Origin of the sequence: Streptomyces maremycinicus (genome assembly GCF_001184025.1) — a bacterium.
GTDB lineage: Bacteria > Actinomycetota > Actinomycetes > Streptomycetales > Streptomycetaceae > Streptomyces > Streptomyces maremycinicus.
Genome location: NZ_BBYG01000011.1, coordinates 141,245 through 198,915, shown reverse-complemented (window position 1 = coordinate 198,915; position 57,671 = coordinate 141,245). Strand labels below are relative to the sequence as shown.

General features: G+C 71.8%; 46 protein-coding genes (2 of these 46 running past the window's edge). 16 read left to right on the top strand and 30 right to left on the bottom strand.

The features are described from left to right. From hydA to AOQ37_RS11370, 7 genes are all read right to left on the bottom strand, one after another. On the bottom strand, positions 1-857 hold the 5' portion of the coding sequence (gene hydA / locus AOQ37_RS11400; RefSeq protein WP_062643892.1) for a dihydropyrimidinase. The gene continues 547 nt to the left of window position 1, outside the view; the window shows 857 of its 1,404 coding nt (coding positions 1-857); the start codon lies at positions 855-857; its stop codon lies off the left edge, out of view. Positions 858-981: 124 nt separating this feature from the next. Beyond that, entirely contained in the window at positions 982-1,824 is an 843-nt protein-coding gene (locus tag AOQ37_RS11395) for a nitrilase-related carbon-nitrogen hydrolase (protein WP_062643890.1), read from the bottom strand. A 181-nt stretch (positions 1,825-2,005) separates the two neighbouring features. Beyond that, positions 2,006-3,589: a PucR family transcriptional regulator gene (locus AOQ37_RS11390; RefSeq protein ID WP_062643888.1), complete on the bottom strand. Its 1,584-nt coding sequence runs from the start codon at positions 3,587-3,589 to the stop codon at positions 2,006-2,008. Between the two features lie 37 nt (positions 3,590-3,626). Then, entirely contained in the window at positions 3,627-4,910 is a 1,284-nt protein-coding gene (locus AOQ37_RS11385; protein ID WP_062643886.1) for an aspartate aminotransferase family protein, read from the bottom strand. Next, entirely contained in the window at positions 4,907-5,749 is an 843-nt protein-coding gene (locus tag AOQ37_RS11380) for a nitrilase-related carbon-nitrogen hydrolase (RefSeq protein WP_062643885.1), read from the bottom strand. Before AOQ37_RS11380 ends, AOQ37_RS11385 begins: the two co-directional genes overlap by 4 nt. Positions 5,750-5,929: 180 nt before the next feature. Continuing rightward, a complete protein-coding gene (locus AOQ37_RS11375; RefSeq protein WP_062643883.1) occupies positions 5,930-7,513 on the bottom strand; it encodes a hypothetical protein in 1,584 nt (527 codons plus the stop codon). A gap of 143 nt (positions 7,514-7,656) precedes the next feature. Continuing rightward, positions 7,657-7,908, bottom strand: a complete 252-nt coding sequence (locus tag AOQ37_RS11370) for a helix-turn-helix domain-containing protein (RefSeq protein ID WP_062643880.1) — start codon at positions 7,906-7,908, stop codon at positions 7,657-7,659. A gap of 1,117 nt (positions 7,909-9,025) precedes the next feature. On the opposite strand from AOQ37_RS11370, the gene AOQ37_RS11365 reads away from it, so the two are divergent. Further along, on the top strand, positions 9,026-11,578 hold the full coding sequence (locus AOQ37_RS11365; RefSeq protein WP_062643878.1) for an ATP-dependent Clp protease ATP-binding subunit: 2,553 nt from the start codon (positions 9,026-9,028) through the stop codon (positions 11,576-11,578). Positions 11,579-11,602: 24 nt separating this feature from the next. Here AOQ37_RS11365 and ggt read toward each other — a convergent pair whose 3' ends face one another. Next, positions 11,603-13,414, bottom strand: a complete 1,812-nt coding sequence (gene ggt / locus AOQ37_RS11360) for a gamma-glutamyltransferase (protein WP_062643876.1) — start codon at positions 13,412-13,414, stop codon at positions 11,603-11,605. A gap of 143 nt (positions 13,415-13,557) precedes the next feature. Here ggt and AOQ37_RS11355 point away from each other — a divergent pair, with 143 nt between their 5' ends. Both AOQ37_RS11355 and AOQ37_RS11350 read left to right on the top strand, forming a co-directional pair. Continuing rightward, complete coding sequence (locus AOQ37_RS11355; RefSeq protein ID WP_062643874.1) at positions 13,558-14,304, top strand: hypothetical protein; 747 nt, start codon at positions 13,558-13,560, stop codon at positions 14,302-14,304. Positions 14,305-14,403: 99 nt separating this feature from the next. Next, entirely contained in the window at positions 14,404-15,954 is a 1,551-nt protein-coding gene (locus AOQ37_RS11350; RefSeq protein WP_107085179.1) for a CocE/NonD family hydrolase, read from the top strand. A 48-nt stretch (positions 15,955-16,002) separates the two neighbouring features. On the opposite strand, the gene AOQ37_RS11345 is transcribed toward AOQ37_RS11350, so the two are convergent. The 11 genes from AOQ37_RS11345 to AOQ37_RS11295 form a co-directional block, all read right to left on the bottom strand. Then, positions 16,003-16,746: an amino acid ABC transporter ATP-binding protein gene (locus tag AOQ37_RS11345; RefSeq protein WP_062643870.1), complete on the bottom strand. Its 744-nt coding sequence runs from the start codon at positions 16,744-16,746 to the stop codon at positions 16,003-16,005. A gap of 114 nt (positions 16,747-16,860) precedes the next feature. Beyond that, positions 16,861-17,280, bottom strand: a complete 420-nt coding sequence (locus AOQ37_RS11340; RefSeq protein WP_062643868.1) for a DUF6278 family protein — start codon at positions 17,278-17,280, stop codon at positions 16,861-16,863. A gap of 116 nt (positions 17,281-17,396) precedes the next feature. Then, the gene (locus AOQ37_RS11335) at positions 17,397-18,176 is read right to left on the bottom strand and encodes an exodeoxyribonuclease III (protein WP_062643866.1); all 780 of its coding nucleotides are present in this window, start codon (positions 18,174-18,176) and stop codon (positions 17,397-17,399) included. A 39-nt stretch (positions 18,177-18,215) separates the two neighbouring features. Beyond that, a complete protein-coding gene (locus AOQ37_RS11330) occupies positions 18,216-18,851 on the bottom strand; it encodes an MBL fold metallo-hydrolase (protein ID WP_062644449.1) in 636 nt (211 codons plus the stop codon). Positions 18,852-18,894: 43 nt separating this feature from the next. Further along, positions 18,895-20,205: a bifunctional 3-oxoadipate enol-lactonase/4-carboxymuconolactone decarboxylase PcaDC gene (gene pcaDC, locus AOQ37_RS11325; protein WP_062643863.1), complete on the bottom strand. Its 1,311-nt coding sequence runs from the start codon at positions 20,203-20,205 to the stop codon at positions 18,895-18,897. A gap of 224 nt (positions 20,206-20,429) precedes the next feature. Next, a complete protein-coding gene (locus tag AOQ37_RS11320) occupies positions 20,430-21,692 on the bottom strand; it encodes a sulfite oxidase (protein WP_062643861.1) in 1,263 nt (420 codons plus the stop codon). A gap of 486 nt (positions 21,693-22,178) precedes the next feature. Continuing rightward, positions 22,179-24,341, bottom strand: coding sequence for an SWIM zinc finger family protein (locus AOQ37_RS11315; RefSeq protein WP_078890126.1), 2,163 nt, complete (start codon positions 24,339-24,341; stop codon positions 22,179-22,181). After that, positions 24,341-27,193 (bottom strand): SCO1167/SCO6262 family helicase, encoded by a 2,853-nt coding sequence (locus AOQ37_RS11310; RefSeq protein ID WP_062643859.1) that lies wholly within the window; start codon positions 27,191-27,193, stop codon positions 24,341-24,343. The genes AOQ37_RS11315 and AOQ37_RS11310 overlap by 1 nt, the downstream gene beginning before the upstream one ends. A gap of 127 nt (positions 27,194-27,320) precedes the next feature. Then, positions 27,321-27,914, bottom strand: a complete 594-nt coding sequence (locus tag AOQ37_RS11305) for a hypothetical protein (protein WP_062643857.1) — start codon at positions 27,912-27,914, stop codon at positions 27,321-27,323. A gap of 72 nt (positions 27,915-27,986) precedes the next feature. Continuing rightward, the gene (locus AOQ37_RS11300; RefSeq protein WP_062643855.1) at positions 27,987-29,144 is read right to left on the bottom strand and encodes an ROK family glucokinase; all 1,158 of its coding nucleotides are present in this window, start codon (positions 29,142-29,144) and stop codon (positions 27,987-27,989) included. A gap of 358 nt (positions 29,145-29,502) precedes the next feature. Beyond that, a complete protein-coding gene (locus tag AOQ37_RS11295) occupies positions 29,503-30,240 on the bottom strand; it encodes a GntR family transcriptional regulator (RefSeq protein ID WP_107085188.1) in 738 nt (245 codons plus the stop codon). Between the two features lie 129 nt (positions 30,241-30,369). Here AOQ37_RS11295 and AOQ37_RS11290 point away from each other — a divergent pair, with 129 nt between their 5' ends. Beyond that, positions 30,370-31,386, top strand: a complete 1,017-nt coding sequence (locus AOQ37_RS11290; RefSeq protein ID WP_062643850.1) for a Gfo/Idh/MocA family protein — start codon at positions 30,370-30,372, stop codon at positions 31,384-31,386. 158 nt (positions 31,387-31,544) lie between these two features. Here the strand turns inward: AOQ37_RS11290 and AOQ37_RS11285 are convergent, their stop codons facing one another. Together AOQ37_RS11285 and AOQ37_RS11280 are read right to left on the bottom strand one after the other, a co-directional pair. Beyond that, on the bottom strand, positions 31,545-32,225 hold the full coding sequence (locus AOQ37_RS11285; protein WP_062643848.1) for a response regulator: 681 nt from the start codon (positions 32,223-32,225) through the stop codon (positions 31,545-31,547). A gap of 85 nt (positions 32,226-32,310) precedes the next feature. Further along, the gene (locus AOQ37_RS11280; protein WP_199824983.1) at positions 32,311-33,573 is read right to left on the bottom strand and encodes a sensor histidine kinase; all 1,263 of its coding nucleotides are present in this window, start codon (positions 33,571-33,573) and stop codon (positions 32,311-32,313) included. Between the two features lie 200 nt (positions 33,574-33,773). Between AOQ37_RS11280 and AOQ37_RS11275 the strand changes: the two genes are divergently transcribed. Together AOQ37_RS11275 and AOQ37_RS11270 are read left to right on the top strand one after the other, a co-directional pair. Beyond that, on the top strand, positions 33,774-33,974 hold the full coding sequence (locus AOQ37_RS11275; protein WP_062643845.1) for a hypothetical protein: 201 nt from the start codon (positions 33,774-33,776) through the stop codon (positions 33,972-33,974). Positions 33,975-34,084: 110 nt separating this feature from the next. After that, complete coding sequence (locus tag AOQ37_RS11270; RefSeq protein WP_062643843.1) at positions 34,085-34,471, top strand: guanyl-specific ribonuclease; 387 nt, start codon at positions 34,085-34,087, stop codon at positions 34,469-34,471. Between the two features lie 135 nt (positions 34,472-34,606). On the opposite strand, the gene AOQ37_RS11265 is transcribed toward AOQ37_RS11270, so the two are convergent. Beyond that, a complete protein-coding gene (locus AOQ37_RS11265) occupies positions 34,607-35,428 on the bottom strand; it encodes an AIM24 family protein (protein ID WP_078890125.1) in 822 nt (273 codons plus the stop codon). A 191-nt stretch (positions 35,429-35,619) separates the two neighbouring features. Here AOQ37_RS11265 and AOQ37_RS11260 point away from each other — a divergent pair, with 191 nt between their 5' ends. Beyond that, positions 35,620-36,351, top strand: coding sequence for an SDR family oxidoreductase (locus AOQ37_RS11260; RefSeq protein ID WP_062644443.1), 732 nt, complete (start codon positions 35,620-35,622; stop codon positions 36,349-36,351). A gap of 92 nt (positions 36,352-36,443) precedes the next feature. Here the strand turns inward: AOQ37_RS11260 and alc are convergent, their stop codons facing one another. After that, entirely contained in the window at positions 36,444-37,559 is a 1,116-nt protein-coding gene (alc, locus tag AOQ37_RS11255) for an allantoicase (protein WP_062643841.1), read from the bottom strand. A gap of 85 nt (positions 37,560-37,644) precedes the next feature. Continuing rightward, positions 37,645-38,982, bottom strand: coding sequence for an allantoinase AllB (gene allB, locus AOQ37_RS11250; RefSeq protein WP_062643839.1), 1,338 nt, complete (start codon positions 38,980-38,982; stop codon positions 37,645-37,647). A 267-nt stretch (positions 38,983-39,249) separates the two neighbouring features. Here allB and AOQ37_RS11245 point away from each other — a divergent pair, with 267 nt between their 5' ends. Next, a complete protein-coding gene (locus tag AOQ37_RS11245) occupies positions 39,250-40,047 on the top strand; it encodes an IclR family transcriptional regulator (protein WP_062643837.1) in 798 nt (265 codons plus the stop codon). Position 40,048: 1 nt separating this feature from the next. Here the strand turns inward: AOQ37_RS11245 and AOQ37_RS11240 are convergent, their stop codons facing one another. Next, positions 40,049-40,363: a DUF5955 family protein gene (locus AOQ37_RS11240; RefSeq protein WP_062643836.1), complete on the bottom strand. Its 315-nt coding sequence runs from the start codon at positions 40,361-40,363 to the stop codon at positions 40,049-40,051. A 190-nt stretch (positions 40,364-40,553) separates the two neighbouring features. Between AOQ37_RS11240 and AOQ37_RS11235 the strand changes: the two genes are divergently transcribed. Both AOQ37_RS11235 and aceB read left to right on the top strand, forming a co-directional pair. Beyond that, complete coding sequence (locus AOQ37_RS11235) at positions 40,554-41,165, top strand: nucleotidyltransferase family protein (protein ID WP_062643834.1); 612 nt, start codon at positions 40,554-40,556, stop codon at positions 41,163-41,165. Between the two features lie 183 nt (positions 41,166-41,348). Next, positions 41,349-42,983 (top strand): malate synthase A, encoded by a 1,635-nt coding sequence (aceB, locus tag AOQ37_RS11230; protein ID WP_062643832.1) that lies wholly within the window; start codon positions 41,349-41,351, stop codon positions 42,981-42,983. A gap of 22 nt (positions 42,984-43,005) precedes the next feature. Here aceB and AOQ37_RS11225 read toward each other — a convergent pair whose 3' ends face one another. The 5 genes from AOQ37_RS11225 to AOQ37_RS38615 form a co-directional block, all read right to left on the bottom strand. Beyond that, the gene (locus tag AOQ37_RS11225; RefSeq protein ID WP_062643830.1) at positions 43,006-43,293 is read right to left on the bottom strand and encodes an Rdx family protein; all 288 of its coding nucleotides are present in this window, start codon (positions 43,291-43,293) and stop codon (positions 43,006-43,008) included. Continuing rightward, positions 43,290-44,204, bottom strand: a complete 915-nt coding sequence (locus AOQ37_RS11220) for a HipA family kinase (protein ID WP_062643828.1) — start codon at positions 44,202-44,204, stop codon at positions 43,290-43,292. The genes AOQ37_RS11225 and AOQ37_RS11220 overlap by 4 nt, the downstream gene beginning before the upstream one ends. Before the next feature lie 78 nt (positions 44,205-44,282). Continuing rightward, positions 44,283-45,443, bottom strand: coding sequence for a tyrosine-type recombinase/integrase (locus tag AOQ37_RS11215; RefSeq protein WP_199824997.1), 1,161 nt, complete (start codon positions 45,441-45,443; stop codon positions 44,283-44,285). 148 nt (positions 45,444-45,591) lie between these two features. Further along, positions 45,592-45,903: a helix-turn-helix transcriptional regulator gene (locus AOQ37_RS38620; protein ID WP_078890123.1), complete on the bottom strand. Its 312-nt coding sequence runs from the start codon at positions 45,901-45,903 to the stop codon at positions 45,592-45,594. A gap of 302 nt (positions 45,904-46,205) precedes the next feature. Beyond that, the gene (locus tag AOQ37_RS38615) at positions 46,206-46,526 is read right to left on the bottom strand and encodes a winged helix-turn-helix transcriptional regulator (RefSeq protein ID WP_078890122.1); all 321 of its coding nucleotides are present in this window, start codon (positions 46,524-46,526) and stop codon (positions 46,206-46,208) included. Between the two features lie 888 nt (positions 46,527-47,414). On the opposite strand from AOQ37_RS38615, the gene AOQ37_RS11210 reads away from it, so the two are divergent. The 6 genes from AOQ37_RS11210 to AOQ37_RS11185 form a co-directional block, all read left to right on the top strand. Next, positions 47,415-48,968 (top strand): CBS domain-containing protein, encoded by a 1,554-nt coding sequence (locus AOQ37_RS11210; RefSeq protein ID WP_062643824.1) that lies wholly within the window; start codon positions 47,415-47,417, stop codon positions 48,966-48,968. Then, positions 48,965-49,780: a hypothetical protein gene (locus AOQ37_RS11205; protein ID WP_062643822.1), complete on the top strand. Its 816-nt coding sequence runs from the start codon at positions 48,965-48,967 to the stop codon at positions 49,778-49,780. The genes AOQ37_RS11210 and AOQ37_RS11205 overlap by 4 nt, the downstream gene beginning before the upstream one ends. 35 nt (positions 49,781-49,815) lie before the next feature. Then, a complete protein-coding gene (locus AOQ37_RS11200) occupies positions 49,816-54,270 on the top strand; it encodes a coiled-coil domain-containing protein (RefSeq protein WP_062643820.1) in 4,455 nt (1,484 codons plus the stop codon). Beyond that, positions 54,267-55,331 carry a Wadjet anti-phage system protein JetD domain-containing protein gene (locus AOQ37_RS11195; protein ID WP_234436874.1) on the top strand — a complete coding sequence of 355 codons (1,065 nt, stop codon included), beginning with the start codon at positions 54,267-54,269 and terminating at the stop codon, positions 55,329-55,331. The genes AOQ37_RS11200 and AOQ37_RS11195 overlap by 4 nt, the downstream gene beginning before the upstream one ends. A 583-nt stretch (positions 55,332-55,914) precedes the next feature. After that, positions 55,915-56,985, top strand: a complete 1,071-nt coding sequence (locus AOQ37_RS11190) for a serine/threonine-protein kinase (RefSeq protein ID WP_234436873.1) — start codon at positions 55,915-55,917, stop codon at positions 56,983-56,985. 76 nt (positions 56,986-57,061) lie between these two features. Beyond that, positions 57,062-57,671, top strand: the 5' end (the start) of a protein-coding gene (locus AOQ37_RS11185; protein ID WP_199824982.1) for a DEAD/DEAH box helicase. The gene runs 2,324 nt beyond the window's last position; only the first 610 of its 2,934 coding nucleotides appear in the window; it begins with the start codon at positions 57,062-57,064; the stop codon falls past the right edge of the window.

The window sequence follows — 57,671 nt, the reverse complement described above, 5'->3', positions numbered from 1 at the left end:
AAGCCGGGCTCGGCGAGGTTGTCCGTCGACAGGAACAGGTACTGCGGACAGGTCTCACCGAAGACGTTCAGCCCCTCGTCGCGCGCCCGGGCCAGTTCCGCGACCGCTTCCATCGCCGATACGTGCACCACGTACAGCGGAGCGCCGGCGACCTGGGCGAGTTTGATGGCGCGGTGGGTGGCCTCGGCCTCGAGGAGGGCCTTGCGGACCTCGCCGTGGTACCGCGGATCGGTCTCGCCGCGGGCCAGCGCCTGCTCGACCAGGACGTCGATGGCGATGCCGTTCTCCGCGTGCATCATGATCAGTCCGCCGTTCTCGGCGGAGCGCTGCATCGCGCGCAGGATCTGGCCGTCGTCGCTGTAGAAGACGCCGGGATACGCCATGAACTGCTTGAAGGAGGTGACGCCCTCCTCCACCAGCAGGTCCATCTCCTTCAGCGTGTCCTGGTTCACGTCGGAGACGATCATGTGGAAGCCGTAGTCGATGGCGCAGTTGCCCTCGGCCTTCGCGTGCCAGGCGTCCAGCCCGTCGCGCAGACTGCGTCCGACGCTCTGCACGGCGAAGTCGACGATCGTCGTCGTGCCGCCCCAGGCGGCCGCCCGGGTGCCGGTCTCGAAGGTGTCGGAGGCGGAGGTGCCGCCGAACGGCAGCTCCATGTGGGTGTGGACGTCGACCCCGCCCGGGATCACGTACTTCCCGGTGGCGTCGATGACCCGCTCGGCGGTCCAGGCCTCGGCGGCCGGGGTCGCGGAGGCGGCGAGGGCGGCGATACGGCCGTCCTCGATCAGGACGTCGGCGTGGATCTCGTCGGACGCGGTGACGACGAGGCCGCCGCGGATGACGGTACGGGTGCTCATGCGTGGACGCTCCGCTGGGTTGTGGTCGTGACGTACGGGTCGTTCGAGGCCGGTCGCGTCCCGCGGCGGAGCCGCACACGGACGCTGCCCCGCGCCCCCGACCGGGACGCGGGGGCCTCGGGTCCTACGGTGCGGTCAGCGGGCCGTAGGCCTCCGGGCGGCGGTCCCGGTAGAACTGCCAGCGGTCGCGGACCTCGCGCAGCTTGGCCATGTCGAGGTCGCGGACGACGAGTTCGGTCTCCTTGTCGCTCGCCACCTCGCCGACGAACTGGGCCTCCGGGTCCACGAAGTACGAGGTCCCGTAGAAGTCGTTGTCGCCGAGTTCCTCGACGCCGACCCGGTTGATCGCGCCGACGAAGTACTCGTTGGCGACGGCCGCCGCCGGCTGCTCCAGCTGCCACAGGTAGGCGGACAGGCCACGCGAGGTCGCCGAGGGGTTGAACACGATCTCGGCGCCCTCCAGACCCAGCGCGCGCCAGCCCTCCGGGAAGTGGCGGTCGTAGCAGATGTAGACGCCCACCTTGCCGACGGCCGTCTCGAAGACGGGCCAGCCCACGTTCCCGGGCCGGAAGTAGAACTTCTCCCAGAAACCCTTGACCTGCGGGATGTGGTGCTTGCGGTACTTGCCGAGGTACGAGCCGTCCGCGTCGATCACGGCGGCGGTGTTGTAGAGGACGCCGGGCTGCTCCTCCTCGTACATCGGCAGCACCAGGACGATGCCGTGCTCCCTGGCGAGCGCCTGGAAACGCTTCACGATCGGGCCGTCCGGGATCTGCTCGGCGTACTCGTAGAACTGCGGGTCCTGGACCTGGCAGAAGTACGGTCCGTAGAACAGCTCCTGGAAACACAGGACCTGAGCACCCTGCGCGGCCGCGTCGCGGACCGCCTGCTCGTGGACCTGGATCATCGATTCCTTGTCGCCGGTCCAGGCCGTCTGGAAGACGGCGGCGCGGATCACTCTGCTCATCGGGACCTCCGGTCGCTCGGTGTACGAGGAGCCTAGGAAGCCGCGGAGCCCGCTTTGAGTTGCACGGTGTCACGCCTGCGGGCGTCCGGCGTGCCACCGTGTCACGTCTTCGCGGACCCATGTTTCACCACCGTTTTCCCTGGTCGTTCCATGTTTCTGAGGTGTTGCCCGACGTCCGCCGTCAGCTCTGCTGCGCGTCGTGCGCGAGCAGCGCGATGTGCACCGAGGCGGCCTGTTCGAAGTCGTCGAGGTCCACCCCCAGCCGGCCCTCTATCGCCTCCAGCCGGCGGTACAGCGCGGGCCGGGAGACGTGGTGGAGCTGGGCGGTGCGGGACTTGTTGCGGCCGGTGGCCAGGTAGGTCCGCAGGACGGCGAGGAGGTCGTCCCCGGCCGCGCACAGCAGCCCGTCCAGCTCCCGCTCGGCGAAGGACTGCACATGCGGGTCGTCCCGCAACAGCCTTACCAGGCCGCGCAGATGGACGTCCTTGAGGCGGACGACGGGCGGGAGGTCGAGGGCCGCCGAGGAGTCGGCCACGGCGTCCGCGACATGCTGGGCCTCGCGCAGCCCGGCGGACACGTCGTCCCAGACGATGCGTGGGGCGGCCGCCGCGACGACGGTGCGGCTCTCCCCCGACTCGGTCCGCAGCCGGGCGGCGAAGTGCGCGGTGAGCGCCTCGGCGTCCTGGTCGCGGGCCAGGCTGAGCAGCACGGCGGTGGCCCCGTCGGCGAGCTCGGCGACCAGCCCGGTCATCCCCAGCAGGCGCAGCATGCGCTCCAGTTGGGCGGGATCCCCGGCACGGACGACCAGCGGGACGAAGGTGCGCCGGTTGACGGGGAGCCCGGCCGCCCGGGCCCGGGGCAGCAGCTGCCGGGCCGGCACGACACCGGAGACCAGGTCGGTGAGCAGGCTCTGCGCGGACTGCTCCTCCCAGGTGTGGGCGGAGGTCCCGCCGAGCATGCGGTGCAGGACGAGGGCCTCGGCGGCCCGGTCGGCGAGGAGCCGGCCGCCGGCGGTGTCGCCGCGGTGGCCGCAGAGCATGATCTGCCCCCACCGCTCGCCGCGTCCGCCCAGCTCCGCGCGGATCCAGCCGTCGCCCTCGGTGCCGCCGGCCTGGCGGGCGATGCGCTCCCAGTCCCGCAGCACGTCGTCGACCGCCGACCGCTCCCCCGCCGTCGCCAGCACCCGGTGGGCGAGGTTGGTGACGACGACGGGACAGGCGGCGTGCTGGGCGATCTCGTCGAGCAGCAGCTGGAGCGGGGCGCCCGCGGTGATCAGCGCGGTGAGCGCGGTCCGCACGGCCTCCGACAGGCTGACGGCGGCGAACTTGCGCCGGACCAGCCGGGACTGGACCTCCTCCGTCAACTCGGCGAAGGGGAAAGGGCGGTGGAGGACGACCATCGGCAGCCCGCACCGCTCGGCCGCGCGCCGCATGACGTCCGGTGGCGAGGGGAACGCCCGGCCCAGTCCCAGCACGACGGCGGCGGCCTCCGCGCGGTGCAGGGACTGGATGTACTCGGTCTGCGCGTTCTCGTCACCGGCGAGCAGCACTCCGGTGGTGAGGACCATCTCGCCGCCGCTGAGCATCACGCCGACGTCCGCGGCCTCGGCGACGTGCACCCAGCGCACCGGGCGGTCGAGCTGGCCCGCGCCGGCCACCACCTCGGGCTCCCCGGCCAGCACCCTTTCCAGGGCCAGGACCTGACGGACCGACAGAGCGGGTTCCAGGGGCTCTACGGGCCCCCAGGGCTCCAGGGTGATGGTCATGGCGTCGTGTTCCCTTGCTCAGGTGCTCAGGCCCGCGCTACTGCGTGCTCCTCAGGGCGCGTTCGAGGATCGCGGCGCCCTCCTCGGCCTCCGCCACGGTCAGGGACAGCGGCGGCGCGATCCGCAGGGCGCTGGTGTCGTGCCCTCCGCCCTTGCCGATCAGCAAGCCCTCGGCGCGGGCCGCCTCCAGCACGGCGGCCGCCCGCTGCGGGTCCGCCAGATCGGTGCCGGGCTTCGTCAGCTCGACGCCGATCATCAGTCCGCGCCCGCGCACCTCACGGACCCCCGGATCCTGGGCGGCGACGGCCCGCAGCCGCTCGATGAGCAGGCCGCCGACCCGCCGGGCGTTGCCTTGGAGGTCGTGTTCCAGCAGGTAGGAGAGGTTGGCGAGGCCCGCAGCCATGGTGACCTGGGTGCCGCCGAAGGTGGAGATGCTGTTGGCGTCCAGGCAGTTCATGATCTCGGCGCGGGCGATGACACCGCCGATGGACATACCGTTGCCGATGCCCTTGGCGAAGGTGACGATGTCCGGCGGTCCGCTGCGGCCGTGCGCCTGCCAGCCCCAGAAGTGCTCTCCGGTACGGCCCCAGCCTGTCTGCACCTCGTCGGCGATCCACAGGATCCCGTGGGCGTTCAGCACGTCACGGAACGCCGCGTACAGACCGTCCGGCGGCGAGGTGAACCCGCCTACCCCCTGGATCGGTTCGGCGATCAGGGCCGCGGGCGGGCGGGTGTGGCCGAGCAGGTCCTTCAGGTCCTCGACGCAGGCCTCGATGAACTCGGCGTCGCCGAGCCCGGCGAACGGGCCGCGTCCGCGTACCCCGCCGTGGACGTAGAGCGTCTGGAGCGGGGACAGCGAGGTCGGCGACCAGCCGCGGTTGCCGGTGATGCCGACCGCGCTGAAGGAACGGCCGTGGTAGCTGTTGCGCATCGCGAGGACGGTGTTGCTGCGCCGGTGGGTGGTGGCGAGCAGCAGCGCGGTGTCGTTGGCCTCGGTGCCCGAGGTGGTGAAGAAGACCCGGGCGTCGGGGATGCCGCTGACGTGCGCGATACGCTCGGCGAGGTCGACCATGGCCCGGTTGAGGTAGAGGGTCGAGGAGTGGATGATCCGCCCGGCCTGCTCGCTCACCGCCTTGGTGACCTCGGGCAGCGCGTGCGCCGTCATGGTGGTGAGGATGCCGCCGAAGAAGTCGAGGTACTTGTTCCCGTCGGAGTCCCAGACGTGCCGGCCCTCACCGTGGGTGATCTCCAGCGGATCGTCGTAGTAGAGGGCGAGCCAGTCCGGCAGGACGCGGCGGTGGCGGGCGTGGAGGTCGCTCACGGCTGCACCAGCCCGTCGTAGGCGTCGGGTCGGCGGTCGCGGTAGAAGGCCCACTGCTGCCGGACCTCCTCGACCAGGTCGAAGTCGAGGTCGCGGACCACGAGTTCCTCGTCCTTGTCGCTCGCGACCTCGCCGACGAACTTTCCGCGCGGGTCGACGAAGTACGACGTCCCGTAGAAGTCGTTGTCCCCGTACTCCTCGACGCCCACCCGGTTGATCGCGGCGACGAAGTACTCGTTGGCGACCGCGGCCGCGGGCTGCTCCAGCTGCCAGAGGTGGGCGGAGAGGCCGCGGTGGGTGGCGGACGGGTTGTAGACCAACTGTGCCCCGTTGAGGCCGAGTTGCCGCCAGCCCTCCGGGAAGTGCCGGTCGTAGCAGATGTAGACGCCGACCTTGCCGACGGCCGTGTCGAAGACGGGCCAGCCGATGTTCCCGGGCTTGAAGTAGTACTTCTCCCAGAAGCCCTTCACCTGCGGGATGTGGTGCTTGCGGTACTTGCCGAGGTACGAGCCGTCGGCGTCGATCACGGCGGCGGTGTTGTAGTAGAAACCGGACTGCTCGATCTCGAAGACCGGTACGACGACGACCATGCCCGTCTCGCGCGCGAGCTCCTGCATACGGCGCACGGTCGGCCCGTCGGGCACCGGCTCGGCCCAGCGGTAGTGCTCCGGCTCCTGGACCTGACAGAAGTAGGGAGCGTTGAAGACCTCCTGGAACCCGATGATCTTCGCGCCCCGGCGGGCCGCCTCGCGGGCGTGCTCCTCGTGTTTCGCCACCATGGACTCGGTGTCGCCGGTCCAGGTGGCCTGGACCAGTGCGGCACGAACGACGTTGGCCATGAGCTGCTCCTTCGACGGGACGTCAGAGCCTCTACGCCCGTAGACGAAGGTCGTAGAGGGACGAACGTAAGCCTCCGGGACGGGCTTGCCAAGACCATCGTCGTTAACCCGCCGAGTCGATCGCGTTTCACACTCCGGTGGGTGAGTCGCCGGGCGTACGGCGTAAGGAGGCGGCCAGGGTCAGGCGGTGAAGCCGGCCACCCGGAGGGCGTGCACCAGGTCCCAGTGGCGCTCCTCCGAGACGCTGCGCGCGGCCTCCAGCACGAGGGGGACGAGGGTCTCCGGCGCCGGGGCGACGCTGCGCGCGGCCTCCTCGGGCGTGCGGACCCGGACGTAGGCGTCGAGCAGCGCGCGGACCTCGCGCAGCCGGCCCTCCTCGACCAGGCCGAGTACCGCCCGGCCTATCTCGGGGGCCGGGCGGGCGACACCCTGGCGCAGGATCTGCTCGCCGTCGGCCGTGCGCCCGACGGCGGCCAGCGCGTCGGCCGCGGCGACGAGCCGGTCTGCGGGGAGGGAGGCGGCCTCCCAGAGCAGGGTGGTCCAGTCGGCGGTGAGCCCGGCGCGCTGGAGCTCGGCCGCGAGCAGCGGGATGCGGGCGGCCGGCCAGTAGGCGAGCTCGACGAGCAGGGCGTGCGCCTCGCCGCTGCGGCCCTCGCCGCGCAGGCTCACCAGCCGTTCGACCGTCTCGACGGTCTCCCGCCGGGCCTCGGGGTCCAGCGGCTCACGCCGCGCTTCGGGCCGCCGCTCGGCCTTCTCCTCGGCGGCCCCGGCGAAGCGGGCACCGCGCGGGGTGCGGCGCCCTGCCGTGGCGGGCACGGGTGCCGGCGGTTCGGCGACGGACGGGACGACGGCGGAGGCGGTGTCCTCGTCCTCGGCCATCCCCGCGAACCGGGCGCTGCCGCGGCGGCGCTTGCGCTGCTTGGGCACGGAGGCGGGGGCAGGCGCGGGGGCGTCCTCGACGGGAACCGGCCGGGGGGCGGGGGCATCGGCCGCCGGCGCCCAGGACTCGTACGCCCCGACCGCCGCCTCGGAGTCGTGCGCGTCGGCCGAGGGCTCGGCGGCGGCATACCCACCGGAGGCGCCGTATCCGGCAGGTGCTTCGTAGGCGGCAGGCGCTTCGTATCCGGAAGGAGCGCCGTGCGCGGCAGGGGCGTCGTACTCGGCAGGAGTGTCGTACCCGGCAGGGGCGTCGTGCGTGGCCTGCCTGGCGTCGGCCTCGGTGTGCCGGGCGGGTCCGGGGCCCGCGCCGGTCGTCGGGATCCGGTCCGACTCCGCCATCCGGTGGCGGAGTTCGGCGCACCGCGCGGTGGCCCGTTCATGGTCGTCCTGGGCCCAGGCGAGGTCGAGGCGGATGGCTTCGGCCTGCTCGTGGGTGGTCGCGGCCGGGAGCCTGCGCCTCAGGTCCGCCAGCCGTTCGGCGGCGTACCGCTGTTCGCGGAGCATCACGTCGAGCCGGTCCCCGAGGGCGTCACGTCCACCGGGCCGGGCGTCGTGGGCGGCGAGGGCGGCGGCGTGCAGCGGCCGGACCTGTTCCGCCTGCCGCGCGGCGACCTCGGCCCCGTACTCGGCGGCGAGGTCCTGGAGCACCGCGTCCACCACGTCCCAGGGGGGCACCTCACGCCCGTCGAGGCAGGCCTGCATGCCGTCGGGGTCACGTTGCCAGAACACCGCGCACCAGCCGGCGCCCTGATCGAGGCGCGACAGCAGTCCGTTCAGGTAGCTCGCGAACTCCCGCACTCTGCCCGGGAGTTGATCCACAGCCATCGCTCGACTCCCGCCCCGACCGGAACACTCCGGTTCGTAGAGAACACCAACCGTGTTACAGCGCGGCTACAGCCAGTTTTCGAAACCGACGCGACGACGCGCGCCCGTGATCCCGACCGAGCAGGGACAGCGGCCCCAGGGTGTCACGCGGGGGCGGGCACGCACAGCCCCGCCAGCTCGTCCATCGACAGGCCGAGCACCCGGGCGAGCGCGGCGACCGTGAAGAAGGCCGGGGTGGGGGCGCGGCCGGTCTCGATCTTGCGGAGGGTCTCGGCGGAGATGCCGGCGTGCGTCGCGATGTCGGCCATGCTCCGGCCGCCGCGGGCCTCGCGCAGCAGCCGGCCGAGCCGTTCGCCGCGCTCGCGCTCTTCGGGGGTGAGGGGGGTGCGCACCATGGGTGCCATTCTAATACCGGTACAGTAATTGGCGCAGGTGTGCCGGGAGGCGGGGGCCACGGCATCCCGGACGGCCTCGGGGCCATGGCATCGGCCGCCGGACGCACGAGGACCCGGGGGTCCCCTCGAGGGCCGCCCGGCTGCGCCACGACATGGCCCTCGCGACCGAGCCGATGCTGATCGCGAGCGGCAAGGACGGCTCCACGAGGCCCCGACGGCTGGACGCTGCGCACGAACGACGGTTCCCGGGCCGCGTACGCGGAGCACACGGTGGCGATCACGGACAGCGACCCGAGGATCCTCACCGAGCGCCGGCAGCACCGTTCCGCCCCGCGGGGCGGGGCCCGCGGACGCCCCCGGCCCACACGGCCGACCCGCGCGGCACGCGCGGCGCACCGGCATTCACGGGGCGGCGGCACGGGCGGCACCCCGGCATGGGCGGCCCGCCGACACGGCAGCACCGCGGCACAGCGACACGGCGACAGCACACCGGCACCGGGACGGCAGCACGGCGGCACGGCGGCACGGCAGCACCGTGACGGCGGCACAGCAGCACGGTAGGACCGTGACGGCGGCACGGCAGCACGGCGACACGGCGACAGCACACCGGCACCGTGACGGCGGCGCGGCAGCACGGCGGCACGGCGACACGGCGACAGCACACCGGCACCGTGACGGCGGCACGGCGGCACGGCGGCACCGCGGCACCGCGGCACGGCGGCATACCGGCGCAGTGGCGCGGCAGCACACCGGCACCGTGACGGCAGGACGGCGGCGCGGCGGCACCGTGACGGCGGCACAGCAGCACGGTAGGACCGTGACGGCGGCACGGCAGCACCGTGGCACGACGGCATCCCAGCGCGGTGGCACGGCAGCACACCGGCACCGCGGCACGGCGCCCGCCAACACCTCAGCACGGCAGCACACCGGCACCGCGGCACGGCGCCCCGCCGACACGTCGGCACGGCAGCGCACCGGCGCGACGGCATACCCGGGCGGTAGCGCGGTGGTGTGCTCCAGGACATGCCGCGCCCTGCGGATCGTGCCATCGTGGTGTAGCCCGGCACGGACAGGGCAGCCGCCGCACCGGCAGCGCCAGTCGATCGAACGGAACGCCATGACCAGCGGCTTCTCCAGCCCGGAGGGGTACGGCGACCCCTTCGGCGAGTTCCTGGCCCGCTTCTTCGGCGGGCCCCGCCCCGGCCCCCGGCAGATCAACATCGGCCAGCTCCTCAGCCGGCCCGCGCGGGAGCTCGTGCGCGGCGCGGCCCAGTACGCGGCCGAGCACGGCAGCCGCGACCTGGACACCGAGCACCTCCTGCGCGCGGCCCTCGGCGCGGAGCCGACCCGTACGCTGCTCAGCCGGGCCGGCGCCGACCCCGAGTCCCTGGCGTCGGAGATCGACGAGCGCTCGGGCCCGGTCCAGCACCCGCCGGGCGAGGCGCCCCCGCCCACCTCGCTGTCGCTGACCCCTGCCGCGAAACGCGCCCTGCTGGACGCGCACGACCTGGCCCGGTCGCGCGGGGACGGCTACATCGGCCCGGAGCACGTGCTCAGCGCCCTCGCCTCGAACCCGGACTCCGCGGCCGGGCACATCCTCAACGCGGCCCGCTTCGCCGCCTCGAGCCTGCCGCCGGACCCGCCGGACGCCGCGCAGGCCCCCCGCCCCGGCGACCGGCAGCGGCCCACCGGGACGCCCACCCTGGACAAGTACGGCACGGATCTCACCGAGCTGGCCCGGCAGGGCCGGATCGACCCGGTGATCGGCCGCGACGACGAGATAGAGCAGACCATCGAGGTGCTCTCCCGGCGCGGCAAGAACAACCCGGTGCTCATCGGCGACGCGGGCGTCGGCAAGACCGCCATCGTGGAGGGGCTCGCCCAGCGGATCTCGGACGGAGACGTGCCGGACGTGCTGGTCGCGCGGCGCGTGGTCGCCCTGGACCTGACCGGTGTGGTCGCCGGCACCCGCTACCGCGGCGACTTCGAGGAGCGGCTGAACAACATCGTCGACGAGATCCGCGGCCACTCCGACCAGCTGATCGTCTTCATCGACGAACTGCACACCGTCGTCGGCGCGGGCGGCGGTGGCGAGAGCGGGTCGATGGACGCGGGCAACATCCTCAAGCCGGCCCTCGCCCGGGGCGAGCTGCACATCGTGGGCGCGACGACGCTGGAGGAGTACCGGCGGATCGAGAAGGACGCGGCGCTCGCCCGCCGGTTCCAGCCGATCCTCGTCCCGGAGCCGTCGGTCGCGGACGCGCTGGAGATCCTGCGCGGGCTGCGCGACCGCTACGAGGCCCACCACCAGGTCCGTTACACCGACGAGGCGCTCGTCGCGGCCGTCGAGATGTCCGACCGCTACCTCACCGACCGCCGCCTGCCCGACAAGGCGATCGACCTGATCGACCAGGCCGGCGCCCGGGTGCGGCTCGGTGCCCGCACCAAGGGCTCGGACGTGCGGGCCATGGAGCGCGAGGCCGAGGAACTGACCCGGGACAAGGACCAGGCGGTCGCGGACGAACAGTACGAGCAGGCCACCCGGCTGCGGGACCGCATCGTCGAGTTGAGGCGGCGCATCGAGGAGGCGACCGGTGAGGTCACCTCCGACGAGGGCCGGCATCTGGAGGTCACCGCGGAGGCGATCGCCGAGGTGGTGTCCCGGCAGACCGGTATCCCGGTGGCCAGCCTGACCCAGGAGGAGAAGGACCGGCTGCTCGCCCTGGAGGAGCATCTGCACGAGCGGGTCGTCGGCCAGGAGGAGGCCGTACGGGTGGTCGCGGACGCGGTGCTGCGCTCGCGCGCGGGGCTCGCCAGCCCGGACCGGCCCATCGGCAGCTTCCTCTTCCTCGGTCCGACCGGTGTCGGCAAGACCGAACTGGCCCGCGCGCTCGCCGAGTCGCTGTTCGGCAGCGAGGAGCGCATGGTCCGGCTCGACATGAGCGAGTACCAGGAGCGGCACACCGTGAGCCGTCTGGTCGGCGCCCCGCCCGGCTATGTCGGCCACGAGGAGGCCGGGCAGCTGACGGAGACCGTCCGCCGGCACCCGTACTCTCTGCTCCTGCTCGACGAGGTGGAGAAGGCCCACCCGGACGTCTTCAACATCCTGCTCCAGGTCCTCGACGACGGCCGGCTCACCGACTCCCAGGGGCGCACGGTCGACTTCACCAACACGGTGATCGTGATGACCAGCAACCTGGGTTCGGAGGCGATCACCCGGCGAGGCGCCGGCATCGGCTTCGGCTCGGGTGGCGCGGACGCCGACGAGGAGGCGCGGCGCGAGCAGATCCTGCGGCCGCTGCGCGAGCACTTCCGGCCGGAGTTCCTCAACCGGATCGACGAGATCGTCGTGTTCCGGCAGCTCACGAGCGAGCAACTGCGGCAGATCACCGACCTGTTGCTGGAGCGGACGCGGCGGCTGGTGCAGGCCCAGGGCATCACGGCCGAGTTCACCGACGCGGCCGTCGACTGGCTGGCAGAGCGCGGCTACCAGCCCGAGTACGGCGCCCGTCCGCTGCGCCGCACGATCCAGCGCGAGGTCGACAACCAGTTGTCCAGGCTGCTGCTCGACGGGCGGGTCGAGGAGGGCGACCGGGTCACCGTGGACGTCGAGGACGGGCGGCTCGCCTTCCGCGCGAACACCGGCGAACCACCCGCCCCCGAACTCTGACCCCGGCCGTGTGACCGGACGGCGTCAGGGCGCCGGACGCACCACCTGGGCCGAGCCGCCGCCGCGCCGCACAGTTTCGGCGGCGGCCAGCCACTTGCCGTCCGGCAGGCGCTGCACGGCGGTCGCGGCGCCGATCTCGGGGTTGAGCTTGAAGGAGTGCCCGATGGCCTCCAGCCGGGCCCGCAGACCGCCGGGGCTGGTGTCGTCGTAGAGGGCGGGCTCCAACTCCGTCTGCGCGGCGTTGCGTTGGCTCGCGCGCGGGGCGGCGATCGCGTCGACGAGCGGCAGCCCGCGGTCGAGGAACCCGGTCAGGGTCTGGAGCACGGTGGTGATGATGGTCGCGCCGCCGGGCGACCCCAGGGCCACCACCGGCTTGCCGTGCCGGTCGAGCACGATCGTCGGCGAGATCGACGACCGCGGCCGCTTGCCCGGGCCGGGCAGGTTCGGGTCGTGCACGGCCGGGCTGGCGGGGGCGAAGGAGAAGTCCGTCAGCTCGTTGTTGAGGAGGAAGCCGCGGCCGGGGACGGTGATGCCGCTGCCGCCGGTCTGCTCGATGGTGAGGGTGTAGGAGACCACGTTGCCCCACTTGTCGGCGACGGTGAGGTGCGTGGTGTTCTCTCCCTCGTACGTCGTCGGCGCCGCGGTGCCGCCCGTGCCGCAGGCGGCCGGGTGACGCGGGTCGCCGGGCGCCACCGGGCTGGTGAGGACCGCGTCGTCCTTGATGAGGCAGGCGCGGGAGTCGGCGTACTTCTGCGACAGCAACTGCTTCGTGGGGACGTCCTCGAAGGCGGGGTCGCCGACCCAGCGCCCGCGGTCGGCGAAGGAGATCCGGCTGGCCTCGATGAACCGGTGCAGGTACTGGACCTCGCTCGCCTTCGAAAGGTCGGTCTTCTCCAGGATGTTGAGGGCCTCGCCGACCGTCGTGCCGCCCGAGGACGAGGGCGCGATGGAGTAGACGCCCAGGCCCCGGTACGAGGTCTTCGTGGGCGCCTGGAGCTTGGCCCGGTAGGCCGCGAGATCCTTGGCGGACAGCTCGCCGGGCCGGGCGTTCCAGCCCGAGGCCGGGTCCACGGGCGGTTTGTCGACCGTCGCGACGATGTCCTCGCCGAGGTCACCGCGGTAGATCGCGCCGACGCCCTCGCGGGCCAGCTGCGCGTAGGTGCGGGCGAGGTCGGGGTTCTTGAACGTCGAGCCCACTACGGGGAGTTGTCCTCCGGGCAGGAACAGCTTCGCCGTGTCGGGGAAGTAGCGGAAGCGGGTCTCGTTGGCGGCGGTCTGGCTGCGGAAGGTCTCGTCGACGGTGAAGCCGTCGCGGGCGATGCGCTGGGCGGGCTTCAGGACCGTGCCGAGCCGTTCGCTGCCCCACTCCTTCAGCGCGGTCGCCCAGGTGGCGGGCGTGCCCGGCGTGCCGACGCCCAGGCCGCTGCTGACGGCGTCCGCGAAGGCGAGCGGCTTGCCGTTCTCCAGGAAGAGCCCGGAGTCCGCGGTCAACGGGGCGGTCTCCCGGCCGTCGATGGTGTGCACGGCCCGGGACTTGGCGTCGTAGTAGACGAAGTAGCCTCCTCCGCCGATGCCGGAGGAGTAGGGCTCGGTGACGCCGAGGGCTGCGGCGGTGGCCACGGCCGCGTCGACGGCGTTGCCCCCCTCGCGCAGCACCTCGATGCCGGCCGCGGAGGCGTCCGCGTCGACGCTGGCGACCGCGCCGCCGTAGCCGACCGCCACCGGGACCTTCGCAACAGCGGCTCTCTCGGCGGCGGGTGGCGCCGCGGCCCCCACCGTGACCACGGCGGCCGAGACCGCCAGGACCGACAGTTTCCGCGCGACAGGGCGACGCATCCGTACCTCCAGTCCAGGACAGTCCGCGCAGCGTAACCAGATTCCCGGGGCCCCGACAGCCTCCTTCCGGGCACTGTCATACGACTGCCACACCTCGAACACGGGTACGCCCCGACCGTGCTCGCCCGCTAGCATGCGCGCCCATGAACGACGACGTGCGCAACATCGTCCTGGGTGTGGTCGCGGCCGGCATCAGTGCCGCGCTCGGCTGGCTGACCCGCACCTACCTGTGGAAGCGCAGGCTCCGGCGCAAGCAGGCCTTCTTCGGGCTGCCCGAGAACTCGGAGTGCCTGCTCGTGGTGAACCGCGACGCGGGCAGCCCCGACCTCGCGGTGCACCGGCACGACGTGTTCGCGCTCCTGGAACTCGCCGCGCTCATCAAGGACTGCGGCGCGGGAACGGAGGTGGTCACCCAGGACGTGGCCCGGCAGGGTTTCGGCGAGCGGACGGAGTTCTGCGTCGGCGGCCCGGGGTCGAACCGGCGGATGGCGGCCCACATCCAGGCCATGCTGCCCGGGGTGCGCGTCAACACCGACCGTGAACCGGGCCCCGACCGGCTGGCGTTCCAGATCGGCAGCGAGCACTACCGCATGGAACCGGGTGTCACCGAGTTCGTCCTGCTGGCCCGGCTGACCGCGGGACGGCGGCGCGAGGCACGGCCGGTGTTCCTGTTCTGCGGACAGCGCGCGATCAACAACCAGGCCGCCACCCGCTATCTGGTCCGCAACCACGAGCGGCTGGCCCGCAAGCACGGCAACGGCTCCTTCGTGCTGCTCCTGAAGGTCGTCAACTCCCAGGCCTACGGCCCCGATGTGGTCGAACTGGTCGACGACGTGACCCGGGCGGCACAGGCTCCCCTTCCGGAGTCAACTATTGTTACCGCCACGTAACTTACCGGCGGGTTACTCCCGGTAGGGCGCGGCGGTTACCGTCAGGTCACTTTGCGACGGCGCAGCCAGGAGGAGTGACCCGTGGGACGAACGCACCGCATGGCCCTTCGCACGACCGCCATGGGCGCCGTCTCCGCGACCCTGGTCGCCGGCGGGGTCCTGGGCCTGGCGCCCGCCGCGCAGGCGGCCACCGGCGGCGTCCGCTACGTCGACATCGCCGGGGACGGCGGTACGGTCCTCAAGGCCAACGTGGTCACCCCCGCCGGCGCCGACGGCACCCGCCACCCGCTGATCGTGCTGCCGACCAGCTGGGGCTTCCCGCAGATCGAGTACCTCGCCCGGGCGCGACGGCTCGCCGACTCCGGTTACGTCGTGCTCAGTTACAACGTGCGCGGCTTCTGGCAGTCCGGCGGCGAGATCGACGTGGCCGGTCCGCACGACGTAGCCGACGCCGCCGAGGTCGTCGACTGGGCCCTCGCGAACACCCCCGCCGACCCGGAGCACATCGGTATGGCGGGCGTCTCGTACGGCGCCGGGATCAGCCTGCTGGCCGCCGCCCACGACCCGCGCGTCAAGGCCGTCGCCTCGCTCAGCGGCTGGGGCGACCTGATCGACTCGATCTACTCCGGCCGCACCCAGCACGTCCAGGCCGCCGCCGTACTGGACACGGTGGGCATGGTCACCGGCCGCCGGAGCGCCGAGTCCCAGGAGGTCTTCTCGGCGTTCTACTCCTCCGACCTGTCGAAGGAGAAGGACATCCTCGCCTGGGGGCAGAAACGTTCCCCCATCACCTACGCCGACCAGCTCAACCGCAACGGCGCGGCGGTCATGCTGGCCGGCGCCTGGGGCGACACGATCTTCCCGCCCAACCAGTCCGCCGCCTTCTACGAGCGGCTGACCGGCCACAAGCGGCTGGAGCTGCGCCCCGGAGACCACGCCACCGCCGAGCTCACCGGTCTGTTCGGGCTGCCCAACGACGTGTGGACCGACACCGAGCGGTGGTTCGACCACTACCTCAAGGGCGAGGACAACGGCGTCGACCGCGAACAGCCGGTCCGCCTCAAGTCCCGTTCCACCGGCGGCTACGAGGGATATCCGGACTGGAAGTCGGTGGCCGCGGACCGGCGGAGGTTCGCCCTCGCCGGCTCCCCCACGATCCACACCGGCGTGGACTCGGGCGCGGACGGCGGGACCGTCTTCCTGTCCAGCATCCTCGACCAGGTGGCGAAGCTGCCCCCGGTGGCCGCGATCCCCCTGCTCCCCCGCCGCTGGGCCGCCGTGTGGCAGTCCGCGAAGTACCCCACCGCACAGCGGGTGCGCGGCACCGCGAAGCTGCACACCACCGTCACCCCGACGGCGGAGAGCGGCACCCTCGTCGCCTACCTCTACGACGTGGGGCCGCTCGGCCTGGGCAAACTGGTCACCGACGCGCCGTACACCTTCCACGGACGGACGCCGGGCGAGTCGTTCGGTCTCGACCTGGACCTGTTCTCCACGGCCTACGACGTCCCGGCGGGGCACCGGCTCGCCCTGGTCGTCGACACCGTCGACCCGCTGTACGTCGAGCACAACCCGTCCGGCGCGCGGCTGACCTTCTCCTCGCCGGCGGACGACCCGTCGTACGTGTCGGTTCCGCTGCGCGAGCAGTGATCTCCGGCCGCCGCCGGGGCAGGTGGGCTCCGGGGCCGGCGCCGTCGCTCAGTGCTTGAGGATCTTGGAGAGGAAGTCCTTGGCCCGGTCGCTGCGCGGGGAGGTGAAGAACTCCTCGGGGGTGCGGTCCTCGACGATGCGGCCGTCGGCCATGAAGACCACACGGTTGGCGGCCGAGCGGGCGAAGCCCATCTCGTGGGTGACGACGACCATGGTCATGCCCTCCTGGGCGAGCTGCTGCATGACCTCCAGGACCTCGTTGATCATCTCGGGGTCGAGGGCGGAGGTGGGCTCGTCGAACAGGAGCGCCTTGGGGTCCATGGCGAGGGCGCGGGCGATGGCCACGCGCTGCTGCTGGCCTCCGGAGAGCTGTGCGGGGAACTTGTCGGCCTGGTCGGCGAGGCCCACCCGGTCGAGCAGTTCACGGGAGCGCCGGTCGGCCTCGTCCTTCTTGCGCTTGCGGACCTTCACCTGGCCCAGCGTGATGTTCTGGAGGACCGTCCGGTGGGCGAACAGGTTGAAGGACTGGAAGACCATGCCGACCTCGGACCGCAGCCCCGCCAGCGCCTTCCCCTCTTCCGGCAGCGGCTGTCCGTCGAGGGTGATCGAGCCGGACTGGATGGGCTCCAGCCGGTTGATCGCGCGGCACAGTGTCGACTTCCCAGACCCCGAAGGGCCGATCACCACGACCACCTCCCCCCTGCCGACGGTGAGGTTGACGTCCTGGAGGACATGCAGATCCCCGAAGTACTTGTTGACGTCACGCAGCTCGATCAACGGATCGACGGCCATGCGCAGCCCTACTCACTCTCAGCTGTGTCGTGGTCGCCGCAAACTATCCACACGGGGCCGCAGTTGGAGCACGACACGCACTTTTCAGTCATTAGCCGTATTTACGCGCCGTGCTCAGTTCTCGGCCACCTCCGCGTAGAGCTGGGACAGTTCGGGGGTGCCGGTCGCGGCCCACTCACGCCCCGCGGTGACCACGTCGACCTCCCGGCCGGACGCCAGCCGGACGGCCGGTTCCCCGCCGGGCCAGATCACCCAGACGGCACCGGGCACCGTGCGCACGACGACCGTCCCCAGGTAGAGACCGGCGTCATGGCCGAACCACGGCAGGGTCTCCTCGTCCTCCCGCCAACGCGGCGGAAGCTGGTCCAGTGCCTCCAACGAGGCGGCCGTGTCGTCGAGTCCGATCCCCTCCCGGGCCGCCTGGGAACGCAACAGTTCACACTCGGAGAGGAGTTCGGCGATCCCCTCGGGGTCCTCGGCCAGCACCGCCGCGCGGTACTTCTTGCTCCTGTTGCCCAGGAAAGGGATGTTCATAAGCCCAGCGTGACATTCGCACCGGCGTGCGCACCACAGGCGCGCTGGCATCCGCCGACGCCCGGACCCCCGCCCCGGGCGGGCCCGGGGCACCGGCGGACGGGCCCCGGCTCCCGCTACACGTCGAGGTCGACGACCACCGGAGCATGATCCGAGGCACCCTTGCCCTTGCGTTCCTCACGGTCGACGTAGGAGTCCTTGACGGCCTTGGCGAACGGCTCGTTGCCGTACACCAGGTCGATGCGCATGCCGCGGTTCTTGGGGAACGCCAGCTGGCGGTAGTCCCAGTACGTGAACGGGTGGTCGTACTTCAGGGGACGCGGGACGACGTCCGACAGGCCGGCCTCGCGCAGGGACGCCAGGGCGGCGCGCTCGGCCGGGGTGACATGGGTGAGGCCCTCGAAGGCGGCCACGTCGAACACGTCGTCGTCGGTCGGTGCCACGTTGTAGTCGCCCAGCACCGCGAAGGGGCGGCCACCCGCCGCGTCGCCCGCGACGGCGGCCTTGAGGGCTTCGAACCACTGGAGCTTGTACGCGTAGTGCGGGTGGTCGACCTCGCGGCCGTTCGGCACGTACACCGACCAGACGCGGACCGGGCCGCAGGTCGCCGCGATGGCGCGGGGCTCCGGCGCCCCGTCGTAGCCCGGGTCGCCGGGCAGGCCCTTGACGACGTCCGCCAGACCCACCCGGGAGATCACCGCCACGCCGTTCCACCGGCCCGTGGCGTGCACCGCCGCCTCGTAGCCCAGCTCGCGCAGCTGGTCGAGCGGGAACTGCGCCTCGGCGACCTTGGCCTCCTGGAGGCACAGCACGTCGGTGCCGCTGCTCTCCAGCCAGGCCAGCAGCCTCGGCAGGCGGGCGGTGATCGAGTTCACGTTCCAGGTCGCGATACGCATGCCTCACAACCTACCCGGAGGGTCCGACAACGCCGTCCCTCAGACCTCCGCGGACGTCCCCGGCGCCAGCCGGCCGTGCTCGGCGCCGCCCAGGTTGCCCAGGTGCGTGTCGTAGATCGGCCGGGCGAGGTCGGTGAGGAGCGCGTCGTGGATGTCGTAGACGCGCCGCGGCCGGACCTCGCGCACGTACTCGATGACCTCGGAGATCTTGTTCCAGGGGGCCTGGACCGGGGCCAGCAGGGTCTCCACCGGGTGGTCGGGGACGGTGAGCGCGTCTCCCGGGTGGAAGACGCGGCCCTCGTCGACGAGGAAGCCGACGTTGGTGACGCGCGGGAGGTCGGGGTGGATGACCGCGTGCAGCTCGCCGTGGACCTGGACGTCGAATCCGGCGGCCGTGAACCTGTCACCGTGCCCGATCGTGTGCACCCGGCCGGGGAACGCGGCGGCGAGCTTCTCCGCGACGGACCTCAGGGTCCAGATCCCGACGGCCGGGTCGGCCTCCAGGGCCGCCCGCAGCCGCCGCTCGTCGAAGTGGTCGGGGTGCTCGTGCGTGACCAGGATCGCGTCCGCGCCGACCGCTGCGTCCACCTCGCTGAACCCGCCGGGGTCGAGGACGAGTGTGCGCCCGTCCTTCTCCAGGCGCACACACGCGTGCGACTTCTTGGTGAGTGTCAGAGCCGTCATGGGACCCATCCTGCCCCCGCGTGCGGTGGACGGCTCACTCGGTGGGCGTGGTCTCCTCCCGGATGACCTGCTGGGCCACCTTGAACGCGCTGTTCGCCGCGGGAACGCCGCAGTAGACGGCCGCCTGGAGCAGCACCTCCTTGATCTCGTCCGGGGTGAGGCCGTTGCGCAGCGCGGCGCGGATGTGGAAGGCGAGCTCGTCCAGGTGACCTCCCGCGACCAGCGCGGTGAGCGTGACACAGGAGCGGGAGCGCCGGTCGAGGCCGGGCCGGTCCCAGATCTCACCCCAGGCATAGCGGGTGATGAACTCCTGGAAGTCCCCCGAGAAGTCGTCGGCCTGCGACAGCGCCCGGTCGACATGGGCGTCCCCGAGGACCTCCCGGCGCACCTTCAGCCCCGCGTCGTACGGATCGGGGCGGCCCATGACCTGCACCGGTTCGAGGACGGGAGCGGGTGCGATCTCCGCGATGGCCACCGGCTGCGGAGGCTGCTGGGGCACGGTCACGACCGCTCGGACGGGAATGCCCGGCACGGCGGTCTGCCCGGTGCCGGAGTCGTAGGCGGGCTGCCAGGCGGTGGAGAAGTGCCGGACCAGCAGGTCGGTCACGGCCGCGGGCTGCTCCACCGGGACCAGGTGCGAGGCTCCGGGTACGACGGCCAGCCGGGCGTCCGGGATGCCGGCCACCAGGGTGCGCGCCTCGGCGGGGCCGGTGACCTGGTCGTCCGAGCCGACGAGGACCAGCGTCGGCACCCCGACGAGGCCGATCTCGGCCCGCACGTCGAAGGCCGCGAGCGCCTCACAGGCCGCTATGTAGCAGCCGGGGTCGGTGGTGCGCACCATCTGCACGGCCCACTCGGTGATCGCGGGCTGCGCGGCGGCGAACCCGCTGGTGAACCAGCGGTCGGGCGAGCTGCGGGCGATGGGGTCGAGGCCGTTCGTGCGCACTATCACGCCCCGCTGCCGGAACTCGTCGGCCGTGCCGAACCGCGGCGAGGCCGCGATCAGCGCGAGCGAGGCGACCCGCTCCGGGTGCCGCAGTGCCAGCTCCACGCCGACCGCGCCGCCGAACGCGCAGCCCGCGTAGCCGAAGCGCTGGACGCCGAGCCCGTCGAGGGTGGCGAGCAGCCGCCCGGCGAGGTCGGAGACCGACCCGACCGGGTAGGCCGGGGCGCCACCGTGGCCGGGCAGGTCGTAACGGAAGATCCGCCACTGCTGGGCCAGCTCGGGGACCTGACGGTCCCACATGTGCCATGTCGTGCCCAGGGAGGGGCCCAGGATCAGGACAGGGGCGTCCTCCGGCCCGTCGAAACGGTATTGCAGGGTGTTGGTCGTACTCTCGCTCACCCGACTCACGCTCCCACATCTCACAATTTCTCACGCGCTTGGGTCGGAACCCCGTACAAGCCGTCCCCGGTTGTGGCAGCCCCGCGAAGATCCTCTGTACCGGGCCTTCACCCGCCCGCGCCGGACGGCCCGTGCGGCGCGATGCGCGTGCATCGTACAGACGGACCCCGCGCGGCCCGGGGCGAGCCCCGGGCCGACGCCCGTCCGTCGTACGCGCGTTCCCCTCACACCGCCCGGACGGGGTGCCGGACCACGGCGTCGAACAGATAGCCCTGGGTGTTCGGGACGGTCGTGTCGGGCTGGGTGCGGCCGGTGCTGTCGGTGGCCCGGGCCAGCAGGGTGTACCCGCCCGGAGCCGACGGGCGCCAGTCGGTGGACCAGCGGACCCAGCCCGCGCGGCGCGGGGCGTCGTGCAGCCGGGCACGCCGCCAGCGGGTCCCCCCGTCGGTGCTGACGTCGACGCGGACGACCGCTCCGGCGCCGGACCAGGAGCGTCCGGTCAGCCGGTGCACGGCGCCCGCTTCCAGGCTCGCGTCCCAGGGCAGCTCCCAGGCGCTCTTGACGGTCTGCCGGGTCAGCGGGGCGCTGCCGCCTTCGGGGTGGGCGCTGCCGAACAGCCGGTAGAAGTCCGTGTTCCAGGGCGAGTAGAGGGGCTGCGCGGACACCTCGATGTCCCCGACCCACTTGATCGAGGCGATACCGATCCAGTTCGGCACCAGGACGCGTACGGGGAAGCCGTGGTCGTACGGCAGCGGTTCGCCGTTCATCTCGTAGGCGAGGAGGACGTCGTCGAGCGCCTTGGACACCGGCAGGGGGCGACGGACCCGGCCGAGGTCGGTGCCGTCGGCGGTGACGTAGTCGGCGTCGAGGCCGCGGGGCAGGACGTCGACGGCGTGCCGGGAGAGCCCCGCCCGGCGCAGGACGTCGGCGAGGCGGACGCCGCGCCAGCGCGCGGTGCCGATCGCGCCCAGCGTCCACGCCGTGCCGCTGACCGTCTGGCCCTGCTGGGAGGTGAAGAAGCTGCGGCCGTTGCCCGCGCACTCCACGAACGCCGTGCGGGTGACCGAGGGGAGCCTCTTCAGGTCGGCGAGGGTGAACTCGACGGGGCTGCCGTGGGTGAGGCCGTCGCCGTGGACGGTGAGGGCCCACTCGTCGGCGTCGAGCACGGGCGTGGAGGTGTGGTTGCGGACGAAGAAGTGGTCGACGGGCGTGTGGTAGCCGGTGCCGGCCAGGGAGGCGAACTTGGTCTCGGCGTTGGTGCCCCGGACCGTGAACCGGTCGTCGGGGAGCGCCTTGACGATACCGGGGGACGTCGCCGCGGCGGCCGTCGCGGCGAACGCCGGGGCCGCGGCGGTGGCGAGCCCGGCGGCGGCGACGAGGCGCAGCAGATCGCGCCGGGAGACACCGTCGGCGCGGGCCTCGCCGGCCAGCCACTGGCGCAGTCTGCGGCGGTCGTAGGCGGATTCGGGCGTGGGAGACGTGGGCATGGGCCTGCCTTTCCGTACGCGGGATGCCTGGACCGGGACGCGATCAGGGCGTCAGAAGGCGCGGCGCGTCCACGGCAGGAGGGCGGTGAGGGGTGAGGTGAGGATCAACAACAGCCGCGCGAGAGCAGCGCGCGGTACCGCGGGGCGGGGCGGTGGTCGTCGAGAGTCACGGGCGCCATCGTACGAGGCGGGCGCGGAAGTGGGGAGCGGTTCGGGCGAGTCGGGCGGCCGGAGGGGCGCGGACGCCGACGGCCCGTGCCGGACTCCGCCGGGCGCCCCGCGCCCCGCGCGCCGATCGGGGCCCGGGCGCCCCGCGCGCCGATCGGGGCGGGCGCGGGTCGGGGTGGGCGCGGGCGCGGGCGCGGGTCAGGGCGGGCGCGGGCGCGGGTCAGGGCGGGCGGGCGCGGGTCAGGGCGGGCGCGGGCGCGGGTCAGGGCGGGCGCGGGTCAGGGCGGGCGCGGGCGCGGGTCGGGGCGGGCGGGCGCCTCAGAGCTCGTCGGAGCCGCCCAGGCCGGTCAGCGCACCCACCGGGTCCGGGTCGGGGGTGCCGCGGGGCCACCAGTCCTCGTCGCCCGGTTCGGACTCGTACGCGTACCACAACCCGTCGCGTCCGAAGCGGAGTTGGACGTGGCCGCGGGGGTGGGTGAGGTGGTTGTGGCGCGGACGGAAGGCCGGGAGGTCGGCGGCGAGGAGCAGCGGCCGGGCCCGGTCGAAGCGGCCGGCCGGCGGGTCCCAGGTCTCCTCCAGGACCGTGAGGCCGTCCGGCCCGCCCTGCCGCCAGGCCGCCACCGCGCGTGCCAGTTCGACCGGGGTGCGGCCGGCGGCCGAGGCGAGCGCGGCGTAGAGGGCGCGGGTGGTGACGGTGAGCCCGGAACCGGGCCGGGACGCGGCGAGCCGTACGGCGTCCCGCCAGAGGGTCAGCCCGCCGATCTCGTCCTGGCCGGTGGTCAGCAGGGCGTGGGCGCGGGCGGCCGCGTCGGTCGCGAGGTGGTCCAGCGCGAAGGAGTCGGGACCGTCGGGCACGGAGGGGTAGGCCGGGGGCTGCTCCGGGTGCGGGGGCACGGGCAGCGGGGCGGGCAGCGGCGGGAGCCGGCGGTCGGCGAGGGCTTCGGCGGCCCGTACGCCCGGCAGGGGTTCCGGTTCCTGCTCCTGGGCGGCGCGGGCCGCTCGGGTGGCGTTCCGGCGGGACAGCGCGTCCAGCACTTCGCGTTCGCCCCGGCCGCGCAGCAGGAGCAGCACGAACGGGTCGGCGTCGAGCAGCCGCGCGGTCTGGTAGCAGAGGGCGGCCGCGTGCTTGCAGGGGTGGCCGCGGTCGGGGCAACTGCACTGCGGCTCGAGGTCGCCGGGGCCGGGCAGCAGCGGCACCCCGCACTCGGCGAGGGACTCGGGCATCTCCTTGTCGAGCAGCGCGGCGATGTGCCCGGGGCGTTCGACGGCCGCCTCCAGGAAACGCTCCCAGTCCTCGGCACCGAGGGTGCGCAGCCGCACCTGCACGCGGTAGGGGCGGGGTCGGCTGCCCTGCACGTACGCCAGGACGAGCCCGGGGGTCACGGTGATGGCGTCCACGTTCCCCTGCTCCGCGTAACCGCGGCCGCGGGCCAGGCGTTTGGCGTCGAGGGCGCCCTCTTCCAGCGCGGTGACCCAGGCGTTGCCCCACCAGGTCCCGGCGAAGGCCTCGCCGGCGCGCGGCGGGAAGGCGGGGAACGTACGCCGGTGGTCACCGTCCCGTGCGGGAGCGGCCATGGAACGGACCGGGGCACGGGCCGCATCGGGAGGCGGGGAGGCCCCGCTCCCCTTGGGACTTCCGGAAGGTGCGCTCCCGGGGGGAGTCGCGGAGGGTGCGCTTCCGGGGCGATCCACGGAGGGCGCGTTCCCGGCGGGAGTCGCCGAGGGCGCGTTCCAGGCGGGAGTCGCCGAGGGCGCGCCCGCGAAGGAACTTGCCCCGCTCGCTGCCGCGTTGCCCACTGAGCCCCCGGTCTCATCCTCGGGATCGGCCGGCTCCACCGTCTCCGCCGACGGCATCTGGAAGGCACCCGCGAGCAACTCCCTTACGGCACGCGCGCGTTCGGCGGCCACCGGATCACGCGGGGCGGGATGGCGCCGGGTTTCGGCGGCACGGGCGTCGGTGGCGCGTGCGGCGGTGCGGGGACGGGCGCCGCCGTCACCGCGCGCGGCACCGCGGCCCGCCCGCGGCCGGTTCCCGGCCGCGCTCTCGCTCTGCCGTGCCTGCGCCCGAGCGGCCCGCAGGGCCTCCCTGGCGATGTCCCCGGGCCGCGAGCCGCTACCGGCCGACGGCACATCGGCAGCCGGGGGATCCCCCGCCGAGAACTCCGCCCGCGGGGCCTCCACCGGCCGCTCCGGCCGCTCCGGCCGCTCGGCTTCCGCCGACGGAACTTCCGTCCGTGGGACGGCGGCCACGGCGGGGTCGACGTCGTCGGCCGGGGCGGCTTCCCCGGGGGCCGAACCCGCCGGGGGCTCGGGGGTCGCCGGGGGCTCGGGGGCAGGGTCGGGTGGCGGCTGCTGGTCCTTCGCGCGCTTCCGGGCCGCGCGCAGCGCTCGGCGGGCCTCGTCGGCCGGGCCGGGGGCGGACCGCTCCCGTGGGTCCGCGGCCGGGACGGCGGGGGTGTCGGCCTTCTCCGTCTCGCCCATCACGCCTCCCTCCGCAGCCTGACCAGGTCGGACAGTTCACGGTCCGTGAGTTCGGTGAGCGCCGACTCGCCGGAGCCGAGGATCGCGTCGGCCAGGGCGCGCTTCGCCTGGAGCATCTCGGCGATGCGGTCCTCGACCGTGCCCTCGGTGATGAGACGGTGCACCTGGACCGGCTGGGTCTGGCCGATGCGGTAGGCGCGGTCGGTGGCCTGTTCCTCCACCGCCGGGTTCCACCAGCGGTCGAAGTGGACGACATGGCCCGCACGCGTGAGGTTGAGTCCGGTGCCGGCGGCCTTCAGGGAGAGGACGAGGACCGGCGTCGTGCCGGCCTGGAAGCGGTCGACCATCCGCTCCCGCTCGGGGATCGGCGTGCCGCCGTGCAGCAGGTCGACGGGGACCGCGCGGGCGGCGAGGTGCGCGGCGATCAGCCGGGCCATGCCGACGTACTGGGTGAAGACGAGGGCCGAGCCGTCCTCGGCGAGCAGGGTGTCCAGCAGCTCGTCCAGCAGGGCGAGCTTGCCGGAGCGGGCGGCCAGGGCGTCACCGACGGAGGCGGACTCCTGCTTGAGGTACAGGGCCGGGTGGTCGCAGATCTGCTTGAGCGCGCCCAGCAGCTTGAGCACCAGCCCGCGCCGGGCGATGCCGTCCGCCGTCTCGATGGCCAGCAGGGACTCGCGTACCACCGCCTCGTACAGCGCGGCCTGTTCGCGGGTGAGCGGGACCGGGTGGTCGGTCTCGGTCTTGGGCGGCAGCTCGGGCACGATGCCCGGGTCCGACTTCTTGCGGCGCAGGAGGAACGGACGGACCAGCCGGGCCAGGCGCTCCACCGCCTGGTCGTCCTCGCCGTTCTCGACAGCGCGCGCGTGCCGGGCGCGGAAGGACTTCAGGGGGCCGAGGAGCCCGGGTGTCGTCCAGTCCAGCAGGGCCCAGAGCTCGGAGAGGTTGTTCTCGACGGGGGTGCCGGTCAGGGCCACGCGCGCCGGGGTGGGGATCGTCCGCAGTGCCTTCGCGGTGGCCGAGTAGGGGTTCTTCACGTGCTGGGCCTCGTCCGCGACGACCATGCCCCAGGGCTGCCCGGCCAGGGTGGTGGCGGCCGAACGCATCGTGCCGTACGTGGTGAGGACGAAGCCGCCGCCGAGGTCCGCGAGGCTGCGGTCGGGGCCGTGGAAGCGGCGGACCGGGACTCCGGGCGCGAAGCGGTGGATCTCGCGCTGCCAGTTGCCCAGCAGGGAGGCCGGGCAGACCACCAGGGTCGGTTCGGTGCGGGCCCGCCGCAGATGCAGGGCGATGACGGTGATCGTCTTGCCGAGGCCCATGTCGTCGGCGAGGCAGCCGCCGAGACCGAGGGAGGTCATGAGGTCGAGCCAGGCCAGGCCGCGCAACTGGTAGTCGCGCAGGGTGGCGTGCAGGCCGGCGGGCGGATCGGCGGGGAGCACACCGGTGGTGAGGCGGTCGCGCAGGGCGGCCAGGGCGCCGACCGGAACCGCCTCGACGCTCTCGCCGTCGACCTCCGCGGTGCCGCTGAGGGCGGCGGACAGGGCGTCGACCGGGTCCAGCAGGCCGAGTTCGCGTTTGCGGGCCTTGCGTACGAGCGCCGGGTCGACCAGGACCCACTGGTCACGGAGCCGGACCACCGGGCGGTGGGCCTCCGCCAGGGTGTCCATCTCGGCCTCGCTGAGCGGGTCGCCGCCGAGCGCCAGCTGCCAGCGGAACTGGAGCAGTTCCTCGCTCTCGAAGAAGCCGGTGCCGTCGGTCGCCGAGCCGGGCGCGGTCCTGATCACCGCGCTCGCGCTGAGGTCCTGCGCCAGGTCCCTCGGCCAGTGCACGGCTACCCCGGCCCCCGCCAGCCGGGTGGCGGCCACCCCGAGCAGGTCGCTCAGCTCGTCCTCGGACAGGGCCAGGACGTCGGGCGCGTCCTGCTCGGCGAGCCGGGCGAGCGGCGGCCAGACGCGGGCCGCGCGCCGTACGGCGAGGGCGGCGTCCACGCGGGCGCGTGCCCCGAAGGCGGCGTCGGCCTCGCCCGCCCACAGGGCCGCCGCGTCGGTCATCAGGGTCGGGTCGGCGAGGCTGTGCACCTGCACGATCGCGGCGCCCGCCCGGCGCGTGCCCTCGCCGTCGTCGGGCCGGTCGAACATGTCGTACGCGGACAGGTCGAGGCGGAGCGAGATCCGCACGCCCGCGTCCATGCCGGCGGCGACCTCCGCGGCCCAGTCGTGCGCGCCGGGCAGCCGCTGCGGCCGGCGGTCCGCGAAGGGCTTCCCGCACGCGTGCGGAGCGGCCGGCGTACGGGGCAGGGTGTCCGCCACGGCGTCCAGGAAGGACCGCATCAGGGCCTCGGGCCGGGGCAGCCGGAGCGGCCCGGTGCCGGGCAGGGGCACCGCGTGGCCCTCGTGCGGGAGCGCGGCGGCGACCGCGCGGAGATGGGCGATGTCCTCCGGTTCGAGCGGGCCCGCCCGCCAGGCGTCGTGTCCCCCGGGTGTCAGGCCGGGCAGCAGGCGGCCCCGGGCGGTGAGCCGCAGCGCGTGCAGCGCGGCCGCGCCCCAGCAGGCGGTCGCGGGGTGGGCGGCTGGGTCGCGGCGGGCCCGCACGAGCAGCGGGAGCGCCTTGTCGAGCGGCAGGGACAGGGCGGGGATGCGGGCGCGGCTGATGGCGGAGCCACGGCGCCGGACGACGGTCAGCTCCGTGCGCTCCGCGTCCGGCGCGGTGGGCAGCGGGCCGTCGGCCGGGTCCCAGAAGGCGACGCGGCCCTCGCGCGGGAGGGGCGCGGGCAGGAAGACGGCGGCGAGCCGCACGGAGACGGTGTCGGCGCCGGTGCCGGTGCCGGGCTCCGCCGCGGCCGTGCCGTCGGCCATGACGCTCATGCCTTGTGTCCACCTCCCGCCCGCATACCGGATCAGTCGTCTTCGACTCTACGGGCGGGGTCTGACAATCGGTCCCGGCGGACGGCCGGTCACCCCGTCCCGGCCGGGGCGGGGCCGGTCAGGGAACCGTGCGGGAGACCACGTAGACGAAGGGGTAGACCGCGTTGCCGGTGTTCACCACGACGTCCAGCGTCGGCATGGGGTTCTTCTGCGCGTGGACGATGCCGAAGTCGTCCCCGGGACGCGAGCCGGGACCCGAGAACTTCCAGCCCGTGACCTCCTGGTCGCGGGCGCTGATGGTGATGTCGCCCTTCTTCAGGTCGGCGCGGCTGACACCGATCTCGGCCAGGAACTGGTCGAGTCCGACCTGCGTGGTCTGGAACTGCGCGTAGAGACGGCTGGTCTTCCAGTTGTTCGTCTCGTAGTAGGCGACCTGGTTCGACGGGTGCGGGATCGGCACCTGGTACAGGCGGCGCTGCACCTTCGACGGCCAGCCCTCGGTCAGGCCGGTCGCCGAGTACTTCGCCTCCTTGTCCTTGCCGCTGTCGCGGCTCTGGTTGGCGGAGATCACCAGGTAGCCGGCCGGGACACCGATGAGCAGCACGATGATCAGCAGGGTGAGCGCCCTGCGGCGGATCACGTGACGGCGGTCCTCCGGCGGGCGGTCCGGCTCGTCGGGGGCCGCGGCCTGGTGGGGCAGCGATGCTGTCATGCGGTGTCCCGGGTCGTGCGGGGCGGTACGGGGGTCATGCGATGTCCTGGGTGGTGCGGGGCGGCGCGGCGGTCATGCCGTGTCCTGGGTGTCCTGGGTACGGCGGGCCGCCTCGGTGAACCGTTCGAAGCGCTCGTAGCGCTCCACGCGGCGGCGCTTGGCGCGCCGGAAGCGCCGGGCGACCAGGCGGGCCAGGTCGGCCGCGCCGACCATACCGGCCTCGGGGCCCAGCTGGGCGCGGACGATACGCGCCTCGGGGCGGTAGCCGCGCCCGGTGAGCTGGCGCTTGAACGCGTCCCGCGCGGGGCTGATGAGCAGGTCGTCGGCGGCCGAGACACCACCGCCGATGACGAAGCAGGACGGGTCGAGGGCGGCGGCCAGGTTGGCGATGCCGACGCCGAGCCACTGGCCGATGTCCTGGAGCAGTTCGATGCACATGGCGTCGCCGTCACGGGCCAGCTCGGTGATCATCGGGCCGGTGATGTCGCCGATGTTGCCCTTGACGTGCTCGATGATCCCGTACGCCACCGGGGAGTCGGCGGCGGCCAGTTCACGGGCCTCCCGGACCAGCGCGTTGCCCGAGCTGTACTGCTCCCAGCAGCCGCGGTTGCCGCACGGGCAGCGGTGGCCGCCGGGCACGACCTGCATATGGCCGAACTCGCCGGCGACGCCGTACTTGCCGCGCTTGACCTGGCCGTCCTCGAGGATCGCGCCGCCGATGCCGGTACCGAGGGTGATCATGACGAGGTGGTCCTCGCCGCGGCCCGCGCCGAAGCGCCACTCCGCCCAGGCGGCGGTGTTGGCGTCGTTGTCGACCAGGACGGGAACCGCGAGCCGGCCGGAGAGGCGGTCGCGCAGCGGCTCGTTGCGCCAGGACAGGTGGGGCGCGAACAGGACGCGGTTGCGGTCCGCGTCCACCCACCCCGCCGCGCCGACGCCGACCGCGTGCACGTCGTGGCGGTCGGACAGGTCGAGCACCAGCTCGACGATCGTGTCCTCCACGACCTTCGGGCTCTTGGACTTGTCCGGAGTCTCCGTGCGGACCTTCTCCAGGATGTTGCCGTCGGCGTCGACGACGCCCGCCATCACCTTGGTGCCCCCGATGTCGATGCCGACGGTCGGCACGCGGGGCGCGGTGAGGTGCGACCGGCGCTCCCTCGTGCCCACGGTGCGGAGTGCGGGGGCGCGGCGGGAGCCGATGGGGGCGGTGAAGTTGCCGTAGGTGCTCATCGCCGCCGATTCTGCCTCACCCTCCCACCGGGTGCCGAGCGGGGCGGTGGCGCGGACGGGCGGCCTGTGCGGTCCCCGGGCGCGTCGTGGCCGCTCGCGCCGGCCCGGTGGTACCCGGGCGCGACGCCTCGTGCCCGGGACGCGGGTGGAGCCCGCCGACCGCCGGGCCGACCGTGCCGTCGTGACCGCCGGTGAGCGGACGGGACCGGGGCCGCGGGTCCGCTCGTCCGTCACCTTGTCCGGATATCCGGTCACATTGTCAGGACAATACGACCGGCGCGGCCGGCCGCGCGGCTGGTCCCGCCGCCGGATCGCGTGGGGCTCACGAGGAGCACGCGTGGGGCTCGCGAGAGGCGAATCAGGGGCGTACCAGCAGTTGGAACTCGAAGGAGTAGCGGGTCGGCCGGTAGATGTGGTCGCCGAACTCCACCGCCCGGCCGGTGTCGTCGAAGGTCGTGCGCTGCATCGTCAGGAGCGGGGCGCCCTCCTCCTCGGCGAGCCGCTCGGCCTCGGCGGTGGTGGCGGCGCGGGCGCCGATGGACTGGCGGGCGCTGTGCAGAGTGATCCCGGCGGCCCGCATCAGCCGGTACAGGCCGGTGGCCTGGAGCTGGTCGGTGTTCAGGTCCAGCAGGCCGGAGGGCAGGTGGTTGCACAGGTAGGCCATCGGCTCCCCGTGCGCCAGGCGCAGCCGCTCCACCCGGTGCACGTCACTGCCCTCGGCCACCGCGAGCGCGGCGGCGACCTCGGCGGACGCCGGGACCACGGTGTTGACCAGCACGGTCGTCGCGGGCCGCTGACCTGCGGCCTCCAGGTCGTCGTAGAGACTGCTGAGCTCCAGGGGGCGCTTGACCTGGCTGTGCACGACCTGCGTCCCCACGCCCCTGCGCCGGACCAGGAGACCCTTGTCGACCAGCGACTGGATCGCCTGGCGGACGGTCGGCCGGGACAGACCGAGCCGCGCGGCGAGCTCGATCTCGTTGCCCAGCAGGCTGCCCGGGGTGAGCGATCCGTGCTCGATCGCGGCCTCCAGCTGCTGGGCGAGCTGGAAGTACAACGGCACCGGAGAACTTCGGTCCACACGTAGTTCTAGCTGCACGGTCGGGTCCACTTCTGGTTTCGGCACGGCCCGAGCGTAGCTCCGCGACCGGTTGACGGGAAGTTGTGTAGTTCGGTTGTCCGGACATACGCATTGACAGCGCCCGGCCTGCGACGTCACTTTGGTTTCATGCGCATCGGGGTCATCGGGACGGGCCGCATAGGCACCATTCATGCGAACACACTCAGCCGTCACCGCGAGGTCGGATCCCTGATCCTGACGGACGCGGACCACGCGCGGGCCCAGGAGCTCGCGCACCGGCTCGGCGAGACGGCCGCTCCCGGGGTGGACGAGATCTTCCGCTGGGGCGTGGACGCCGTGGTGATCACGACGGCCACCTCGGCCCACGCCGAACTGATCGGTCGGGCAGCAAGGTCCGGGCTCCCGGTCTTCTGCGAGAAGCCGATCGCCCTCGATCTGGCGGGGACCTTACAGGCGATAGCCGAGGTGGAGAACGCCGGAACGATCCTTCACATGGGCTTCCAGCGCCGCTTCGACGCGGGGTACACCGGGGCGCGCGAGGCGGTCGCCTCGGGGCGGCTCGGGCGGCTGCACACCGTGCGGGCGCTGACGTCCGACCGGTCGGCGCCGCCGGCCGCCTGGCTGCCGGTGTCCGGCGGGATCTACCGGGACGCGCTCCTGCACGACTTCGACTGTCTGCGCTGGGTGACCGGCCGCGAGGTGACGGAGGTGTACGCCGCCGGCTCCGACGCCGGGCCCGCGATGTTCCGCGAGGCGGGGGACGTGGACACGGCGGCCGCGGTCCTCACCCTGGAGGACGGCACCCTGGCCACGGCGACGGCGACGCGGCTGAACGGGGCGGGCTACGACGTCCGCATGGAACTGGCCGGGGAGCTCGACCAGATCGTGGTGGGTCTGGACGACCGCACCCCGATCGCGTCCACCGAACCCACCGGTCCCCCGGCCGCCGACAAACCGTGGACGGGGTTCCTGGAGCGGTTCGAGCCCGCGTACACGGCGGAGCTGAACGCCTTCGTGGACGTGGTGCGCGGCGAGCGGGCCAACCCCTGCGGCGGCCGCGAGGCGCTCGAGGCCCTGCGGATCGCCGAGGCCTGCGAGGTGTCCCGACGCGATCGCAGAGCGGTGTGGCTCGCGGAGATCCCGGCGACGGCCGGCACGGGCTGACCGGGACCGGCCGCCGTGCCACCGGGGCACAGGCGGCCGCGCATCAGGCTCGTCGGGGCGGGTGGGACTGCCCGGTGAGGAAGCGTCCGGGGAGGAACGGGACGCCGGTCCGCTCGTGAACGTCCGGCGCCCCCCGGACCGCCGGGCGTCGCGGCTCGTCACCCGGCGTCGTCCGCCTCTTCCTCCAGGAGCCCCGCGTCGTAGGCCAGCAGGGCGATCTGCACCCGGTTGTTGAGGCCGAGCTTGGCGAGGACCCGGGAGACGTGGGCCTTGACGGTGGCGACGCTCATGAACAGGGCGGCCGCGATGTCCGCGTTGGACAGTCCCCGGCCGACCGCGACGGCCACCTCGCGTTCCCGCTCGCCCAGGGCGGCGAGTCGCACGCGCGCGTGCGCACGCCGTGTGTCGGCCGCGGTACCGGCCGCGTGGTCCATCAGCTGCCGGGTGACCGCGGGCGACAGGACGGGGTCACCGGCCGCCACCCGGCGCACGGCGTCGAGGATCTCGGCGGGCGGGGTGTCCTTGAGGACGAACCCGGCGGCACCCGCGCGCAGCGCGCGCAGCACCTGTTCGTCGGCGTGGAAGGTGGTGAGCACCACGACCTGCGGGGCGTCCTCGCGTCCGCGCAACCGTTCCGTGGCGGTGATGCCGTCGACGGCCGGCATCCGGATGTCCATCAGCACCACGTCGGGGCGGGCGCGTTCCACGAGCCCCTCGACCTCGCTCCCGTCGGCGGCCTCACCGACGATCTCGATGTCGTCGGCGCCCCCCAGCATGAAAGCCAGACCGGCCCGCACCAGGGGATCGTCGTCGACGAGGAGGAGTCTGATCGCAGTCATGGCCCTCACGTAATCACGGTTGCGGGCGGGCGGGTCCACGGTTCGCGGCGAACGGGCAAGCCGGGGACCGCCCGGCCCGGCCCCGTCAGGGCGCCGCCGGCCACGGCAGCCAGGCCCGCACCTCGAAGGCCCCGTCCCCGCGCGTGCCGTGCTCGAGCCGCCCCCCGGTCAGGGTGGCCCGTTCGGTCAGGCCGATGAGGCCCTGCCCGGAGCCGGGAACGGGCGGTACGTCGCCCTCGGGGGCCGGATTGCGCACGGTCACGCCGAGACCCTCACCGGGACCGCCGGAGACCGTGACCGCGACCTCCGCGCCCGGGGCGTGCTTGCGGGCGTTGGTGAGGCACTCCTGGGCGATGCGGTAGGCGGTGCGGCCGACGGAGGCGGGGACGGCTCCGGCGTCGGTGACGCGCTGGTCGAGGGTGACCTTCATACCGGCCTCGCGGGACTCGGCGACCAGGGTGTCCAGCGCGGCCAGCGTCGGCTGGGGGCGGCCGCCGTCGTCGGGTTCGCCGGCCCGCAGGACGCCGATGATCTCCCGCAGGTCCTGGAGGGCCTCGTGGGCGCTCTCGCGGATGACGCCGGCCGCCCGCGCCACCTCCTCGCGGGGCGCGTCCGGACGGAACTCCAGCGCGCCCGCGTGCACGCTGAGCAGGGTCAGCCGGTGCGCGAGCACGTCGTGCATCTCCCGGGCGATGGCCTCACGGGCCAGCCGCTGCGCCTGCTCGGCGCGCAGCCGGGCCTCCGTCTCGGCACGTCGCGCACGGTCGCGCAGGCTCACCATCAGCTGCCGCTTGGACCGGACGAACATGCCCCAGCCGATGACGGTGACGGTGAACAGCAGGCTCCACGCCACCGCCGGCCCGTACGCGAGAGTGGGGTCGGGACGGACCCAGGACAGCAGCGGGATCAGGGCCAGCTGGACGCCGCCCACCCAGGCCACGTACCGGAACGGCCGGTGCACGGCGAGGGTGAAGAGGGCGACCGTGCAGGCGCCGGCCGAGGTGGTCGACAGGAAGCCGAGGGGAACCATCGCGATCGCCAGGCCGAGCGGCCACCGGCGGCGCAGCCAGACCGCAGCGCAGGCGAGGGCGCCCAGGAGCTGGTCGGCCGCGGCGACGATCTCGGGGAGTTCCCGTTCGCCGGGGAAGGAGTCCGCGACCGTCACGCCGATGCCCACGGCCACCAGGAAGCAGAGGAAGTCGACGACCCAGTCGCGCGCGGTGCGCCGGCGCTGCCGGCCGGGGAGCCCGGCGTCCAGGTCGAGTTCCGCGACGACGGCCGACGGCAGCAGCCATCGGCGCCCCGTGATCCCGGGTGCCGCCGCTACCGTGCTGTCGTCCGCCCTCATGGTCGACAAATCTACGCAGCACGGGGCCACGGCACCTCCCCTCGGACGTATCCCCTGCCGATGGCGGGGAAGCACAGACCCAGGTCGCGACGCCCTCTACTTTCGGCCCGGCCGGACCGACGGTCCGCAGCCTTCCGGCCCACCCGTACCGCCCGGCGGCCGATGGCACGCGGGGGATCCGCGGGACGAGAGTCGCGGACATGAGGGAACTGCTGGGAGTACTCGGTTTCATCGCCCTGGTGCAGGGCGTCCTGGGCCTGCTGCACGAGTTCACCCGCTGGCACGTGGGTCTCGTGCAGCGCCTCGCCCTCCTCGACGGCTACGAGGTGTACGCGAGTGTCGCGCTGATCGTGCTGGCGTTCGCCCTGTTCGCCGCCGCGGAGAGCCGGAAGGCGGGCTGAGGGGAGGTGGCCGGACACCGGTTAACGCCGTGAAAACTTCTCGGGCCCGAAGGCAAATTCCTTCGTCTTGTCATTGACATGACACTGTCTACGCGCGTCATCATGAGGCCATGAGATTCCCCCCACGGATCACTCGTACCGTCACCTCGGCGGCCGTCCTGTCCGCTCTCCTCGTCGGCGGCACCGTCTCCGCCACCACGGCCCACGCCGCGGTCGGCAGCGTCTGCTACACGAAGCTGCCGGCCCAGGCGTACGACACGCTCGACCTGATCGACGCGGGCGGGCCGTTCCCGTACTCGCAGGACGGGGCCGTCTTCCAGAACCGGGAAGGCGTCCTGCCCAGCCAGACGTCCGGCTACTACCACGAGTACACGGTGAAGACCCCGGGCTCCTCGACGCGCGGAGCGCGCCGGATCGTGACCGGGAAGAAGTCCGCCGAGGACTACTACACGGCGGACCACTACGTCACCTTCAACCTGATCAACTACGGCTGCTGACCGACACCGTCCGCCCGACCGAACCGCAGACCCTCGCCCCGCGGACCCCCCACGTCTCCAGGCCGCGGGGCGAGGCACGTCCGGCCGGGCCGCCGGGAGTCACCCGGCGCCGCCGCCGTGCGGTCCGGGCCCGGTTCAGCCCGCGTTTGTCGAGAACAGTCCGCCGGTCGGTCCCTGCTTGTCGCCGCCCTGGGCCTTCCGCAGGGCGTTGGCGAGGCTCTCGATCGTGAGGGACTGGAGGATGACGCGGCCGCTGCCCTCCAGGGTGGCCAGGGACAGGCCCTCGCCGCCGAACACGGCGTTCATGACCCCCTGGCGGTTGAGGCCGCCGACGCGCTGGACGCCGTACCGGATGCCCTCCTCGAAGGCGACCACGCAGCCGGTGTCGACCTCGATACGCCCTCCGAAATCGGCCGGGTCGAGGTCGATGAAGTTGCCGGCCCCCGCGATGATCACCGTGCCGCGGCCGGTGAACTTCTCCAGGACGAACCCCTCACCGCCCTTCATGCCGGTGCGGCCGCCCTGGAAGGCGATGCCGAACTCGACGGTGGACTCGGCGGCCACGAACGCGTCCTTCTCGGCGAACCACGCGCGCGTGCCGTCCAGTTCCAGGGCGCGCATCTCGCCCGGGAGCACGCCCGCGAAGCCGACCGTGCCCTCGCCGCCCTGGGCGGTGAAGTACTGGAACGCCAGCGATTCGCCGGCCAGCGCGCGCTGGCCGACCTGCATGGCCGTGCCCATGGCCTGGCGCAGCATGCCGCCCATGCCGCCGCCCGAGGGGCTTCCCTGCGGTTGCCCGCCGCTGCCGCCGGACGGGCCGCCCAGGCGGGTCTCCATGGTCACGTTGACCGTCTTGAACAGGAACTTTCCGGCCTCGCAGTACACGGTCTGGCCGGGGGACAGATTGACGACCGCCATCTGCATGGCGTTGCCGACGATTTCTTGCTGAAGGGTCACAAGGGGAGAACGAGGGAGGCGGAGGAAAGAGTTCCGCTCCGCCTCGGCCCGCACGGTCCCGGCCGACGCCCGGCGAGATCGACGTCCGTTCGCCGCCAGCGCGCGGGGGCGCCGCCCGCTGGGATGGAGCCATGACGACGACCGGCAGGAACAACAGGACCGACAAGTACAGCAGGACCGACGCGGACGGCATGGCTCTCCACGGCAAGGTGGCCCTGGTGACCGGCGGCAGCCGGGGCATCGGAGCGGCCACGGCGCTGCGGCTCGCCCGGGAGGGCGCGGACGTGGCCGTGACCTACGTGAACGGCAAGGACGCGGCACACGAGGTCGTGGCGGCCGTGGAGGCGCTGGGACGGCGGGCGGTGGCCCTGCGCGCGGACTCGGCGGACCCCGGGGAGGCGGCCGGGGCGGTGGACCGTACGGCCGGGGCGCTGGGCGGCCTCGACGTGCTGGTGAACAACGCGGGCATCGGCGTCCTCGGGCCCCTGGAGGGGCTCGGCCTCGCCGACGTGGACCGGGTGCTCGCGGTGAACGTGCGCGGGGTGTTCCTGGCCTCGCAGGCCGCCGCGGGGCGGATGACCGACGGCGGGCGGATCATCACCGTCGGCACCTGTATGAGCCAGCGGGTGCCCGGACCCGGCGGGACCCTGTACACGATGAGCAAGTCGGCCCTGATCGGTCTGACCAAGGCCCTCGCCCGGGAACTGGGCCCGCGCGGGATCACCGCGAACCTCGTCCACCCCGGCCCGATCGACACGGACATGAACCCGGCGGACGGCCCCTACGCGGCCGGTCAGGCGACGCTGACGGCCCTGGGCCGCTTCGGCACGGCGCAGGAGGTGGCCGCCACGGTCGCCCACCTGGCGGGAGCCGCGTACGTCACGGGGGCGGAGTTCGCCGTGGACGGCGGCCACGCGGCATAGTCACCCCGATCCGCGCCGGCCCGGCCCCCTGGCCCGGCCCGGACCGGCGATCCGCGTCGGGCTCGGCGTCCGGATCGGCCCCGGCTCGTGGGTCAGCCGCCGAGTTCCTGGTGGCGGGCCGTCAGGGCCGCGGTGCCCGCTTCCGTGAGGGAGCCGAACAGCCGCAGGCGGGAGATGCCGCCGTCGGGGTAGATGTCCACGCGCGCGTGCGTGCCGACCGCCGGGGACGGCAGGACGAAGCGGTGGTTGGTGTCGGGCTGGAGGCGGGTGCGCGGGAGGATCTCGGTCCACTCGCCGCTCTCGCCGTCCCTGACCGACACCGAGGCCCAGCCGGCGCTGTTGCCCTTCAGGTACGCCGTGTCGATCTCCAGGGCGCGGATCCGCGCCTGCGCGGCCAGGCGGTAGCGGATCCAGTCGTGGCCCCGGTCGCGGCGGCGGCGGGTCTCCCAGCCGTCGTCCATCTTGCGGGAGCGGCCGGGCTGGATGGTATTGCTCGCCGGGGAGTAGAAGAGGTTGGAGGCGTCCTCGGCGACGCCGCCGTTCTCCAGGGCGACGACGTCGAAGGTGCCGAGCACGGTCAGCCACTCGGGGTCGGGCACGACCTCCCCGTGCACGCGCAGACGGGCGATGCCGCCGTCGGGGTGCTGGTTGACCCGCAGGTGGGTGAAGCACTGCTCCACCGAGACGGCGAAACCGTTCGCCGCGTGACCGCCGACCGGGGTCCGCGCAACCAGCGTCGTCCACTTCACCTCGTCGCCGAGGAGTTCCTCGGCGGACGGCGAGCCCGGCACCGAGGCGCCCTCGACCGACACCGCCTGCGGGTAGTTGCCGCGGAAGTGCGCCGTGTCGACGACGATGCCCCGGATCACCCCCGGCGCGCCGAGGCGGACGAGCGCCCAGTCGTGGTCCTCGGCGGTCGGCCACGGGTGGTCGGCGGAGGCGCCGCGGCGGCGGCGGGTCTCCCAGCCGTCCATGACCTTCCCCTTGTGCCCGAAGTGCTCCGGGTCGAACTCGGCGGGGCCGGGCACCAGCAGGTTCTCGCGCTGGGCGAAGAACTCGTCGTTGGCGGCGACGACTCCCGCTCCGAGCCGCCGGTCGGCGAGGTCGGCGTACCGGGTGAAGGGGAAGTCGGCGGTGCGGTAGTCCGCGTACGGGTCACCGCCGCCGTACGGGTTCGCGTCGCCGGTGAAGCTCTCTATCGCCGTCACGGTGATCAGGTCTGCCTTTCGGGAGTCGGCCGGTGCGGGGGAAGGGGAAGAAGGGGAAGAGGGCAGGGTCGGGTGGTCCTTCGGCTCAGGGAGTGCGGGTGAGGAGGCGGCCCTTGGGCTCGGTGAACTCGCCGTCCGAGACGATGCGTTCGCCCCGCAGCCAGGTGGACCGCACGACGCCGTACAGGGTCTTCCCGGCGTACGCCGTGACGCGGTTGCGGTGCTGGAGTGCCGCCGGGTCGACGGTGAAGGTCTCGTCGGGGGCGAGGACGGCGAAGTCGGCGTCGCGGCCGACTTCGATCGCGCCCTTCTGCGGGAGGCCGGCGAGGGCGGCGGTACGGGTGGACATCCACCGGACGACGTCCTCCAGGCCGTGGCCGCGTCGGCGGGCCTGCGTCCACACGGCCGCGAGGCTCAGCTGAAGGCCCGAGATGCCGCCCCACGCCGTCGCGAAGTCGTCGGTCTTGAGGTCGGCCGTGGACGGGGAGTGGTCGGTGACCACGCAGTCGATGGTGCCGTCGGCGAGTGCCTGCCAGAGCAGGTCCTGGTTGGCGGACTCGCGGATGGGCGGGCAGCACTTGAACTCGCTGGCGCCGTCGGGGACTTCCTCGGCGGTCAGGGTCAGGTAGTGCGGGCAGGTCTCGGCCGTGACCCGGACGCCCTCCGCCTTGGCGGCGGCGATCAGCGGCAGCGCGTCGGCGGAGGAGAGGTGCAGCACGTGCACGCGCGCGTGGAGGCGTTTCGCCTGTGCGACAAGGTTCGCGACGGCGGTGTCCTCGGCGTCTCGCGGGCGGCTGGCCAGGAAGTCCGCGTATCTGGGGCCGCCGCGCTGCGGGGCGGCGTCGAGGTGGTGCGGGTCCTCGGCGTGCACGATCAGCAGGCCGTCGAATCCGGCGATCTCGGCGAGGGAGCGGGCGAGGCGGTCCTGGTCGAGGTGCGGGAACTCCTCCACGCCCGACGGGGAGAGGAACGCCTTGAAGCCGAAGACGCCGGACTCGTGCAGCGGGCGCAGGTCCTTGACGTTGTCGGGCAGGGCGCCGCCCCAGAAGCCGACGTCGATGTGCGCCTTGTCGGCGGCGACCTCCCGCTTGACGCGGAGGTGGTCGACCGTGGTGGTCGGCGGGAGGGAGTTGAGGGGCATGTCGACGAGGGTGGTGATGCCGCCGGCCGCCGCCGCGCGGGTGGCGGTCCAGAAGCCCTCCCAGTGGGTGCGGCCCGGATCGTTGACGTGCACATGCGTGTCGACCAGGCCGGGCAGCAGGACGTCGTCGCCGAAGTCCTCCAGCCGGGCCGTCCCGGGGACGGGGGCGTCGTACGGCAGGACCGCCGTGATCCGGCCGGCGGCGACCGCGACCGTGGCGGGCCGTGACCCTTCCGGAGTGATGACGCGCGTCGAGCGCAGGAGCAGTTCGGCCTCGGACACCCGGACCCCTCTCTTCCGTTCTCTTCCGGTTACGCCGGAGAAACTTCCACGTAACGGAATTCAACGTTCTGTTGAAGGAGTCTTCCCTCCCGCCTCCATGCCGTCAAGGGCACACTCCCCCAGCTTGCACCCGCCCTCGACCCTCTGGACGTTTCCACATAATGGAATTACTATTCCGGCAAGCAAAATCTAATCACGCGCAAGCAAGGAGTCAACCGACCGCCGGGTAGGCTTCAGCCCTTCCGCCAGTTTCGAAAGGAACGCGCCGTGCCGACGTCCAGCGCCAGCACCACCGACTCCGCCAAGTCCGCCAGCGGCGGGGTCCAGTCCCTCGAGCGCGCCTTCGATCTCCTCGAGCGGATGGCGGACGCGGGCGGCGAGGTCGGCCTGAGCGAGCTCTCCGCGAGCAGCGGGCTGCCGCTGCCCACCATCCACCGCCTGATGCGCACCCTGGTGGTCTGCGGTTACGTCCGCCAGCAGCCCAACCGGCGCTACGCGCTGGGCCCCCGGCTGATCCGGCTGGGCGAGTCCGCGGCCCGCCTGCTGGGCACCTGGGCCCGCCCCTACCTGGCCCGCCTGGTCGAGGAGACCGGCGAGACGGCCAACATGGCGCTGCTCGACGGCGACGAGATCGTGTACGTGGCGCAGGTGCCGTCCAAGCACTCGATGCGGATGTTCACCGAGGTCGGCCGCCGCGTGCTGCCGCACTCCACCGGCGTCGGCAAGGCGCTGCTCGCGGGCTTCCCGGACGACGAGGTGCGCGCGCTGCTCGCCCGCACCGGCATGCCCGCCGCCACGGACAGGACGATCACCACCCCCGACGGTTTCCTCGCGGCCCTCGCGGACGTGCGGCAGGCCGGCTACGCGGTCGACGACAACGAGCAGGAGATCGGCGTGCGCTGCCTGGCGGTGCCGGTGCCCGACTCCCCCACCCCCGCGGCCATCTCCATCTCCGGCCCGGCGGGCCGCGTCACGGAGCAGGCCACGGAGGGGATCGTGCCGGTACTGCGGCAGGTCGCGGTGGACCTGTCACAGGCACTGACGACCTCCGGTCCGGCCGTCTAGGTCAACGGCGGGGCGTCTCCCCGAAGCGTTCCACGGCGTGGCGCACCTCCGACAGGCTTCGGGTCAGGGCACTCACCGAGCCGATCGCGCCCGCGACGAGCAGCAAGGAGCGGCGTAACCGGGGGACTTCGGGGATGCCGTGGGTCACCATCGCGGCCAGCGCGGCGAGTTCGTCCTCGGCGATCGCACGGTCCGGGAACTCGACCGGGTACGTGGCGAGTTCGCGGCGCAGCCGGGACACCGCGGTCCGCAGTTGCGCCACCCTCGGATCCTCGTAGCTGCCGGTCACTGCCCTCTGCCTCAAGCTCCGCAACACAGCTCTCCCCCCGCGCGTCGTACCGGGCGCGCGTGCGCGCCCCTCCGCCCCGCAGCCCCCGCGGCACCGGCGGGCACCGAAGGACGCGCGGGTCAGTAAACGCCACCCGATGCGGCGTGCGCCACTGCGCGGACCGAAATTCAGCCCCGCGACACCGCCCGGCCGACGCCGCGTCAGGTATGCAGGACGCATGACGCTGACAGAAGACCGGGCGGCGGACCAGGTGACCGGCCTGCTCCTCGCGGCGGGCGGCGGGCGCCGGCTCGGCGGACGCCCCAAGGCACTGCTCGAACACCGGGGGCGGCCGCTCGTCGAACACGCGGTGGGGGTACTGCGCGCGGCGGGCTGCGCACGGGTGCACGTGGTGCTCGGGGCCGCCGCCGACACCGTACGGGAGCGGGCACGGCTGGACGGGTGCGTGCTGGTCTCGAACCCGGAGTGGGAGCTGGGCATGGGGACGTCACTGCGGGCCGGGCTCGGTTCGCTCGCCGGGACGGGGGCGCGCGCCGCGCTGGTCCTCCTCGTCGATCAGCCCGGCATCGGGCCCCGGGCCGTGGCGCGGGTGCTGGCCGGGTACGAGGACGAGTCCTCGCTCGTCTGCGCCGCCTACGACGGCGTGCGCGGCCATCCTGTCCTGTTCGGGTCCGCCCACTGGGCGGGAGTCGCGGCGACCGCCACCGGTGACCGGGGGGCACGCGTCTATCTGAAGGAGCACGAGGAGGTGATCACGCGCGTCGAGTGCGGGGACGTGGCGCGGCCCTTCGACATCGACACCCCCGAGGATCTCGAGCACCTTGAGTGAGAGGCCTGGCACTGAGCGCCACCTTGCCTCGACGCGGAGAATCTCGACATCAACAAATCATTGAAGTTCCACGATGAGGAAACTAGTATCCACTGTTCAGAAGGACTCGGCCCGTCAGGGGCCCCGCCCGCCGTTCCCGGTTCGACTGGCACCCGGTGCCACCGCTGAAGGAAGTGACCGCTCATGTCCGCACCAGCGCCGTCCCCGCTGGCCATCGTCGACGCCGAGCCCCTGCCCCGGCAGGAGGAGGTCCTCACCGAGGCGGCACTCGCCTTCGTGGCCGAGCTGCACCGGCGGTTCACCCCGCGCCGTGACGAGCTCCTCGCCCGGCGCGCGGAACGCCGCGCCGAGATCGCCCGCACCTCCACCCTGGACTTCCTGCCGGAGACCGCCGCGATCCGCGCGGACGACTCCTGGCGGGTGGCCCCCGCCCCCGCGGCCCTGGACGACCGCCGGGTCGAGATCACCGGCCCGACCGACCGCAAGATGACCATCAACGCCCTCAACTCGGGCGCCCGGGTCTGGCTCGCGGACTTCGAGGACGCCTCGGCCCCGACCTGGGAGAACGTCGTCCTCGGTCAGCTCAACCTGGCCGACGCCTACACCCGCAGGATCGACTTCACGGACCCGGCGTCGGGCAAGTCGTACGCCCTGAAGGACGAGGGCGAGCTCGCCACCGTCGTCATGCGCCCGCGCGGCTGGCACCTGAACGAGCGTCACCTCGTGGACGCGGACGGCCGCCAGGTCCCCGGCGCGCTCGTCGACTTCGGCCTCTACTTCTTCCACAACGCCCAGCGGCTGCTCGACCTCGGCAAGGGCCCGTACTTCTACCTCCCGAAGACCGAGTCGCACCTGGAGGCCCGCCTCTGGAACGAGGTGTTCGTCTTCGCGCAGGACCAGCTCGGCATCCCGCAGGGCACCGTCCGCGCCACCGTCCTCATCGAGACGATCACGGCCGCGTACGAGATGGAGGAGATCCTGTACGAACTCCGCGACCATGCCTCCGGGTTGAACGCGGGCCGCTGGGACTACCTGTTCTCCATCGTCAAGAACTTCCGGGACGGCGGCGCCAGGTTCGTCCTCCCGGACCGCAACGCGGTGACGATGACCGCCCCGTTCATGCGGGCGTACACCGAACTCCTCTTGCGTACCTGCCACAAGCGCGGCGCGCACGCCATCGGCGGCATGGCGGCCTTCATCCCGTCCCGCCGCGACGAGGAGGTCAACAAGGTCGCCTTCGAGAAGGTCAAGGCGGACAAGGACCGCGAGGCGAACGACGGTTTCGACGGGTCGTGGGTGGCCCACCCGGACCTGGTGCCGATCGCCATGGCCTCCTTCGACGCCGTGCTCGGCGACCGGCCGAACCAGAAGGACCGGCTGCGCGAGGACGTCGACGTCAAGGCGGCCGACCTGATCGCCGTCGACTCGCTGGAGGCCAGGCCGACGTACCCGGGGCTGGTCAACGCCGTGCAGGTCGGCATCCGTTACATCGAGGCCTGGCTGCGCGGCCTGGGCGCGGTCGCCATCTTCAACCTGATGGAGGACGCGGCCACCGCCGAGATCTCCCGCTCGCAGATCTGGCAGTGGATCAACGCGGGGGTGGAGTTCGAGCGGGACGGCGACACGGTGAAGGTCACGCCCGAGCTGGCCCGCGAGGTCGCCGCCGCCGAACTGGCCGCCGTGCGCGCGGAGATCGGCGAGGAGGACTTCGCGGCCGGGCACTGGCAGCAGGCGCACGACCTGCTGCTGACGGTCGCCCTCGACGAGGACTACGCGGACTTCCTCACCCTGCCGGCGTACGAGCAGCTCAAGGGCTGAACGCCCGCACGAGCCGGAACGCTCACCTGTCCGAGTGGCCCAGGGACTTCCCCGGGGCCACTCGGTCGCGTACGAGCTTCTTCACCGCGGTCGGTTCGGGGAATCCCTGGTCGCGGCGGTCCCAGACCACCTCGTCGTCGACCCGGACGACGAAGACCCCGCCCTTGCCGGGCTTCAGGGCGAGCTCCGACAGCTCGGCCTCGAACGTGGTGAGCAGCTCCTGCGCCAGCCAGGCCGCGCGCGGCAGCCAACGGCACTGGGTGCAGTACTCGATCTCGACCCGCCCGCTCGCGTCACTCGAAGCGCTCATCCGAGGTGCACCGACCAATCCTGTTCCGCGGCCGGCTTGCCGTGCAGGTCCGGGACCCGCTTCAGCCAGTCCGGCCGTCCTTGACGTGTCCTCGCCGCGCGCCGGGCGTCGTCGGCGGCGAGCTCCTCCGGGGCGGGGAAGTCGGTGGGCAGCCAGGCCGCGGAGGCCCGTACCCGCGCGTGGAGGTAGCGCACGTACGCCTCCCGGACCGCGTCCGGGTCCGCGAACCCCGCTTCGCCGGCCAGCCAGGCGTCGGGCACCTCCGCCACGATCCGGCGCAGCAGCTCCTCGGTCACCCGGGGCGCGAGCTCGGCGTCGGCCGCCCGGGTGTCCGGGGCGCAGCGGCCGAGGGCGTGATGGCGGAAGTCGTAGCGCCGCGCGGGGTCGGCGCCGTCCCAGCGGTGGTGGAAGACGAGGGCGGCGCCGTGGTCGATGAGCCACAGCCGGGGCGGGACGGTACCGGACGTCGGCCAGACCATCAGGTTGGAGCTGTGTACCGTACGGTCGACGTTCACGGTGAGAGCGTCCAGCCAGACGATCCTCCCGGCCTCCAGCGGGTCCACCGGGAAGGCCTCGGCGACCTCCGGGGTGAAGTCCGCCGCACCCGGCAGGAAGTCCATCCCGAGGTTGATCCCCGCGCTCGCGGTGTGCAGGTCCCGGACCTCCTGGTGCGGTTCGTGCTCCGCGATCGCCGGGTCGAAGCGGACCAGCACCAGCTCGGGGAAGCGCAGCCCGAGCGCGCGTGCCAGCTCGCCGACGATCACCTCGGCGACGAGCGCCTTGCGGCCCTGCGCGGAGCCCGTGAACTTCACGACGTAGGTGCCGAGGTCGTCGGCCTCGACGATGCCGGGGACGGAGCCGCCGGAGCGCAGGGGTTCGATGTAGCGGGTCGCAGTGACCTCTCTCAGCACTTCCCAAGACCCCTCGGCTCGTTTGCCTTACTTTCCACGGCACGCTCCAACGAGGTGCGATCCGAGGAAACTCCCCGATCAGCCCTGGGGAGAATCTGGGGAGTTTCGACTGGCATCCTCGTCTCCCTGTCTCCCCAGCAGTCCGTCAATGGCGGTGCGGCCCTTGCTCCCGGCCTCTGGCATGAAGTGAGCATAGTAACCAAGCGTGACAGCCGGGGACGAGTGCCCGAGCCATCGCGCCAGCGTCACCACGGACTCCCCGGCCTCCAGCATGATCGAGGCGTAGGTGTGGCGCAGCACGTGGAAGCCGTCCTTCGGCGCCGCCTCCCACTGCCAGTCCTTCGCGCCCTTCGCGCGCGGCGGAATGATGCCAGCCTTGGCCAACGTCGGCTTCCAGGTGTAGGTGTTCCACGTGTTCACCGCCACGGCATTGCCGTATCGCGTGGTGAGCAGGAGGGAGAACTTCCTCCGCTGCTTGTCCGCCTCCGGCTTCCCCCACGGAAGCTCGACCTCCACTGGCGGGAACGCCTCGACGTAACGCTTCAACTCCTCCGCCACGGAGAAGGGCATGTCAACGGTGCGTGTCTTCGCCCCCTTCGGCAGGGCAAAGTACAGCTTCCCCTTGATGGCCTGAACTTGGCGACGGACATGGAGGACGCCTCGCGCATAGTCGATGTCCTCGGGGCTCAGTCCAAAGACCTCACCCTGCCGAAGTCCGCACCCGAGTCCGAGTACGACGGATATCCGGTGCCGGGAGCTGATCACATCCCGGACATGCAGTGCCCTCTCCAGCGACCACGCTTCGCGTCGCTCCTTCGACGCCTTCGGCCACCGTACGGACTTCGCGTGCATGGGGTTCCTGGGGAGCCGCTTGTCGTCGACTGCCGCCTCCAGAATGCTGGACAGCTCGGACAAGATGCCTCGCCGGTAGTCGACCGAGGAGACTGTCTCCTCCAACGTGGAGATGTACGTGCGGAGTTCGGCCGCCGTGATGTTCCTGAGCGGCAGCTCGCCCAGATGCGGAATAATGTGAAGGCGCGCTCTCCGCTCCTGGTTGTCCTGGGTCTTCGGAACACCCCCTCTGCCCGGCGCCCAGTGCAACGCGATGTAGTCGGCCAGCGCGATGGATCCATCGCGCGGGTCCACGAACTCGCCGCGTTCTTCGTCGGTGGCTGCCCGACGAAGCCACGCCTTGGCGTCCTCCAGTGTGTCGAAGGAACGGTCCCGGACCCCGGGTATGCCGGCGACCTTGTATCGCTTCCCCTTGCCGTAGCGAGCGGTCTTCTCTCTTTTCCCCGTTACCGGGTCCTTCTTCTTCTTGATCCAGCGATCTTCTATGTAGCCGGCCAGGTGAGGCTCCTTGTCGAAAGGGGTTGAAACAGCGCAGTCAAGCGCTTGTCGTATAGCCGGATCGATGCTGAGGTGCAGCAGTCAGTGGGCTCAGAGCCGCGTTGGAGCGCGAGTCGGCCTGTTCCTGTTCCTGGACCCAGGCTTCGAGCGCTTGCAGCCGGTACATGACGCGGCCGCGTTGGCCCATGCGGAAGCTGGGCGGTCCTTGGCGCCGGTGCCGCCAGACGTACAGGGTCTGGGGCGACAGGCCGAGGTACTCGGCTGCGTCCCTGACATTCAGGAACGCTTTACCAACAGCGCCAGGCGCGTCCGGTGCGGTGGAGGGAACGGGTAGCAGGCGAGCAGTCATGGGAGGTCCTGTGTGGTTCCTTACGAGTGGTGCAGAATCCGGGGCAGCCTGTGGTGAGGTGGCTGGCCGTTGGGTGCGTTTCGTGCCTTTCTTGGTTTCCGGGATCTGGCCCTGCGCACTGAACAGGCGCTAGACGACACCTGGGCACCGGGAAGGAGCTGTCCGCTCCAGGTCCACCGCCAAGCAGCCGGTGCGAACGGCATCAATACTCCGGACGATCGCCGGTTTGGCTAACCGGCGATCGTCGGCTATGTTGCGCGCCCGCATAGGGAGGTTCACGGGCTGCTCCCAGCGGACGAAGCTCAGGAAGCCAGCCGGGTACGACCGGAGACGGGGGGCTCGCCGCCCATGACGAGCACCAGGAGCCCATCGTCAGTGAGCCGGTCGAGGTTGCGGGCCACGACGCGTTCGGAAGCACCAACGGCTCGGGCAACTTGCCGGGTTGCGGCTCCGGGGTGCGTCGCGACGTGCGCGAGGACCACTCGATCACGGCGGTAGCCGGGTTGCACCAGGTCCTCGCCGAACAGCCCGGCCGTACAGCCGCAGAGGCACAGTGCCGTGGAGAAGGCGCCGTAATCGTGACGCTGCTGTGCGGTCCACGCGTTCAGGGCGCCGAGCGCCAAGAGGATGGGGGCATTGAAGCGGGCGGACCGGAGAGCGGGATTCGACAGGTGGGCCTCCTTGGGGTGGCCTCGGCGGCAAGACCGAGTTGGACGCGGGTACGGGCTGCCGTGGCGACCAGCCTGCTGCCGGACGCCCCGGAGGCCAGCATCCCTACACTGACCTGGTCTTTTTACGGGACGTTGTACGTTGACATGGTCCCGGGCAAGGTTCCAGTCCATTGGGGCTCTTTCTCGTCTGCTGTGAGCGAGAACGCGGGCAGCAGGTGCAGCATCACCCGGACCTGCCGCCAGCCATCTGGCGCTGAGGAGAGTGCCAGCGCCCCCATCACAGAGCCTGCGGACGGCCTCAGCGGCGAGGGCGTAGTTGCCGCCGAACGGTCAGCCCGCTCATTCGGTCACGGCGGCACTGCGCAGCGCGATAGGTAGCAGGTGATCCCCGGTTAGCGAAACCGGGGCTTCTGCGGATCGTTGCATGTCGTCCGCGCTGGCCATCTGGCGGTGGGAAAGCGCGGACTTCTCTTCAGTCCCGGGTGTCGGCTTGGGGTGGAAGAGGGGCAGGTCAGGCCCCACCGACTCCCGGGGCTGGCTTGAACGTGTTCACCCACAGACCGGTGCACGCCTCGTCACGGAGGTTATGCGCTGAGCCGGAAGACGCCCATGCAAAGACATCGCCGCGAGTTGCTACGGGACAACGGTGGCGCCCTGCACGTACGCACAGGGCCCAAGGCGAGAGAGCGTCGAGGTACCGCAATGCGGTCCACCGGAAACAAGGCCGGTGGATGCAACCGACCGCCAGAAATCGCCTGTGTGTTCGTTTTCTGATGCATTGTCAGTGCCGTGCTCTAGCGTGAATTCCCTGTCGGATGAGCAGCGTTGGGAGGATGCCCGGTGTTCTTTGGCGACTCGTCTGCGGCGTACGAGAGCATTACGTCGCGGATGAAAGCGCTGGCGGTGGTACGGCCGCTGCTGGCGCTTGACGACAGTCCGGTGAAGCGGGAACGGGGCTGGGAGGGCTACCGACTGGCCGAAGTCGCGCTGACAGCCATTGACTGCGTGACGCTGCGGATAGGGACACGGTCGGCAGTGCGACAGGAAGTTGTCGTGGAGGAGGCGGCTGAGTCTGCCGCGCTCCAGATGCCCGGCCGACCCGGAGGCGAGTACCGGGAGGTCGCCCGCTGGGTGGTGGAGCGGCTGATCAATACCGAGAAGCATGACCGGTGTTTCTCGCACGACATCGGCAGCGTGACGGCCGACGGCTTCGTGGTCAAGGACTTCCCGTTCCAGATCCTCAAGGACGTGCCGGACGAGGCCGGGCAAGCGGCGCTGACAGTTACTGATGCGGCCATCACGGTGCTCGTCCACGCGGTCGACGTGGACATCGCTTCCGAGCAGATCGCGGCAGAGGCCAAGCTGGAAGCACTGCTCAAGCGTGCGCGGATCAGCGAGGCGTGGCAGGCCGCCCGCACCGCCCATCTGCAGAGCCTGCGGTATGCCAAGGAACTGCTCGACCGCATGGAGGAGATGAAGCGGAACGTGCGCACCATCGACTGGGAAGCAGACCTTGAGGGGCCCCTGAAAGAAGCCCAGGACCATGTCCAGGACAGGTCCCGGGTGGAGAGTCAGATGAAGCAGCAGGTGGCCCAGCTGCTTGAGGTCACCGAGGAGGAGCACAAGCGGCAGCAGCTGGAGTCGCTGGATGCGCTGATCGGGGACTGCCTGCAGCGGCACTCGATGCTGATCGACATGCTGCTCAAGGTGGTGCCTGAGTTCCGGCACCAGCAGGACCGGCAGATCTTCGTGGCTCCCGTGGTCCATGCGCGGGTCCACTTGCGCAGCCAGCTCCTGGAGCCGGCTCTGGAGCTGAGCATCGAGGACAGCCAGCGGCCGTTGGAGGCGTTCGTGCGCGGGGTGCTCGGCCCGGTCCGGCCGCGGGTGATGTACCTGCCGGACTACTTCGAGGCCCTGATGCGTATGCCGGAGCAGGACGATGTCGAGCTGGTCGAGGTACACGCCCTGGAGGACCGGGCGGAGGTGCCCGATCTGCCACGGTTCGATGAGGCGCAGCACGCCGCGGTGGACAGACTGCTTGCGTCCATCCCCGGGCAGGGCATCAGGCTGTCGCAGTTACTTGAACACGCCCGCCAGTGGGGAGAGGACAGAGGGCCTGACGATGACACCGACCATTTGCTGGCCATGAAGACGGCGCACCGGTTTAGGCATGTCCCCGTCGCCGAGCTGCTGCGCGGGGAGGAAGCCGTCATCGCTGTTGATGACGGGACCTCTCTGGACGACCTGGCCTTCGGTGGCAGCGACTTCCTGCTGATGCCGACCAGGGGCGAGCCGTTGGGCGACGGCGTGAATACGGGCCCTGGCGCGCAGCCGCCTGACGCGCCAGGGTCTGGCGCCCGGAGCACGAGCGAAGATCTGGAGCCGAGTGCATGACGCAGTACGACGACGTTGCCGCGGCTGCCCGGATGGTGGCCTTGGCCATGACCCGCGGCAAGTCCCCGGCCCGCTCCGGCGAGTACGCCCGGCTCGTACGGCGATTCGACGCGGAGCCGGACTTCGCCCAGCTGGTGCGGAAGGTCGCACAGGGCTTTGACCTGACCGCCCAAGAAGCGCACCCGCAGGCCGGTCTGATCCTGGCAACCACACCCGAGACGGACTTCGCCGTCTCCGTCGCCGACCTCGTGCCGCAGACGGAGCACAGGCCGCTCTATCTGCTCGCCCACCTGGCCATCGCCTCGCGGGCCTTCCCCCGTCCCGAAGACATGGACGACGACGAGCACGTCGCCCGCATCTCGGTGCATAAAGTCGACGAGGACGTCCGGGCCTATGCAGCCGTCCTGGAACGCCGGGCCGCAGCCGCCGGCGAGGACACCAACCCACCGGCGGGCAGCCCCGGGTTAGAGGGACTGTGGCGGACCTATCTGCGCCGCAACCCCACCGGCCGAACGGACAAGGACAGAACACCGCTCTCGGCAACCTACGCGCTGGTCAAGAAGGCGTTCACACACCTCGAGCAGCGCGGGTTCGTCCGGGGGACCAGTGAGGAAGGCGGCGGCACGTACGCCACCAACGTCCAGTACCGGCTGCACATCCGTGACCAGGCAGCCCAGGACATGCTCCAGGAACTGGCCGCCCTGGGAGTAGCGGCCCTGGCGCACCACGACGCGACGCCCCCGCCCGGCGCTGCGGAACACACCGACAGTGCAGACACCGGCATGCTGCCGGACTCCGCCCCTCCCCTCTGACCTCTGACGCCTCCGCGACACAAGGACCCCTCTTCATGTACGAGTTGAACCGCATCCTGCTGCGTAATTTCGGGCCGCGCGATGCCCGCTACGAGAACGTGGACCTGGACTTCTCCGCAGTGGGCGCACCGGTACAGGCGGCCTCCCTGGTGCCGGTGGCCGGGCACGTCACGCAGCGGCCCTCACCGGCCAGCCTGGTCATGCTCCAAAACGGCGGCGGCAAAGGCGTGCTGCTGACCGGCATCACCTGCACCACGATCCCGCGCCGCCACCAGGACCTGGAGGTGCTGCGAAACTTCGTGGTCTCCCTGGCCCAGCCCTCCCACATTGTCCTGGAATGGGCCGATGCCCGCACCGGCAGGCTCCTGGTCACGGCGCAAGTCCTCGCTCCCGAGGGCGACGGCATAAAGCGCCGCTTCTACAGCTTCCACCCGAGCGCTGCCCTGAGCGCCGACGCCCTTCCCTTCCACCGCGACGGGCACTGGCTGCCCTTCGACCACTACTGCACCGAGCTGCGCGAACTGCAGAGCACGGTAGAAGCGTTGGAACTGCAGATCCTGGAGGTGCAGGAGAAGTGGGAAAAACACCAAGACAGCCTGGGACTTGAGCCCGGCCTCTTCGATGTCCAGCGCAAGATGAACGCCACCGAGAGCGGCGCGGCCGAAGCGTTCACCACCTCCAGCGCCGGAGCGTTCGTCCAGTGGCTGCTGGAGAAGGCCAACGACGACGACAAGTACGCAAAACTCGGCGACGCCTTCGCGACCTATGCGAGCGCGCACGACCAGCGCGAGAAGCTAGGCAAGGAGCGGCAGTTCGCCCTGGCCATGGAGCAGATCTGCTCCCAGGTCGCCGACCGGCACCAGGAGCACACCGACCAGCAGCGGGAGACCGCCCAGGCCAAATCCGGCCTGGTCACCCTCGCGTCAGGGCTGATGCGCCGGCATCAGATCCTCATTGCCGCCGCGCAGACAACCACCGGCACGGTCAACACCGCATACCGCGACCATGAAGCAGCCAAGCAGGACCTGGACGTCGCCAATGCGCGAGTGGCGCATGTGCGATGGGCTTCTTGCGGTATCGAGCTGCGCGAAGCAGCCGCGGAACAGAAAAGAGTGGCCGGGGAAACCCAGGAGCTGCAGGACAGCCTGGCGGGCTGGCGCAGCGTCCCCGTCGCCCTCCGTCACGCGGCAGCCCAGGATCACCACAGCCGTATGCAGCAGGCCCTCTCGCAGGCCGAACAGGCCGCTGCCCCGTATGTACAGGCACGTGACACAGCCGCGGCAGCACTGCGGGCACGCTACGCGGCAGCCGAGTCGCAGGCACGCACCGAGGCCGACGATGTGAACAAGAAGATCGTCGAGACTCGCGGCAGCATCCAGCAGTGGCGTGAGCGCAGCAACTCGCTCCACACGCACGCCGGCACGGCTGAGGGAGAACAGCGCCTGCTCCGCCGCCAGGTGCAGGACTTCGAGCAGCAGCTGCACACTGCCCGTGAGCAGGAGCAGGTGAAGACCGACGAGAGCGCCGCGGACGCCTCGGCACGGATGGACGCCGAAGCAGATCACCACGGCCGCCTGCTTGAGGAAGCGGAGCAGGAACAGGACCTTGCCCGCACCCGCCGCACCCAGGCATACCAGCGGCTGCCCGACGTCCAGCAGCAGGCTCTCGACGACCGCCGAGCGGCCAAGGAAGCCGAAGCAGCCATCACCCGGCTGCGCAACCGCGCCGAGACCGTACGCCGCCACGCGCTGACCGCGGAACTACTCGAGCTCAGCCCCGAGCACCTCCAAGACGGCGATGCCCTGGCCTGGCTCGCCGACCACTGCACCGCACTGCAGAACCTGGCCGAGCGCCGGAGCACCGCTCTGGACAGGACACTGCGGCGGACCCAGCACGAGCACAGCGCGGATGAAGAACTGCTCGCCGCCCTGGACATCAGTGACGGCCTCCTGCCCGCCACCAAAGAGGTCCGCTCCCTGTGCGCCGAGCTCACGGCCCACGGCACCGACGCCGTACCGGGCTGGCAGTGGCTGCGTGACAACGTCCCCGCAGACGACCACCACAGCGTCATCACCGCCCACCCGGACCTGGTCGGCGGCATCATCGTGAGCGGCGGCCCCCCGGCGCTGGAAGCGGCGCAGCGTCATCTGGAGCGCACCCGTCCCCTGCCCGCTGCGGCCATCGCGGTGGGGACCGGAGAGCGGATGCTGACGCCCGCACCCGACGTGAGCGGCCGGACGGTGCCCGAGCCGACGCCGGCCCTGCACGACGAGCAGGCCGCCGCAGTGGAACGCGCCAGAGTCGAAGCACGCCTGGCGGCCTCCGCCCAGGCATTGGCGGAGCTTGAGGAACGCCTCGCCCTCACCCGCGATCTGGACAACAAGATCGCGAACTGGCTGCACGAAACCGGCTCCGTGCCCGTACCGGTCCGGCTCGAACAGCTCCAGGAGCTCCAAGAGGCGGCGGAGGCAGCCCAAGTCAGCCTTGACGCCGCGCGCACCCGTGCCGAACAACTCGACGACGCCGTCGCCGCTGCCGAAGGGGCCTGCAAGGAGCAGGACTCAGCCCACCGCAAGGCCACCGGCACCGCCCATGACCTGCATCGGCTCGCAGAGGCGGAGAACAAGGCCGGCCAGGCACGCGACCGGATCGCCGTCCTGGAGGAAGAAGCCCAGCAGCGCCGACGCGAACTCGAAGCATTAGACGAGAAAGAAGAGGCGGCCCACGACGACATCACGCGCATGACCCGGGCCGTGGAAGCCGCCACCCAGCTGGCCCGGAGTCATGCCCAGGCGCGCAAGAAGATCACCGCGACGCCCGAGGCAGAGCAGGCTCAACAAGCCGAGGGCACGCCCCCCGAAGCGCTCGCCGCACTCCAGTACCGCTACGAACAGGCCCTGGACGACCTGCGCAGTGTGGACATCGGAGAAGACCAGCGCCAGCGCGCCACAGACGCAGAAAACACCCTGCGCGCCTGCCAGGAGGAGTGGGCGCAGGTCCCCGACCGGATCAAGCCCCTCGCCAAAAGGCACAGCCGCACCCCTGCCGCCGCGGATGAGGTCCACCGAGACGCCGTAGAGCGCGGCCTGACCCAGCAGATCAACAGTCTCCAAGAGCAGCTGCAGCGGCTACGCGACAAGGAGAGCCGACTCAAAGAACGACACCACACTCTCACCGGCCCAGCTGGAAACCTCAGTGCCCAGGACACCGAGCGGTGGACCCCGCACACCCTCGAAGAGGCCCGCGACCTGACCGCACGCGCCGAAGACGCACAGGCCCAGGCCAAGGAAGCCGAGCGCCGCACCAACGAGCAGTACAACGCGGCCCGCAGGCAGCAGAGCCAGCACACCCGCGAACTCGATGCCTTCGGCAATGTCTTGGCGCGCTTGGGCACCACGATCGAACACCTTGGCGTCCATACCGCACCGGACGCCTATCAAGGCACCGCCGATGCGGCCGAGCCGGCCGTGCAGCAGGCGATGGCCCGCTATGAAGGCGCCCAACGCAAACTCACCGACACCGAGCGCCGGGTCGAAGCGAGCGTGTCCAACCTCAAGGACCAGATCGCAGACGTCACCTTCGAGCAACTCGACATCCCCTTGCGCACTCAGATGTCCGCTCTGGACAGGCGATACATCCCCGAAGCGGCCCGTGAGTGGACCACCGCACTGCGCCGCGCCGCCGCAGCCCTGACAACCCAGCTCGAAGGCATGACCAAAGCTCGTGAGGCCCTCGCGTCCCAGCTCAGCGGCTACGTCACCGAACTCCTCCAGCAGGTCGACCAGGCAAGCCGCTTCTCCGTCTTCCCCGACGGCCCCACCCCCTGGGCCGGACAGCGCTTCCTCACCATCCGCTACAAGAAGCCCGACCCCGCCATGCTCGCCGCCCAGATGCGCGAAACCATCGACACCCTCACCGCCAACCCGCGCACCCGCAAGCTCAAAGGCACCGAGGTCGTCATGCGTTGCCTGCACGCAGCCGTTCCCCGCTTCACCGCCGAGGTCATGAAACCCAACGCCACCCAACGCGTGGACCGCGTACCGGTAGAGAAGATGGGCAAGATCTTCTCCGGCGGCCAGGAACTGACCGGAGCGATCCTGCTGTACTGCGCGCTCGCCGCGCTGCGCACCTCCCCCGGCCCCCGCAGCCGCACCCGCCACGGCGGACTGCTCCTCCTGGACAACCCCATCGGCCGCGCCAACGCCCCCTACCTCGTCGACATCCAGACGCAGATGGCCGCAGCCCTCGGAATCCAGCTCATCTACACCACCGGCCTGAGCGACGAAACCGTCACCGCCCGCTTCCCCGCCACCATCCAGCTGCGCAACGACGCCGAAGCCCGCACCGGCCTCGCCCGGATCCGTCTCGACGACCAAACCCGCAACGCCCTCATCCCTGGCCCGCGAACCGCCCCAGACACCCACGCCCCCGAACCGACCGGGTACCTCAGCTCCGCACGCCTGTACGCCAAGGGAGAGACGGACCGATGACAGCGCCCACCCCCGAGCAGCCGCCCCACCTCTCGCCTGGCGCTGCCCGCCTCAGCGCCGCGCTCCACGCCCGCGCCGAGCGGGCCACGCTGCCGCGCGCCACCGTGATGGAAGCCTTCACCACCGCACTGCCCGGCGCCGCACGCAGCGACAACTCCCGCACCGCACTGGCCACCCTGCTCGAAGAACTCTCCGATGCCGACGTCCTCCGCCTCCCCCACGGCCAGGCAGGCAAATGGGACGCCGGCCGCCCCGCCCTGCCCGAACACATCCGGCTGCCCGCAGTCACCCCGCCCAAGGCCGCCCCTGCCGCCACACGACGCTCCTACCGCCCCGAACTCGACTGGGCCCACACCGCGCGCCTCACCACCGCCCATCACGAAGTCGTAGCTCTCATCAACCGGTGGTTTCGCGACACCAGCAACCGCCTGGAACTTCGCGCGCCGATCTCCCTGCGTGAACGCTCATACGAGATTTTCCAGGACGAGAAGCGCCTCGACGCGCTCATCTCCGGTGCGCTCTTCGCCCCCGGCCGCCTCACCCTGGAACAGCTCGGTACCTACCGCGAACCACCGCCACTCGCCTTCCGACAACTCGGCGACGGCGACACCCTCCTCGTCGCCGAGAACAGCGATACCTACGCGACACTCCGCGACCTACTCACCCCGAACCCCGGGCGTACCAGAGCCGTAGCCTTCGGCTCCGGACGGGCCTTCGAAGCCTCCATCGAAACCGCCAAAGAAATCCGAGGAATCCAGCGGATTCTCTACTACGGCGACCTCGACGCAGAAGGACTGTCCATCCCCGCCCGCGCCTCCGTAACGGCCACCCAGATCGGGCTGCCCCCGGTCGAACCCGCCACCGCGTTGTACGACCTACTCCTGAGCCACACTCCCACCCCAGGCCAGCCGCTCTCCGAGGAACGCGCCCACACCCTCGCGGCCTGGCTTGCACCCACCCAGAGACAGGAAACTCATGACGTACTGATGTCGGGCCGCCGTATCGCGCAGGAGGCCACCAACCGCAATCAGCTAGCCGGTGACGCCACCTGGCTCCCTTGAGTCCGTCGGGAGACCGCGGGCGTCTCCAGGTCGACAGCATGACCGTCACTCTGGCGCGTCCAGCCGTTGCCAGGGCAGCGGGCTACCGGTCGGGCTCTGGCGGGAGGCCGGCGACAGAGGCAGCCGCTTCGGCTTTTAGGACAAGCAAGCTCACGCCACGCTGCTGCAGAGGGGGATACTCCTGTGCAGGACCGCCCACGGCTCGACGGCGGCAGGGATGCTGTGCGTGCCCAGCGCGGAGGCGTAGCAGAAACCGGCCGCTGTTCGAGGGGCGCAACGCTGAGGGTGTCGTACGAGCCATCGATAATCCAACCGTGCTCGATGCTCCCCGAAGAGAAGAGGAGAGAGGGCCAGAGTCATCGGCGCCTTCCTCAGCTTCCCGCCCTGCTGGGTCTGGCTCAGCTGGATCGACATCCGATGGAGCCCGTACACCCACCCGGCCGATTGGTCATATGAGTCACGGAGAAGATCCAGCGAGGCACAAGATGCAGCTCGTGCCACTGATAGCCTCAGCGTTGTTGACGTGTGACGCATCGCGTCCGGCGCATTTCGTCTTCACTGGCCGGTCGCGGAACGGGGGGCGATGGTGTTCGAGCCGCTGCGGGAGAAGGACCCCCGAGAGATCGCGGGCTTCCGGCTGACCCAGCGTCTCGGCCAGGGTGCGATGGGCGTCGTCTACCTCGGATACCGCAGCCCCCGCCCGGTGGCGATCAAGGTCATCAAACCGGCGCTGGCGGACCAGCCGTACTTCCGTCAGCGGTTCGCTCAGGAACTGGAGGCGATCCGACGTGTCGGTGGATTCCACACCGCAGCGCTCGTGGACGCCGACCCTGACGCGGAGCAGCCCTGGATCGCCACCGAGTACGTCCACGCGCCCTCGCTCGAGGGACTGCTGAACCAGCACGGCGCAGTGAGTGAGCTGGGGGCGTGGTGGCTGGCCGCGAGTCTGTCCGATGCACTGATACACATCCACTCTGTCCGGTTACTACACCGCGATCTGAAGCCCAGCAACGTGCTGGTCACCACGCAGGGCACTCGGGTGATCGACTTCGGCGTCTGCCATGTCGGAGGTGCGACCGGGCTCACCTCCGGCGATTCACCGGTCGGCACTCTCGTGTACATGGCTCCGGAGCAGGCCATGGACTCCCGCAAGGCGAGCGAGGCCGCGGACGTGTACAGCCTGGGCGCGACGCTGGTGCATGCGGCGACTGGGCACCCCCCGTTCTACGCCGATCTTCCGGTACAGCGGATGCTGGACGTCGAGCCCGATCTTTCAGGCTTGCCTGAGAGCCTGCGAAAACTGGTTGTCAGTGCCTTGTCCTACGCTCCGGAGGACCGGCCCACTGCCCACAGTGTGCTGGAGGCGGCCATGGACCGGCTACTGGAACACGCTGTACCGGTCAGTGGTCCGCGGTACCCCCCGCTGCCGGGTGCGTTCCTCACGGACGTGCTGCAGGTGGAAGGGGCACCTCCGGTGCCGCCGGCGCCTCCTGAACCAGCACCGGCTCAGGAGGCGCCGGCGGCACCGGAACCAAGGGACGAGGCGCAGCCTGCGGAACCTGCCGCCGCAGGTGCGTCCAGCGGCGGGGGCGCGCCGTGGGCTGACCGCTGGCGCGGAAAGATCCGCGACCGGCGGTCCGACTTCGGCGGCTGATTCCGCCGAGCGCACAGCGGGACAGGCAGTAGAAACACGACGAGGCGGTTCAACAGTGATCGAAGGAGAGGGCCCGGTGACCAGCGCCGCAGGCACAGCCAAATTCGCCGCGGGCATGCAGGTCCGTGCACGGGACGAGGACTGGCTGGTCGTCGAGGTTTCCGAAACCTCGCACGACGGCACGCGCCTGGACGTCCGCGGTATCTCCCCGCTCGTACGCGACCAGCGGGCCGTCTTCTTCGCCCACGAATCCCTGGACCAGGTCACCCCCCTTCGGCCCGAGGACACCGACCTCGTCGTCGACGACTCCCCAGAGTGCCGCCGCTCCCGGCTGTTCATCGACGCGCTGATCCGCAAGACCCCACTTCCTCTGTCCGAGCAGCGGCTCGCCACGGTCGGCACCCACCTCGCCGACGACCTCGCCTACCAGCGCGAGCCCGCCAGGGCGGCCCTGCGCGGCCTACGCCCGAGGCTGCTCATCGCCGACGCGGTCGGACTGGGCAAGACCCTGGAGATCGGGCTGCTGCTGTCGGAACTCATCCGCCGGGGCCGAGGCGAGCGCATCCTCGTCGTCACGCCCAAGCACATCCTGGAGCAGTTCCAGCACGAACTGTGGACGCGTTTCGCGATTCCCCTCGTACGCCTGGACTCGACCGGTATCGAACGCATCCGGCAGAACATCCCGG

What these genes read in the sequence shown, in the direction of transcription:
- AOQ37_RS11395 (WP_062643890.1), bottom strand. Translation starts at nt 1,824, where the DNA reads ATGAGCAGAGTGATCCGCGCCGCCGTCTTCCAGACGGCCTGGACCGGC.
- AOQ37_RS11390 (WP_062643888.1), bottom strand. Translation starts at nt 3,589, where the DNA reads ATGACCATCACCCTGGAGCCCTGGGGGCCCGTAGAGCCCCTGGAACCC.
- AOQ37_RS11380 (WP_062643885.1), bottom strand. Translation starts at nt 5,749, where the DNA reads ATGGCCAACGTCGTTCGTGCCGCACTGGTCCAGGCCACCTGGACCGGC.
- AOQ37_RS11375 (WP_062643883.1), bottom strand. Translation starts at nt 7,513, where the DNA reads ATGGCTGTGGATCAACTCCCGGGCAGAGTGCGGGAGTTCGCGAGCTAC.
- AOQ37_RS11370 (WP_062643880.1), bottom strand. Translation starts at nt 7,908, where the DNA reads ATGGTGCGCACCCCCCTCACCCCCGAAGAGCGCGAGCGCGGCGAACGG.
- AOQ37_RS11365 (WP_062643878.1), top strand. Translation starts at nt 9,026, where the DNA reads ATGACCAGCGGCTTCTCCAGCCCGGAGGGGTACGGCGACCCCTTCGGC.
- ggt (WP_062643876.1), bottom strand. Translation starts at nt 13,414, where the DNA reads ATGCGTCGCCCTGTCGCGCGGAAACTGTCGGTCCTGGCGGTCTCGGCC.
- AOQ37_RS11355 (WP_062643874.1), top strand. Translation starts at nt 13,558, where the DNA reads ATGAACGACGACGTGCGCAACATCGTCCTGGGTGTGGTCGCGGCCGGC.
- AOQ37_RS11350 (WP_107085179.1), top strand. Translation starts at nt 14,404, where the DNA reads ATGGCCCTTCGCACGACCGCCATGGGCGCCGTCTCCGCGACCCTGGTC.
- AOQ37_RS11345 (WP_062643870.1), bottom strand. Translation starts at nt 16,746, where the DNA reads ATGGCCGTCGATCCGTTGATCGAGCTGCGTGACGTCAACAAGTACTTC.
- AOQ37_RS11340 (WP_062643868.1), bottom strand. Translation starts at nt 17,280, where the DNA reads ATGAACATCCCTTTCCTGGGCAACAGGAGCAAGAAGTACCGCGCGGCG.
- AOQ37_RS11335 (WP_062643866.1), bottom strand. Translation starts at nt 18,176, where the DNA reads ATGCGTATCGCGACCTGGAACGTGAACTCGATCACCGCCCGCCTGCCG.
- AOQ37_RS11320 (WP_062643861.1), bottom strand. Translation starts at nt 21,692, where the DNA reads ATGCCCACGTCTCCCACGCCCGAATCCGCCTACGACCGCCGCAGACTG.
- AOQ37_RS11315 (WP_078890126.1), bottom strand. Translation starts at nt 24,341, where the DNA reads ATGGGCGAGACGGAGAAGGCCGACACCCCCGCCGTCCCGGCCGCGGAC.
- AOQ37_RS11310 (WP_062643859.1), bottom strand. Translation starts at nt 27,193, where the DNA reads ATGGCCGACGGCACGGCCGCGGCGGAGCCCGGCACCGGCACCGGCGCC.
- AOQ37_RS11305 (WP_062643857.1), bottom strand. Translation starts at nt 27,914, where the DNA reads ATGACAGCATCGCTGCCCCACCAGGCCGCGGCCCCCGACGAGCCGGAC.
- AOQ37_RS11300 (WP_062643855.1), bottom strand. Translation starts at nt 29,144, where the DNA reads ATGAGCACCTACGGCAACTTCACCGCCCCCATCGGCTCCCGCCGCGCC.
- AOQ37_RS11290 (WP_062643850.1), top strand. Translation starts at nt 30,370, where the DNA reads ATGCGCATCGGGGTCATCGGGACGGGCCGCATAGGCACCATTCATGCG.
- AOQ37_RS11285 (WP_062643848.1), bottom strand. Translation starts at nt 32,225, where the DNA reads ATGACTGCGATCAGACTCCTCCTCGTCGACGACGATCCCCTGGTGCGG.
- AOQ37_RS11280 (WP_199824983.1), bottom strand. Translation starts at nt 33,573, where the DNA reads ATGAGGGCGGACGACAGCACGGTAGCGGCGGCACCCGGGATCACGGGG.
- AOQ37_RS11275 (WP_062643845.1), top strand. Translation starts at nt 33,774, where the DNA reads ATGAGGGAACTGCTGGGAGTACTCGGTTTCATCGCCCTGGTGCAGGGC.
- AOQ37_RS11270 (WP_062643843.1), top strand. Translation starts at nt 34,085, where the DNA reads ATGAGATTCCCCCCACGGATCACTCGTACCGTCACCTCGGCGGCCGTC.
- AOQ37_RS11260 (WP_062644443.1), top strand. Translation starts at nt 35,620, where the DNA reads ATGGCTCTCCACGGCAAGGTGGCCCTGGTGACCGGCGGCAGCCGGGGC.
- AOQ37_RS11235 (WP_062643834.1), top strand. Translation starts at nt 40,554, where the DNA reads ATGACGCTGACAGAAGACCGGGCGGCGGACCAGGTGACCGGCCTGCTC.
- aceB (WP_062643832.1), top strand. Translation starts at nt 41,349, where the DNA reads ATGTCCGCACCAGCGCCGTCCCCGCTGGCCATCGTCGACGCCGAGCCC.
- AOQ37_RS11225 (WP_062643830.1), bottom strand. Translation starts at nt 43,293, where the DNA reads ATGAGCGCTTCGAGTGACGCGAGCGGGCGGGTCGAGATCGAGTACTGC.
- AOQ37_RS38620 (WP_078890123.1), bottom strand. Translation starts at nt 45,903, where the DNA reads ATGACTGCTCGCCTGCTACCCGTTCCCTCCACCGCACCGGACGCGCCT.
- AOQ37_RS11205 (WP_062643822.1), top strand. Translation starts at nt 48,965, where the DNA reads ATGACGCAGTACGACGACGTTGCCGCGGCTGCCCGGATGGTGGCCTTG.
- AOQ37_RS11200 (WP_062643820.1), top strand. Translation starts at nt 49,816, where the DNA reads ATGTACGAGTTGAACCGCATCCTGCTGCGTAATTTCGGGCCGCGCGAT.
- AOQ37_RS11195 (WP_234436874.1), top strand. Translation starts at nt 54,267, where the DNA reads ATGACAGCGCCCACCCCCGAGCAGCCGCCCCACCTCTCGCCTGGCGCT.
- AOQ37_RS11190 (WP_234436873.1), top strand. Translation starts at nt 55,915, where the DNA reads ATGGTGTTCGAGCCGCTGCGGGAGAAGGACCCCCGAGAGATCGCGGGC.